We start from the raw sequence: 57,671 nt of genomic DNA, 5'->3' as shown, positions 1-57,671 counted from the left end.
CAATACGCTGCAGTCGTTGACCCTGCCCAAGGTGACCACGGTCAAGCCGCAGACCAAGAGCCTCGAATTCACGCTGGAGGGCAGCGGGAAGCTTACGCCCGTGAGTGAAGCGAAGCTCCTGAATGCCAGCGGCTGGAAGGTCCGGCAGGTTCTTGTGAAGGAGGGGGACCGGGTCACGAAGGGGCAAACACTGATCCGCTATGACAGCCAGGCCGCCGAAGCGGAGCTGAAGGATGAAGTCGCGGTGCTCGATAAGCAAAAGATCGCGCAGCAGACGCTGCAGGATCAATTCATTCAGACGTACACGGAAGGCGATGAGCTTCAGATTCGCAAGGCCCGGCGCGAGATTGAAGCGGGCAAGGTCGATCAGGTCACCCAGGCGCGGAAAATTGCCGGATTGAGAGAGCGGTTAACGGCGCAGCAGCAGCTTACGGCACCCTTCGACGGGGTGGTCACCCGGGTGAATGCCATTGCAGGAATGCTGTCAGCGGGGGAAGCGGATCTGGTCCTGTCGAGCAGCATTAAGGGGTATCAGTTCGGCTTTACGGCGGACGCGGAGCTGTTATCCAGCCTCGGGGTTACCTTAGGGGAGCAGCTTGAGGTGCAGGTTCATCCGGCACAGGGCCAGCAGGCCCGTTCCTTGCAGGGTAAGGTTGCAGAGATCAAGGACGCTCAGGCGCGTACCGACAGCGCATCCGCTGAGGAGAACGGCAGGGTGGAGCAAATTGCGCAGAAGAATGTCTTCATTGTGCTGAATGAAGAGTCGCTTAAGGGGGGTGAGCAGGTTCAGATTAAGCTGAAGAAGCCTTCCCGGGAGGAGGGACTCCTCGTATCCAATAAGGTTATCCACCAATTGGGTGAGGGAAGCTATATCTATAAGATCGAGGAGCAGAGGGGGGCGCTGGGCAATACCTTTATCGCCCGCGAGGTTACGATCCGCTCCAGTACAACCAATGGCATAGACAGCATCATCCAGACGGATAACCTGTATGAGGATGAGCTGATTATTCTGGAGAGCAGCGAGCCCCTGCAGGACGGGAACCGTGTACGTCTGCAGTAGCCATAGGAGTAAGGCATTTTCTACGAATAATTATTGGGAGGTATTTGAGAATGAAGATGAAGAAGAAGATGGGCTTTCTGGGAATGATTCTTGCTTTTGCGACGATGATGACCGCATGCAGTTCGGGGAGCAGCGCGGAAGCTCCAAGCACAGACGGCAAGACCGTTCTGACATTATCGGTTAGGCAGGACAGTGAGTTCTACCGTGCGCTGGAGAAGAAGTTTGAACAAGCCTACCCTGATATTGACTTGCAGGTGCAGGCTTACAAGGCGATCGGTGAAAAAGCGCAGGATTATGAGAAATACATCAAAAGCACCGGAACGGCACTGCTCTCGGGCAAAGGCGCCGATATTTACGAGACCAGCACTCTGCCGGTCAGTGATTACTTGAACAAGCAGCTATTCCTGAACATGGATGATTACCTGAAGCAGTCACAAACGCTGAAGCAGGAGAATCTGGAGCTTAATGTGCTGAACGCCCTGAAGCTGAACGGGGGCACCTATCTCATTCCTTCCGGGTACAATCTGAGAGCTTTCATTGGAGACGGGGATGCGCTTAAGAATGCGAATGTGGACGATAAGAGCTGGACCTGGCAGCAATTCAGCAGTATTGCCAAACCGGTGATTGAAGCCGGGCAGAAGGCAGGGTCCGGGCACCGCTTCGCGCTCCAGGAGTATCCGCCGGAGATGCTGCTTCAGGAGATGGTCGTGGACGGCTATAACCAGTTCGTAGACGCTGCGGCGCGCAAAGCCAAATTCGATTCCCCTGCCTTCATATTTATGATGCGGCAGATTAAAGAGATGTATGACGATGGAGTGATGAGCGCCGGCTCGGGGGAAGCCGATAATCAATTGTTCTATTCCGCCGTTCTGCAAACCCCGGCTGATTTCGTCAATGTTCCGTATGCTTACTTTACCAATCCGCAGCTGCTGGATAAGCCGCATAGCGGAAATTCCGGCACCATGCGGATTATTCCGGTCTCCACCTTCTCGATCCAGGCCAAATCGCCGGTGGCAGAACAGGCTTGGAAGTTCATGGAATTCCTGCTGTCAGAGGAAGTGCAGAACCTGCAGCGTGAAGAAGGCTTCTCCCTGCTGAAGTCGGTAAACGACAAGCAGCTTGGCGAGCTTCAGCAGGAAGTGAAGGGCGGGACGTATAAGCTTCCAGACGGCAAGTCTGCAAGTGTGCCTGACGAGCAATTCAAGGTATTCAGAGAGAGGATGAATACTGCGGATAACTTCGCCATGCTGGATGTCAAAATTCTGAACATCGCGGGAGAAGAGGCGGTCTCCTTCTTCAGCGGACAGAAGACGGCAGAGGATGTGGCCAAGCTGATTCAGAACAAGGCGACTACGTACCTCAACGAATAGATCAAGGCCTGGGAGGTCCCGGTATGAAGCGAACCACGATTCTAGTCGCAGAGGACGAGAAGGAGATTGCCGACCTGATTGCCTTGCATCTGCAGAAGGAAGGGTATCACTGCATTCAGGTATTCGACGGCCAAGCGGCCGTGCGTGCTATTCAGTCCCAATCCATTGATTTGGCCATCCTGGATATTATGATGCCGAAGCTGGACGGATACGAGGTCACCCGCCAGGTGCGGGTGAAGCATAATCTGCCGATTATTTTCCTCAGTGCCAAGACTTCTGACTTCGATAAGATTACCGGCCTTGTCATGGGCGCGGACGATTATATGATTAAGCCCTTCAACCCTATGGAGCTGCTGGCACGTGTCAATTCCCAGCTGCGGCGTTCCTTGCAGTTCAGCCAGCCTCCGGGTGCCCATTTGACTTCGGTTCTGGAGCTGGGCGGGCTGATCATCGCCCTTGACCAGCACACCGTTACGCTGTATGGAGAAGAGATTGACCTTACGCCGAAGGAATTCGACATCCTCTATCTGCTGGCGAGCCACCCGAAGCAGGTGTTCAGTGCAGAGAGTATCTTTCAGCAGGTATGGGGCGAGGCGTACTATGAGAGCGGGAATACAGTGATGGTACATATCCGCACCCTGCGCAGGAAGCTGGGAGAGGATCAGAACAAGGAACGGTTCATCAAGACCATCTGGGGTGTCGGGTACACGTTCAATGCCTAAGAGAAGCCGGGGCTTCAGAACCAGACTGGTTCAGTTACTGGGCGTAAGCATGCTGCTCTCTGCCGGGATCACCTACGGGATCTTCAAGCTGCTTCAGCTCTATTACGCCGGGGTGAAGTGGGAGGACCCGGAGGCGGAAATCCGCCGGTTCATCTACAGGATCGGAGACTTCAATGTGTCTCTGATGCTGTTCATTCCAATCATGCTGATCTTATTCTTCATGTTCACCAAGCCGTACATCCGCTACCTTAACGAGATTTCCAAGGGGATTCATCATCTGGCGGGCGGAGATTTCCAGAATCAGGTGCGGATTGCCTCCAGGGATGAGTTCAGCGCCATCGCAGAGGATCTGAATGTGGCCGGAGCCAAGCTGCAGGAGGCCGTACAAAGAGGTGATTTCGCTGAGAGCAGCAAGGACCAGCTAGTCGTCAATCTGGCGCATGATCTGCGTACACCGCTGACGTCTGTTCTCGGATATTTGGATCTGATTCTGAGGGATGAGCAATTACCAGTGGAGACGATCAGACATTATGCGACGATTGCCTTCACCAAGTCCCAGCGGCTGGAGAAGCTGATTGACGGGCTGTTCGAGATCACCAGGATGAACCATGGCACACTGCCTGTGGTGAAGACATATCTGGATATTACCGAATTGCTGCGGCAATTGAACGAGGAGATGTACCCGTTATTCGAGCATAATGGCCTGACCTCCCGGCTGAATGTGACTCCTGGCCTAATGATCTACGGGGACGGGGATCTGCTGGTGCGCGTATTAGGCAATCTGCTGACCAATGCCGCCCGTTACGGGCAGGAAGGCGGTTATGTTGATATTAACAGCCGCCCTGATTCAGGTGCAGTAGCGGTTGAGGTCATCAATTACGGAAATCCCATTCCGCCGGAGGAGCAGCCGCATATCTTCGAGATGTATTACTCGGGGGACCGGGCACGGACACATCAGGAGGGCGGGACCGGCCTGGGACTGTTCATTGCACGCAATATTGTAGAGCAGCATGACGGGAGCCTATCTGTAGAGAGCAATGAGCTGCGGACGAGGTTCGAGGTCCGGCTGCCGCAAGCTTAAGCGAAGTTAAGGGAGGAGAGAATTATGAATCATACCACTAGAAAATTTGCTGTCGCCATGCTAAGCCTGGCAGTTCTCAGCCAGTCCATCGCCTTCGGAGCCTATGCGGCGGCCGGGCCTTCAGCGGGAAAGGCGGCTACAGCCGCCGTGTCCACGCTGGAGGGACTGGGGGCGGTCTCCTTGAAAAGCGGCGTGAGTGTGAAGCTGCTGAACGCTGCGCTACAGCCTCAGGAGAGCGGGAATATACTCACGTACACCTTGAATTACTACAACGGAACGGGCAGCAATGTAAGCCTGATCGATTATTTCGCCAAGGTCACCACTTCAAGCGGCGCTGTGATTCAAGGCAAGCCAGTGACAGACAGTGCTGCCGTCAAATCCATTCCGGCTAATAGCAGCCAGTCGGTCACGTATTATGTCAATGCGGGTAAGGCTGCCAAAATAACCGGAGTCCGAATCGCCCTGTTCGGCTGGGACTTCAGCCAGGTGAATTACCAGAAGAAGCTGGGGACGTTCACGATTCCGGGTTCCTACTCGGTAGCCACCGCCAGAGGGCAGAGCAAAAAGCTGGTCCTGGCGGGTGTGCCGGTGATCAGTAAGGCCGAGAGCCTGCAGATCGTTAAGGCTAACGGAAAAGTGTATGCCAGGGTGGGCATCAGCTTCGCCAATTCGGGTACCAAGGTGCTTAAGGAAACGGGCCTGAAGGGATATCTGATATCCTCGGGAGGCTCCAGATTTGAACTGAATGCCGCCCCTGCCGATTACCAGATTCAGCCCAAGGAGAAACGGACCGTGCAATATCTGGCGGACATTCCCTCCTATACGAAGACGGATAATATGTCCTTGCAGTTCGTCCAGGAAGACAGCGCGCTGCAGCTGAACCTGCCTGTGGCCGAGTATAAGCTGCCTGCTGCACAGTCGCCCAACTTCACCGTACCCGCTAATGCCGTCGCGAAGCTTAAGGTTGCTAACAATACAATTGAGACGCAGCTCGCAAGCGCGGCGGTGTATTCGGAGGATCACCTGGCGAAATGGAGCCTGAAATTCCGGGTTCGCAACACAGGCAACCAAGCGGTGACGATTCCGGCCTACCCCTTCAGCCTGACGACTGCCGAAGGGTACAGCTATCCGGTCAGCAATAAGGCACTGGCCGGTCTGAGTCTGAAGCCGCTGGAGGAGCGGGTAGTCGAACTCAGTGCAGAGCTGCCCCTGAAGCTTAATCAGGGAGTGCTCCAGCTGCAGATGAACGAGCCGGCCGAAGAGGGCCGGATCGCCTTCCCGGCGGCTTACTATCAGATTCCCTACTCCTTGCAGCCGAATCATCTGCTGGCGACTGAGTACCCCGTGCAGAACAGTCTGGGTACCTTCGTGGTGAAGCTGGAATCGGTGGAACGCCTGCCGTGGTCGGACCGGGATCAGGTCGTGACCAAGATCAGCCTCCGCAATTCAGGGTCCACGAATGTGCAGCTCCCGGCGCTAACAGCGCTGCTGAAGGCGGGGGATCTCGATATCAGCGGCAGTTCGCAGATGGTGATCGAAGGCTCCAAGAGCCAATTGGCCCCGCAGGAGACAGCGGTTCTGTATATTACGGGGAACCTTCCCTATTCTTATAATCTGACGAAGCTGAAGGTGATCCTCCAGTTTCCTTCGGAAGAGACCCAGGCGAATTTCCTCACGCTGTTCACCAGCCAGGTGGAGAATACCTTAAGAACCGTAGCGGCCGGTGAACCCTTCCGCCTGGAGCTGGCCGGGAAGAAGGCAGAGATTCTGGAGCGGCAGAGCCGGATCTATCCGGGCACGGATTCCAAGCTGATCTACACCGAGCTGGTGATGATCAACGAGGAATTACGTAAGACCCAGCCGGCGCAACTGGTAGGCTATTACCGGACCCCGGATCGACAGTATTTTGAGGCGGTAATCTCGCAGTCCTCCGCGGCCCTGAACCCCAAAGAGAAGAGTCTCGTCACCGTCTGGAGCAAGCTTCCTCCGGAGATCAATGCGTCGGATCTAACCCTCTTCCTCGGGGAAGGCATCGCCGAAGGCAAGCTGACCGCACCCGGCGCAGTGCCGACCGCTTACATCCAGACCGTGGGCCTGGGGCTGAGTCCGGCCAATCCTGCTCCGCAGCCGTCCCTTCAGAAGCTGGACCTGTTCCCGTACTCCCTGTCCGTGAACCAGGTGACCGCCACGATGCCTGAAGACAGGGAGTCCATAGAGGTACAGATGAACTACCGGTTAACCCGAAGTGAGCAGTATGTTGCTGAGGCGAATGAGCATAAGCTGGTGGCCGAGCTGATTGATCCGTTCGGGCAGCCGTCGGAGCAGCTTCTGCCTCTGGGAGACGGACCGGTTGGTGCGGGAGCCACGGGCAGCTTGTCCTTCCCGCTGAACAACAAAGCGTACAAGTCCCTTACCGGCGCAACGGTGCGGGTGAATATTTACGATGAGTTCCAGGGCAAACGGATACTACTGGGCAGCCAGAATTATGCTGTGGTGTATGATCGGCCTGCGGCGAAGAAGGGGGAGGAGGAGTGATAGTGCAGATTAAAGAACAGGCTGCTGTCCAATGATGGAAAGCAGCCTGTTTTTCTTATATTGGATTGGATGACTTCCGTCTTCTGAGGTAGATCCACATTATGAATACGACTGCTAGTGCAATTAGAGCGCTTATCATAATAGGTCGTAGTAAGTGATTACTATCATCATTTTTGTATGCAGAAGCAACAGTTCCCGAACCATCTTTGGCGTCCTCTGATGAATCGTTTTGTAAGGATTGCAGTACATCTATTAAATGCTCCGGTGGCTGAGGTTCTGAATTGCTGCCTAATCCTTTTGATTCTGTTGATGAGGTCTGCTGTGGGGCAATAATGAGCTCCTGATTATCTTTTTTGAAAGCAGCGATATATTCGTCCCGCTCACGGATAAGGGTAGGCTCACTCACATTCCCCTCAGTTTGCAGAGCTTGAATGGCATAAGCCAAGGTTTCAGGATTTCCCCCGAACTCGTTAACCTGATAAGAACCGTTTGAATCTTTTTGAATGACCATCTTGGATTTGGGTACCCCATTCGACAAAATAAGAAATTCCCACGATTCCTGAGGAGTTACTGTTTCAAGTAGACTGTCAGAAGCTTCCATCAATTTTGCGCCATCAATGAAATGAATCTGCATTCCTTCACCGACAGTAATTTCACCTATCTCTGTTTCATTGGTATAACCGTATCCTTCGGGGTCCTTAGACAACCCTTCTTTAATTAAGCTCAAGCCCTCTGTATTGGCAAAAAAAACCACATCTTCTGCAACGCCTTGGGCCTGTATAGGTGAGAGTAAATGTAGAAGTAACAAAAATGAGGCAACACTTGCCAGGAATATCTTTTTCCTCATGCAAATCCCTCCTTAAATATATTTGTTGAAGCCATGAAGTCCCCATCTCCAAGTTCTATCGTAGCTGGAGCCACCTTTAACGTTGGTGTATAGCATGGAGGTTTTTGTACCCCCACTTGGGTTCATATGTTGAATCCAGTCATTTCCTCCAAATGTGTCGTACCCATAAATGACAATTGCGCACCATGAAGTTATCTTTTAAGAAGCATTGGGTGCTAGTGGGAACATTTGTTTCTATATTTCTCTTGTCTTTTGTTACCCCTATGTAAAATTTAAAATAATATTTTCTGAGAAGCGTAAATAATAAAAGATTCGATTCAACTTTAAAAACGAAGGACATAAGGGGAAAGTTACACTTAATTGGAAAAAAATATAATTTGGGAAATCACGAACAACAAAATTTTGTATTTATGATTTTTTAGGTTTGACAATAAAACTTGGCGCGTTATAATAATCATGCCAAGTTTTATTGGCGTTGATTTGCCAATCCGGGAGGAGGATTTTTGTGAATAAAGAAGAGATATTGGAGAAAAGCAGAGAAGAAAAAAAAGACGAGGGCAGAGAATTTGTTTTTCATAAAGGAAGAAAAAGCGGCGTCACGGGAATGTTAATACTGTTTGTCATTTTAGCTGTGTTTAATTTATATAACAACCATCTGGAAACAACCTATGCATTAGTAACGATGTTTTTTGGTTATCTGGGCAGTGAAAGTATGGGGATATATACTTTGACTCATAAAAAAATTGATTTACTCAAAACGGTTATAGGATGTATCGTATGTATTGCCTTTCTAGTGCTCTATCTTAACGGGGTGACAAATTAAGATGACAGAGCATTTGGTGTTAAAAAATAAACTGCGGGAAGCGCGAAGTGAACTTAATCTGTCGCAGGCGCAATTGGCCGAAATGGTGGGTGTATCACGGAATACGATAAGTTCTATAGAAACGGGACAGTTTAATCCCACCGCAAAATTGGCTTTGATTCTATGTATTGCACTGGATAAAAAGTTTGAAGACATGTTTTACTTTTAAGGAGCTTCTGGGCAAAGCAAAGGAAACAGGGAATGGTTCTGACACCCAAAACAAGCCTCTAGAATACTTCTAGGGCTTGTTTTGGGTGTATTAATTTACGCTACGCTCTAACCAGCGGCCCAAACATCCAATTCGATCTTCAATTCAGGCAGGCCTAATCCTTGGATATAGGCAACGGTCATGGAGGGAGGCGTAGGGCCGAACACTTCATTCCAGATGGAATAGAAATGATCCCAATCGATTTCCTCCGTCGCCCAGATGTTGATTTTGATGACATGATCCGGGGTTAGCTGCTGTGAAGACAGGATGTCGACAATATTACTTATCGTATTGGTTACTTGCTGATTGAAATCTGCGGGAATATTGTTGTTCTGATCGATCCCGATTTGACCGGAAAAGACATACATCTCAGCGTCTCTGCTGATCTTAGTGACATGGCTGTAGCTTCCAACCGGTTTGGCTATATTCTCAGGATTATATCTTTGAATGACATTGTTATTTAGGCTCATTGCTTATAAGTCTCCTTTTAAATGGGCTGTTTTTTATAGTATTACTTCATATTGGACAGACCTATCCCGTCTACATGAATTCTAGAAAAAAACAGCAGTCGAATACCCGATTCCAGCAGACAGATGTTGAATAGATCTCTTTTTCATCAGGTATCCCTCCTAAACATTTAAAATTTAACTTACTTTATGAATGATAACATACCCTCAAGAAAAACAAAAATACAAGGTGCGAAAAGGTGCGGGACGAGCTATAAGTTAAAATTTCCCTCTGTCGTAATACTTCCGCCCTGTTGGCCCGCTGGACCGTGTGCGATGATGGATTCATCAAACGGCGGCAAGATCGCCGGGAGATCTTCAGGCTATTGCGGTCCTTCCTTCTACTCAATTGGATGAATTAGGGCCGCAGCTCTCCTGAAGGATGCTTACTCAGAGAGGAGGCGTCCAGGCTATTGTATTCCTTCCTTCTACCCATGGACTGAAACCGAGTAGGGATACGGCTCTCCTGGACACTTTTACTATGCAAATTAACCGAATCTACCTGCGTAGAGCAGGCAAAATAATGCTGAAACATACACCTGATGCTGCTGACACGAAGAAGCTACCGAAGGGGTACTTGGCCGCAGCCCTCCGCAATCTGCAGGGGCTTGGATATACCCTGTCGCCTGCCTTGTTCCGGGCGGTCCAGAAGCTGCCCCGCGAGGCCTTCGAGCAGCTGTATTATCCGCTGATTGCCGATGTAAGACGGATGGTTGGCGCGCATGTGCATTATGCACCGATGTATCCAGGGTTCCCGGAGCAGGTCATGCAGGAGGATGAAGCGGAGCTGTATTTCAATGCGATGTTCCATTATTACACCTGGGAGCTTCCATATGCTGATTCCGTGCAGCGAACGCCCCTTGAGGAACAGGTAAAGCTGAAGGTCATTGACCTGGGGAGCATCACGGAGTTCCGCACCCTAATCCGCCAGCTGATGGAGGCCAGAGGCTCGATCTCGGCAGAGGATCAGAAGGATATCGATGCTGTGATTGCGAATACAGCCAACGAAGAACTGGATGAACTCCTGCCGCAGGAGATCCCGTTCAAGGAGAATGCCGGATTCGTGGCAGCCTCGCTGCTTAGGCATGATAAGGCGGATGTAGCCACAATAAGCCCCTATTTCATGACAGCAACCGATGTGCTGCGGCTGGCGGTGGCCTGGTCGGAGGGCGATGTCAGTCTGGCAGCGGCCACCCGCTTCCGCAAGTTCAAGCGTAGTGAACGCCGGCTGCTGCTGGGGCTCTTGGAGCGGTGTCAGACGATCACCGAGGATATGCTAAGGTACAGGGAGCGCTGGATTCGTCTTGGCGAGATCCTGCATCCATCTGAATATAAACAGCGGTATAAGCGCTGTGAGGAAGCTTTTGATATCCTGCGCAACAACAAAGCCTTCACGACCTTTAACGGAAGTGTGGAGCTTGCCCTTCAGTATCACCAGATGTGGACGGCGCTGGATCTGCTGGCGAAGCGTCCGGGTGAATTCGCACGAAGATTGGCGAAGCTGCTGCGGATGACCCGCGAGCCGGAGTACGTGGTGATGGCCTTCGCAGAAGTGGCAGACCAGGTATCGACCCCGGTGCTGCTGCAGGTGAAGAGCTACTTCGCGCGACAGCGGGAGCTGCCGGAGCTTAGGGTGTTTTTTCCCAAGGGAAATGTCGCCAAAGCCTGGGCCACTCCTAATACTCTGCCGGAGATCAGTGAAGAAGACTGCCGGGATATTGTGGATCTCTGCGAGCAGACGCTGGTGGCACGGTTCGCTGTCCGGCCCTCCTTGGGAAAAGTATATGTGGATGAGCGTCTGAAGGACTATCTTGTGCCGTTCTCCCAGCGGTCAGCCAGCAAAGCACTGCATACTCTGGTACGGGGAAGCCGGATTCCGCTGGAAGAAGGGAACACGGTCCGTTTCTTCTGCTGGTGGAAGGAAGGGAAGATGGACGGTACCTCCACAGGCCGCGTGGATATTGACCTGTCCGCAGTGATGTATGATAAGAATTGGAATTATGTCGAACATATCTCTTATACGAATCTGCGCTCGGCACAATATCATGCTGTCCATAGCGGGGATATTGTAACGGCGCCTTACGGGGCCAGTGAGTTCATTGATCTGCATATTCCTTCTATTGTTGAGTATGGCGGAAGGTATGTAGTGGCGACTCTACATTCCTTCACAGGACAGCCGTACTGCAATCTGCCGGAGTGCTTCACGGGGTGGATGATGCGGAAGAAGCCGGGGTCCGGTGAAATCTATGAGCCAGCCACGGTGTCGAACAAGATTGATGTCACGGCGGATACCCAACTCGCCATTCCTGTGATACTCGATCTGGTGGAGCGGACCGTGATCTGGACAGATTTGTCCCTGACCAGAGATCCGTTCCATGTGAATAACGTGGAAGGGAACCAGAAGGGGATGGTGATCATCGGGAAGGCGATGACCTCCTTGAAGAAGCTCGATCTGTATGATCTGTTCACGCTGCACGCCAAGGCCCGAGGTGAACTGGCCGCATCCCCACAGCAGGCCGATACCGTATTCTCGGTAGACCAGGGAGTGACTCCGTACCACATCGAGCAGATTATGGCCGAATATGTGGTGTGAGCAGAGCGGGCAACCGGTTTGTTCAAAAGAAAGGGGTGTCTCAGCCATGATATGGCGTGGGACACCCCTTCTTCTAAAAACTATTCTATCTCGATCCCGTACCAGCCGTCTGCAAGTGGAGTCAGCTTATACTTAACCGGCTCTGCTGCATAGGCCTGCTCCACCATGCTCTGACTTGCGCAATACACGATATGATAGGTCGCGCCATGCTCCCTTTCCCAGTCGAATATGAACCTGAGGAGCGGCTTTCCGTCCTGCCTGCTGTAACGCACGAAGTCCAGGCTGTCCCCAGACCATGCAGCGATCTGCCGGATCTTGTCTTGCAATTCTGTATTCACACTGTCATGGAACGGAGAGGTGGTATTACGATTATTGGAGTAGATGAAGGTATTCCCGATATCGCTCTGCTCATCCAGGCTGTCCATCAGCAGCAGGGTCTCCGACTTCACAGCATCAAACTGCGCGCGGTGCTCCCGGAAAATATTATATTTCGCCATGGAGGGGTCGTACATGATGATGAAGCCCGCCGCTGCAAGCAACAGTATAATGGTAATGCCAAGTAAGACTCGTGTCCTGCGACTCAATAGCTTCACCTGCCTGATCCATTGAAATTAGTTAACGGAGCCGCTAAAAGGCAGCTCGTAGTCAATCGTTGTAATGAAAGGTACATATTTGCCGTTGAACCGTTCGTAGTGCTGCAAAGTGAACCAGTCCACAAATCCCGGATTATTAATCTCATCATCAGCATCCAGGCCGAAATGATCGTAGAAATGGAACACCAGCTTGCCGCTGAATTGACCTCCGTTGTTGTTGAAGTCCTTAATGGTAATATTATGACCATGGAAGGCATGGATAGCCAGAGATAACGACAGATTGCTTTTCTCCGTAAATACCGGATACGGGCTGGTCGGGAATTGATTCACGTAACTATACACCACATTCCGGTTGCTGTTCGGATCAAATTTTAGTCTGGACAGATCACCGTTATTACTGCGCAGCTCCTGCACAACAAAATTCTTGATTAATTGTACATAGTTCTGGGTGCTGGCGTCCGTGATGACGGCATTATCCAGCTGGCTGTTATGATACTTGATATATTTGCTGGTATCGAAGGTGTCGCCAAGGGTTACCGAGGTTCCCTCATTAATGGTTTTGCTGTATTTGAACGTTGAGATCAGATCGCCAAGAACGAATTTCATATCATCCGTTGCACCTATTTTGCCGACAACGAACAGAAGAGCCATCTCGCCCCAGATCATGGACTCGGGCGTAATTCTGGCCACCGAGAATACCGGGTCCAGCTTGAGTAACTCAAAATAAGTGTAGTCATTGAACGTCAGGTCATCGGAGACTGGGGAAGTTCCCTGCGGTGCTTTCTTAAGAATTCCTTCTCTGTTATCAGATTGAAGGATCAGGGCCTCCCTTACATCTGGAATCAGTCTTCTGCTGTCCACCGCATCGTTCAAGCCGTCGCCGTCCGTATCGGCCAGGTTGGGATTGGAGTACAAATAGGCGTAGACCTTGTCGCCGGATTTAACAATACGGATCTCTTGCCCGTCCTTAAGCCCGTCGTTATCGCTGTCTGCATCCAGATAATTCAACCTTATTGCCGCACCGCCAGTACCAACACGCAGTCTTCCGGCCTGCATCTCCTTCTCATGATAATCGCTGATGCCATCCTGGTCTGTATCCTTATACAGATCGGAAGTCTCGGCAATGGTATCGAAGATCCCATACAATTGGCTGGCATTACTTGCATGATAATAGCTGCCGCCGGTGCCCTGAGCCATGCTGGTCAGCACACTGGTCGAGATACTGCTCCCCAGGCCCACTGTATATATGACGATGCCCTGGTCGGCAGCCCGCTTGGTCAGTGCGGTGTCATAAGAGCCTTCCCCGTCGGTAAGCATAATAATGTACTTCAGGACATCCGTTCTGCCGCCGGCGGTGAACAGACTAATCGCACTGGCAATCCCGCTGCTCAGAGTTGTTCCGCCGTTCGCATCAATTCGCCCCGCAGCCTGACTCAGCACGGCCTTGTCTGAAGTGAAGCCGGATAATACCGTAGCATAGTTGTCAAAATCAACCACAGCCCCGCGGTCACTGTCCGTCAGCAGATCAATAAACTGCCGGGTAACGCTGATTCTCACATTGTTCCGGTCATTGTCTGACATACTGCCCGAGGAATCAATGACAAAGGCGACATCCATCCCGGCATAATGCTCCTGCCCCTCATCATACAGGAACTTATACTGCCAGACCTGGTCGTATACCGTCTTATTCAGCAGAATGTACCTGGAGAAATGAGCCGTCTCGGCCGAGACCACATTCCCGGCGACCCGCTGATCCGGCAGTTCTTCGAATAGCTGCGACTCCTCATTGTAATAGTAGATCCGCGGCACAAAGCCTGCCTGACTCAGTAAGCTTTTATCAAACTCAAAGGAGATTGTCGCCTTCTCAAAGCTTCCATTAATGGAGAAATTATAGCCCTGGTCAATATACCCGGGGATGGTTATATCATTAAGAATGCCATCTTGGACCGGCTGGACAGACAAGCTGTCTACCTGCTCCGCAGTGATCCCTTCCACGGCCACACTTGGCACAGCCTGGCCCCCTGCTTCTTCTGCCTTGAGCGTTCTTGCGAACTTCGTCTCAGGCACAAGCGGGTCGCTTCCGATCTTGAGTTCCCAGGCGTCAGAGAGTCCGTCGCCATCGGTGTCGGCCTTCAGGGGATCGGTCTTGTGCTTATGGACCTCTTCGCCGTCCGTCAGGCCATCGCCGTCACTGTCCTCACTGATGAGGCTGGTGCCCAGCATCAGCTCCTCCAGGTTGGTTAATCCATCCTTGTCGTAGTCTTCATCACCGTCAGCAGTCCCGTTCTTATCACTGTCCGGTTCAAGCGGATTCAGCTTCAGCACGAGCAGCTCATCCCGGTCGCTTAACCCGTCGCCGTCGGTATCCTTGCTGGTAGCGGAGAGGCCATAATGCTCCTCATAGTAATCGCTAATTCCGTCATTATCGCTGTCCTTCTCCCGGTCAATCCCGAGGTTATCCAGATTGCTCTCGTCGAAGTTCACGATAATATACTCTTGGGTCACTTCAGTCCCATCTTGAACTTGTGCGCGCAGCTTCAGCAGATTGTATCCGATGCCAAGCCCGATTCCTTCCGCAGACCACGCCGCACTTACAGGGATTGTCCCTTGCTGGAGGACTGCTTTATTTTTATCCGTAATCTCATAAGTGAATGCCTTGACCTGTGATGCCCCGCTCAGCGTTCCGGTCAGCTTGTCCATCTTGGAGTTCAGGAAGTAATAATCACCTTCCGGACTGTTCTGAAGCTGGAGACTGTACGTATCAAGCTGCACGGAGACCCCGCCCGGCTCAGGCTCCGGTGTCACTTTCCGGGTTGAGAATTGCGTCAGTTGATAGCCCGAAGGTTCGCTTGACACATTCCCCGGGTTCCCGGAGAAGCCCAGGATCAGAGTCTCGCCCGGCTGAATATTGGCATTATAGCCCGCATTATGTATAACGTAATGATTGCCGGTATGCCCGGTAATTTCAGCCGTCCAGAACCGGTCCAGGTTCCCGTCATAATCGAACTCCAGCGTCCAATCCTCTATGGTTGACTGCGATGTATTCTTAATGGCAATCTCACCGTTAAAAGCGCTCTCCCAATCACTTGTTACCTTGAAGCTTGTTTCGTATTGCCCCGCCGGTACGATCTGTTCCGCACCCGGCATCTCAAATGCTACAGGCAGCTGAAGCTCTCCTTCAAATGAAGCCGTGAAGCCGAAATTCACACTGCCACCCACCGGAATGTCCTGATTGCTGCCTGCATTCTTGATGGTATAAACTCCGTTCTCGTAGGACTGTACTTGTCCGTTCCAGATATTCGTAATCTCATAAGGGGATGTAAAACCAATACTCCAGTTCTCCAGCGTCCGGTTACCCGTATTCCTGATCGTAACATCTGCGTTAAAGGCGCCTTCCCACTGGGAGGAAATTGTGTAGATTACCTCGTACCCCTCTCCTGTGTACGTTGTTTCCTGCCTGCCGCCCGTGTCTTCCTGAGCTAGAGCGGGCCTGAGCTGAAGAGAAGAGAATACCAATAACAGAATGGCAAATAAGATGAAGCTTCGTTTCATGATCCTTGTCTTGAACATTGCTGCCGTTCCTCCTTATATGATCGCTAATGTGGTGGATAATATGTAAGATCTTGGAGTGTATGAATCTATCATATTTGCATAAAGAGGTTTAGGCAACAACAAATGGAAGAAAAGTAGAAGGGCGTCAAAAACAGCCAGCTTATAGGCTGACTTGTACGTGTGAAGGAGGTTTTAATAGCTTCCTAATACCGCCGTTATCTAATCCTCCAAATGATTGGTTCTCAGCAGGCGGCCGAAGACTGTTAGCTCATAGGTTGTGGAAAATCGGGCTTGCATCCCGTTATAAATTCTGTTATCTTGATATTAACAAAATGTAATTATCAATTAGTTAATAAGTAATTTGTTTTGCAGGATACAGAGGAAGCGGAGGGATGAGCATGAAGAAGGCACCCGGCAACTGGAGCGGGTTTGAACTCGCCTGGCTGGTGATATTTACGCTGATCGCGGTTGTTTTTACGGTGATGTCCAAGGATTCGCTCTTCGGGTTCACGGTCTTCATCACCGGGGTACTATGCGTGGTGCTGACGGCGAAGGGGAAGCTGGCGAGCTATGGATTCGGGATGTATAATACGTTCGGATATGCTTATTTGGCCTATATCAACGGATTATTCGGCGAGGTTATGCTGAATCTGTTATTCTTTGTGCCCATGAATATTGTAGGCTTTTATATGTGGAAAAGAAACATGCACGGCGGCAAGCTGTCCATACGCCAAATGGAAACGAGGGGCATCCTGCTCACCGTTGCAGTCTGTGTGGCGGGAGCGCTGCTGCTGGGCTTCGGCTTATCGTTCATTCCCGCGCAGAATTCACCTTACATCGACGCCCTGACTACCGTGTTATCGGTAGTGGCAACGATTCTGATGGTGCGTCGTTTCAAGGAGCAGTGGCTGGTCTATATTGTGCTGAATATGTTCACCGTGCTGCTCTGGGTGATCCGGACGCTGGAAGGCAGCGGGGAGGGTCTGCTGATGATTGTCATGTGGAGCGCCTATCTGATCAATGCGGTCTACGGCTACTACAACTGGAACAAAGGGGCTAGGGAGGCGCTGTCATGAAAACACTTGGATTAACACTCGGGAAGTTCGCCCCGCTGCATAAAGGGCACCAGTTCATGTTCGAGACGGCGCTGCGGGAGGTTGACGAGCTGATTGTGGTGATCTATGAGACCAAGGTCTCTCCGGTACCGCTGCAGATCCGGGCGAACTGGATTCTCAGGCTCTATCCTGCGGTCCGGGTCATCGAGGCCTGGGATGGCCCGGGTGGATACTCGGATGACAGGGAGCATGAGATCCGGGAGGAGCAGTATATTCTCGGGCTGCTGAAGGGCGAGCAGGTGACCCATTTTTATTCGAGTGAATTCTATGGAGAGCATATGAGTCTGGCGCTGGGTGCTATTGACCGGCGGGTGGATGAGGCGAGGGTGCAGGTTCCGGTATCGGCCACGATGGTCCGCTCGGACCCTTACCAATACCGGGGTTATGTCAGCGGGCTAGTGTACCGCGATCTAATTACCAAGGTCGTATTTGTAGGGGCGATGTCTACCGGCAAGTCTACGATCACCGAAGCGCTTGCCCGAAGGTACGGCACCGTATTCGCCAGCGAATACGGGCGGGACTACTGGACGGAGCATCAGGTGGACCGCCGGATTGGGCTGGAGGCTTTTGACGAGATCGCGGTGGGGCATCTAGAGCAGGAAGAGCGGGCACTGCTTGACGCCAATAGGTATTTATTCGTCGATACGAATGCGATTACCACCTATATGTATGCGCTGGATTACCATGGGAAGGCACCTGAGCTGCTGACCCGGCTGGCCCTGGAGAACGCGCAGCGCTATGACATGTTCTTCCTGTGCGACGATGATATTCCGTATGACGATACGTGGGACCGCAGCGGGGATCAGAAGCGGCATGTGTTCCACCAGCAGATTATCGCAGATCTGAAGGAGAGGCGGATTCCCTATATAACCCTTAGGGGCACGCTTAAGGAACGTATAAGCAAGGTAGACAGTGTACTGGCAAAATTCAAGCCGTACGGGAATTATTTCGGAGAGCTGGAGCATTGAACCAGAGACATAAGGAGGCGGAGAATGTGGAATTGAGAGATGCTAACGGACTTACAGAGCGTGAATTCCTGGAGCAGTACCGGGCCGGGGACTATGAACGGCCTTCCGTGGCGGCGGATATGGTGATCTTCACCGCCACGGATACAGCGGCAGACTATGAACCCGGGGCTACGGCGAAGGAGCTGCACCTCCTGCTGATCCGCAGAGGCGGGCATCCTTGCTTGGGAAAGTGGGCGCTGCCGGGCGGCTTCGTCCAGCCGGACGAGACCACGGATCAGGCGGCCGCACGCGAGCTGGAGGAGGAGACCGGTGTTACAGGTGTATATCTGGAGCAGCTTCGCACCTTCTCTGACCCCGGGCGCGATCCCCGTACCTGGGTGATCAGCAGCAGCTATATGGCGCTGGTCAACAGCCGCCGTATCCAATTAGAGGCAGGGGATGATGCCGAGGCTGCGGCCTGGTTCAAGGTACGCTACCAGCTCCGGCAGGAGCACAAAGAGCTGCTGGAGCAAGGCTGCATCCGCACATGTACCTATGAGCTTCGGCTGGAAGCGGGCGGGCAGGAGCTGGCAGCAGTGATCGAACAGACGGTGACGGTGACACCGTCGGCCAGATCGGTGCAATATGCCGTCTTGTCCAATGACGGACTGGCTTTTGATCACGCCAAGATCATTGCCTATGCCATTGAACGGCTGCGTCAGGAGACGGAAAGAACCGGAATCGCGCTGCTCTTAATGCCTGAGCAATTCACCCTGGCCGAGTTGCAGCAGGTCTACGAGGTGATTCTTGGCCAGGAGTTGCCGAAGGCGGTCTTCCTGGACAAGGTGGCTGCGCTTATAACCGCGACCAACCTGTACACAGAGCATACGGAACACACACCCTCCCGCCGCTTGTACCAGCGGAACTGGGGAGAAGCCTAAGTCCAATATTGGAGATAGAATTATATATTGATTTCTACTGCGAACAGCAGTTTAAATCAAGAAATCTGGGGACAACAGCGGCCGGAAGCCCAAAACTTCTCTGGAGTCACGGCGATCCCATACTGATAAACTACAGGAGGAACCATCAATGAACGCAGGAAGAGCAATATTAAGAACAATGGAATTCAGCCACGAGCTGGATGTGCTGCACAACTACATTACACAATCCAAGATGCCGGTGCGCAAAAGCGACTCCTTCGATAAGCAGGTCATGCTGCTCGAAGAAGCCCAGGGTGAGAGCGCGTTTCAATCCACCTACAAAAAGATGAAGAAGGTCAACATCCTGTCCGGTCTGTTCGCCCTGCCGGTGCTGCTGGTGGTTGCCATCGCCGCGATCTACGGCAGGTATATTAACCGGGGTTATGATGTGTTCGGCTATTTCGTGGATCATCCGGTGCTGTATATCGTACCTGCCGCGCTGATCGTGGTGACGCTGGTGCTGGCCTTGTACCATTCGGTACTGCGGCGGAAGCTGTACGGCCAAATCTACCCGGAGCTGAAAAGAAAGCTGGGGATGCATGCCGCCTGAGCATAAACGGCCTAATTCTTGTTTTCATCCGGATAAAAAATCTTGTGTTACCGAACATAAATAGAGAAGCATTTCCTCAACGTACGGAAGAGATGCTTCTCTATTTGTTGTGACTACATCTTTTTAAATATTACGGTTTGCCCGCATACTCATGCGCTGCGGAAGCTTCCTGAATGGCCTGGAAGGCCCAATGTGCAGCCGGCACATCACTCCAGGAAGACTTGCTCCAGCTCTCGCTGTTCCGCTGCAGAATAGTATTGATGATCGTAACGGCTTCCGCACGTGTCAGCGGCTGGTTTGGACGGAAGGTACCGTCAGGGTAACCGGTTATGAGCTTCTTCTGCAGAAGCGCTCCGATCTCCGTACCCGCCCAGTGCGTAGCCGTATCTGCGAAGGTTGAACCATCGCCGGCCGGCAGGTTCAGCCAGCGGCTGGCAATAGCGGCAAATTCGGCTCTGCTGACAGCAGCCTCTGACTTGAAGGTTCCATCCGGGTAACCTTGGATCAGACCGGCCGCTGCTGCGTATTGCACCGCCGCATCAGACCAGCGTCTGCCGGTAATATCGGCCAGTGCCGCAGCAGCAGGGGCCTTCGGAGCCGCCCCTTCCGCCTTCAGCCGCTGAAGGATTGCGGCCAGCTCTCCACGGGTAATTTCCCGTTCAGGCCGGAACGTCCCGTCCGGATAGCCCAGAATATAGGCATCATGCCGGGCAGCGGCCCCGAGGCCTTCCAGCTTGAGAATCGTAAACGTACTGAATTTGTTGATGCCGAAGGACAGGCCGGATAATCCCTGCTTGTACTGGACGAAATCAGGTCTGATCAATTCGCGGTCGCCGTCGCTATGCTCGATGAAGACAGCCAGCTTAGCCAGGAAGGCCGTCCGCTCTCTACCGTCTGCAGGCAGCTGAACCCCCTTAAGCGGCAGCGTGATTTCAACAGCCCGGCTGCTCAGATTAGTCTCGATGGTCATCGGGCGTGCGACAACCTGAACCTCCTCGCCGCTCACGGCTTCCCTGACCACACGTTCCACTCTGGCCCGCTCCTCAACTTCAGCGCGCTGTGCCGCATCCTTGATCGGCACAAGCCGGAAGTACAGGTCCTCCGTGATCCCGGATAACGATGCATTGGGAATCGTAATTGCCGCATTATCCGAGTAAATCTCCAGCTCCAGACCGCCCTTGAATAGTACATCCAGAGCCGCTGCCGGAATCTGCAGCCTCAGCTCGGACACCTTATCCTCGGCGTCCGGGATGACGATTCTTGCCGCATTCCGTCCGGCAGCCTTGGCGCCCGCCACACTTGCGGCGGCCTGCTGCGCATCAAAGGTCACCTGGTCGGTAATGCGTCCGGCAGCATCTCTGGTCCGCCGCACCGCCGCGCCGGAGATCGTAGTGCCGTCTCCATTGTCGACGATAACCGTCAGCAGCTCACTTCCGCCTGGGCTTACTGCACCTGCGTCCGGTGCGCTTGAAGGTTGAGGTGTAGCCGTAGGCACACTCGTAGGTTGAGGTGTTGCTGTAGGCGTACTGGCAGGTTCAGGTGAAGCAGTTGGCGTGGCAGTAGGTGCAGTTGTAGCTTCTGGTGCAGTTGTAGGTTTAACTTCTGGCTGCGTAACCGTGAATGCCATCTCCAGTTCATTAGAGACGACATTCGCCAGCCCGGATGGAGGGCGGTTGCCCTCAGACGCTAATACCGCAGTCGTGCAGGCAAGCAGGATGAGGAACAGGGAGACGGTATAGAGTACAATCCTTGCTTTTTTCATGATCACCATTCCAATCCTGTGTCATTCCATTCGTTAGGGAATCATGGTCGTGTTGTAGGTTACCTTCACTTCATCGCTGAACGTATAGACGGTTTCTTCGCCGTCCTGGTCGAACTTCGCTGTCATCTGTGAATTAGGTGTCAGAGAATACGTAGGGTAGTTCAGCCGGAATACCTCTAAGGAATCGCCTGCTGCCAATTCTACCGGAATCGTGAAGGTGTGGGCGGCTGCATCATAATATTCTGCCAGCAGCGGGATGCCTTTTTTATCGGTATACAGGAATCCATCATACTGGCCATCGCTGAAATTCGGAGTCATTTCACCGATATTAATAACGAACGTACCCGTTGAAGCGGCTGTTGCCGGCGCTGAACTCAGGTACATGATCATATCTCTATGCTGATAAGGATTCGGCTCTTGCAGATTTCCGCTAAAGGTTGTCTTCTGCGCCGGCTTCACCTCTTTAACAGCGAGCAGCTTGGCTGTAAACGGAGCGTTCTGCGGGGATACAGCCTTGAAGGTAATATCGAATTCATTGGAATCCGCAGCATCGCCGACATTGACTTCGAGGCCTTTATCAATGTAGTAATAGGTATAGTTGCCTTCCACAAAAGATTCTGGGCGGTTGTCCAGCTCTACGGCACCCGCAGCGGCGGTTGGAATCTCCAGCAGTACGCTGACCTTCAGATTGTCGTCATTCTCCGCGCCAGGACTGATGAAGTATTCAATCTCCTTGGAAGTATCCTTGGTCAGATCATAGGCCTTCTTGTCCAGCTTCAGAGCTGAAGAATCCCAGGATAGAACAACGGTATCCTCGGCATTTACTGCCGTTACGTTGAATTCTGCCTCAAGCTCATTACCGATCCTGTTGTCCAGCAGACTGCCGGGTCCGGCATAAGCGGATGGAACTGCGCCAAGCACCAGACAAGCGGATACAGCCGCGCTGATGTACAGCTTCTTGCGTGTTTTCTTCAGTTCTTGCATTTTCGCAACTCCCCTTTTTGTACATGAATAGAATGAACCGGGTTCGCAGTGAAATGACATCATTCGACGCGATTCCCTATATTTCGATATAATTCATTGTATCATTGGGCAAAAAAAGCCCGTAACGCCTATCTTTTATAGGACCTACGGGCAGAGGAATTCGTTATATGGAGGAGCGCTTTATTTTTCGGAGATACAGGTAAAAGCAGGTGCCCTGCCCCGGTTCACTCTCTACACGGATGGAGCCGTCAAGCTTCATCATCACATTCTTGCAGTAATACAGGCCCAGACCATAATGAGCGGTCATCTTCTTGGTGGAGTAGAAGGGATCGAAGATATACGGGAGTGCCGTCTGCGGAATCCCTTTGCCGCTATCCTGAATGGAGATGACCGCTTCCCGGGAGGTCTCCGACAACCGGACGGTAATCGCTCCTTGATGCTCTATGGCCTCGGCCGCATTGTTCAGCAGATTGGTCAGCATCTCCTTCAGATGAAGGGGATCGAAGTATACGTCCTGGACGGGATGCAGGGAATGATGGAGGTGAATCTCCGGCGGAGCTACCCTTGCAAAGGCTGCAAGACAAGATTCTAATACAGGCGCAGGATTCATTGTCTGAGCCTGAATGTCAATGGCTTGTACGGACTCGTTGATCTTGCCCATCATATTTTGCACATGGCCGATGGATTCGGCAGCCGAAGCGACCATTCCGAGAGTTTCCCGGTGGCCGCCGCCAGTCTGCTCACCGCTCTGAAGCTCCCGCCGGATCTGATGGAGCAGGATGTCTATTTTGCCGATCTCATTCTTAATGGTATGGTTCAGCAGATGGGAGCCTCCCTTCAAGGTGTGCAGGGACGCGTCTATCTTCAGCATCTCCACCTTGAACCGGACTCCAAGGATGCCCCTTGTCAGACCGATCAGCAGGAACACGGACAGGAAGCCTATGCTAACGAGGTGGTTGAATTGAAACAGGTCAATCCCCCGCATATAAAAGGCATAGCTCACTATAATATACATCATCACCGGCAGCGCCAGCATGTTCGTCAGCATCCGCTCGCGGCGCTTGAACGGGTGCTTCTCACGGAGATTCGCCAGAATAAGCAGCACGGCGCTGATTCCTAACGCACAGCCGATGAACAGCAGCATAGGCAATTCATTTCTGCCGCTGTAATTGATGAGCCGGCCGGGCGTGAGCGGGGTAGCAGCAATTCCCGCTAACGCCGCAATGATAAGAATAAAGCCGTACATCCGCCGCTGCCGCCTGTGCAGCAAATCCGAATATACAGCACCAAACATGCCGAACGTATAGGCAATTGTAGCATCGGAAACGGCATATAGTGTATTAATCCATACATCGTACTTGGTCTGCGGATAGGCTGCGCTAAGCAGATAGGTGATAATGCTGCTGCTGGACGCAAACAGAGCAATACTGAACCAGCGGAACGAGGCGTTGCCCGAATTGAGCCAGAGAACCACCGAAGCTACTAACAGAGTTATGAACAAGGCGGGGATCATAGCTCAAGCTCTCTGTCGGTTAATCCTCTGCTCTTGATAGCCCGGACGACCTCCTTCAGGGATTTGGAGTTGAATTTGCGGAGTATACTGGTAATTTGATTCTTCAGCGTCCCTTCCGATTTGCGGAGCGAGCGCATCATGGCCTGTCTGCCGTTGCCTGCTTCGCTAAGCGAGATAATTTCCTTCTCGGCTAACGTCAGGCGGTTATATTGTTCGGCTTCTTTGAGCCGCAGGAATTCCCTGACCAGAACAGACTGGGGAGAACGGGAGCGCATCGCTTCCCGGATCGTGCCCGGGATGAGGCGGAAATCCGATTTACTTACATATTGAATGGCACCGGCCGTAAAAGCATCCAGAATCGTCCGCTCATCCGCAAGGGAGGTGAGTACAATCACCCGGGCCTCGTTGCCCGTCAGGCTCAGCTCCAGCGTAGCCTGGAGGCCGTCCAGATGATGCTCCGTCAGGTTGAGATCCATCAGCACCACATCTACTGTATGGCTTGTACAAAAGGCGAGCGCCTCTTCTTTGGTAGCTGTAGTGTGAATAACCTGCAGACCGGGTTCGCTATTCAGGAACCGGGCGAGCATGCTTCTCCATACCGCATCATCTTCAACAATCAGAATTTGGATCTCCATAGACTTCTCCTTTGAGCAGAAGATTAGCGGTACCTCTTCATTCTACTACGGATAGAGAAGGAACGTAACAGTGAATTGAGTGGATTTGTCTATTAAAATAATCACAAAAACCGCTTGAGATGAAGATTTCTATGAAGTCGCAGACGGGGTAATCAGACGCTCCGGATTGGCAATGCGCATCGTGACTTTGGCGCCGCCGGAGATGGAGTCGTTGCTGAGGCTCAGCGAGCCTCCGTGCTGCTCGGCCACAGAGCGTGCAATATAGAGCCCCATTCCGTGATGATTCCCGGAGCTGCGGCTCGGGTCGCCCCGGTAGAACTGGCTGGTGGCCTCCCGGAGGTCGGCCGCCGAGAAGCCGCTGCCGGTGTCGGTAACCGTGAACTGAACCGCATCCGGCCCGCTCTGGACAAGCAGGGCAATGCTGCCCCCGGGCGGGGTATGCTCGGCGGCATTGGTAATCACGTTCATCATGCCCCGCAGCAGCAGCTCCTTGTGAATGAACAGGTATTCCGGCAGCTTCTCCTGCCGGATAGAGGTCTTCAGGTTCCTGCCTGCCTTGAGGGCATTCATCTGCAGCTCCAGCTCAGCTATGATCTCTGCTGCCGGGACCAGCACCTTCTGGCGGGAGGAGCCGGCCTGCTGGTTGGACAGATCAATGACTTCCTGCACGAAGGCTTCAATGTCTTCAGCGCTGCGGCGGATATAGCCGCTGTATTCACGCTGCGGCTCCGTCTCTACAATCTCCTGCAGCAGCTCGGCGTTGCCCCGGATAATGGTCAGCGGCGTCTTGATGTCGTGGGCCAGCGCGGAGATCTGCTCTCTGCGGGAGCGCTCCAGCTCCCACTGCTTCTCCAGTGAAGTCTGCAGGGCATCCTTCATCCGGTCCAGCGAGCCCAGTACCTCATCAATCTCCACAATGCCGCTGGGATGGACGGCGAACTCCAGATTCTCGCGCCGGATGTTCTCGGTCGCTTCCTGCAGTCCGGCCATCCGCTCCGAGAGCTTCCGGCCGAACCGGGCCGCGAGCAGGGCGGCCATCACGAGGAATCCGAGCACGAAGAGCAAGGGGCCCAGGAGCTGGGGATTCGGCAGCGCGCTGCGCAGCACTGGAGAAGCATACTGCGGTGTCAGGACATAGCGGAAGATCCATAGCTCCTGCCCATGCTCGGCGGTGGTATAGTAGTAGGCGCTTCTGTTGTTCCCCTCCCGGATTATTCTCCAGGCTTGCTCCGCCTCCTTAGCCGTCAGGTTGCCGGCCAGCGGCTTCCCGTCCAAGGTGAATACGGTGTAGTTCAGCCGGTCGGGGACCCGGGGAACCGTATCTGTTACATCAGCAGCTAACTGCTGCTTGAACTGGGCAATTGCCTTCTCCTCATAGTTGGCAGGCAGCAGCGCCCCCCGGGCGAACGCCAGCGCGAATACACCGAGCAGTCCTCCCAGCAGCAGAATGGTGCCCAGACTAAGCAGCAGCAGGTATTTTAGGAAAAAAGTACGCAGTCGCACGGCTTTACGTTGTTTCACAGCTTCCACTTGTATCCGATCCCCCAGATGGTTTCTATGGCCTCCAGCCCGTGCCGGGCCAGCTTAGCGCGGATATTTTTGATATGCTCGGTAATCGCACTGCTGTCACTGTCCCCGTCCATCCCGAAGACCCCTTCATAGATATGGTCCTTGGAGAAGACCTGTCCGCGGTGGCGGGCCAGGAATTCGCAGATTTCATATTCGCTTTTGGTCAGCGGAACCTTATTCTCGCGTATATACAGCTCCTTACCGGAGAGGTTCAGGCGCACGGGATCCAGGTACAGCATATTGCGCCGCTCCCGGCCTTCCCGCCGGAGATGGGCCTGAATCCGCGCGCGCAGCGCGCCGATGCCGAAGGGCTTCGTAATATAGTCATCCGCCCCCAGTCCGAGTCCGTACATCAGGTCACTTTCCAGCGTCTTTGCCGTCAAAAAAAGAATGGGACAATCCACCGCCGTGCGGATCTCCCGGCAGAGCGTGAAGCCATCCACTCCCGGCATCATCACATCCAGCAGAATCAAATTATATGCCCCCAGATCGGTGCTGTGCACCTCCGCCGGATTGGAAATGGTGGTCACCAGATGCTGGTCTGTGCTCAGCGCGTTATGAATCAGGGAGAGGATAGCGGGTTCGTCGTCTACCACAAGTATTTTGGCCATAGTCATTGTTTCCTTCATTTACAGATTAGGAGGCTAGTTATCCGCAGAGCGGCCCTCCCATTTGTTGAACCATAACATACTGAGGAGGCCAGCGGCTATTGTTGCTCCTGTACAGATGGATATGCCGCTGGCCAGTCCCGTTTCAGCCCGGGGCAGCCGGAGTCCCGAATGCTGAATTTCCAGCAGGGAGAGGAAACGTCCGCCCCAGGCGAAGGGGATATACGGCCACAGGATATCGCCAAGACCAGTCAGCATCAGGGCGGCGAGCAGGCTCCCCGTGATTCCTATGCCGATGGAGACGCCCCGGCCGAACCGCAGGCTGACAGCGAAGTGAACCAGATAGAGCAGGATGTTGCTTGCGAACAGGATCACGGCCCCGGTCAGATAAAAGAGTATGCCGTGCCGGTCCTGCCCCAGCATTCCGGCAAAGCCCAGGCTGAACAGGACAAAGATCAGCAGGACAGCCCCCAGGCTGGAGCCCAGCAGGAGCAGCAGCTTGCTTGCATAGGTGGTGCTTCTTGCCGCAGGCAAGGCCAGCATTCCCTGGAATCCTCCGGCGGCGGCCTCCTGCTCTGCTGCCATCGCACAGAGCAGCCCGATGAGGGTAGGAAACGCACAGGCGACCGCCTGTATGAACGCCATCACCTTAACCCCTTCGCTGGCAGAGGAAATGGAATAGTAAGCCATGAATAGGGCAGCCCCGATCAGCGGAGTCAGCAGATGGGTCAGGAGAAACGGGGTGCGCCGTGTTTTGAGCAGATCAGCTCTGAGCAGACCCGGCAATGTACTCATGCTACTTCGCCTCCTGTTTACGGAACCATAGGGTGGTCAGCAGGAACAGGAGCGCGAACCATCCAAGGGAGACCAGGGTACCCGGAAGAATCATATCCGTGCTGCGCAGCGGGCTGTCTGCCGGGACCGGCAGGCCATTCGGCAGGATGGACAGCACCGGACACATGAGCCTGAAGGTAATGGTATACGGAATGTAATCCCACAAGCCGCCCCTGTCAAATTCGACTACACCCAGTACGGTGCCGAACAGGTTCAGCAGAATCGCTGCGAATAAGCCGAATCGGGCAGCCAGGAACAGGCACAGCGGAATCTGCCACAGGAAGGTGAGGAAGATCAGCACGCTGCCCGCCAGGCCGTTCCACAGTGGAATGGACTGGCCGAACAGCAGGCCCCCGGCGGTCACGCCGATCAGGAACACAGCTAGAGTTGTGAGCAGCCAGCCGGTGCAGGCAAGGATTTTGCTGGTCCAGAGCGTACCCGGTGTAAAGGGCAGGGCCAGCAGGCTGCGGTATTTCAGCTTGGCATCCTTGAGCAGCGCCAGCGAACAGGCCAGGCTCAGCGCACCGGGCAGGAACAGGGTGTACCACCAGTTGTAGGAGCCGCTCTGGAACAGGCTGCCGCCCATGAGCACCGCACACAGCAGAAGCGCAACCGCCGGGGCAAGCCAAGTCAGCTTGGGAATGAAGGTCCGCCGCCATTTCAGGCGTTCGGCCTGTATGACATTAAGCATGAACCGCACCGTCCCTCCGGTGGGCCGCAGCAACCTGCATGAACAACGCCTCCAGGTCCTGGCCCGGGGAGATTGGATCCTGATAGCCCAGTACGCCGCCCGCAATGATGCCAATATGGTCGGCTGTCTGCTCCACCTCGGAGAGCAGGTGGCTGGACAGGATGACGGTGATTCCCTGCTGCGGGAAGGAGCGGATCAGCTCCCGCAGCTCCTGAATCCCGATCGGGTCCAGCCCGTTCGTCGGCTCGTCCAGAATCAGCAGCTCCGGCTGGTTGAGGAGCGCAATGGCGATGCCGAGCCGCTGCTTCATCCCCATGGAGAATTGTCCGGCCCGCTTCTTCCGGGTTGCGGTCAGATCGACAACGGCAAGCACCTCTTCGATACGCGACTGCGGCAGTCCGAGGGCCAGCGTGCGTACCTTCAGATTCTCCCGGGCGGTCAGATTATCGTACAGCGGAGGTGCTTCAATTAATACGCCGATCCGGCTTAAGTCCTTCCGGGTCCATTCCTGGCCCTGGAAGCGGATTGTCCCGGAATCGGGCCGCAGCATGCCGGTAATCATTTTGAGCAGGGTCGATTTGCCTGCACCGTTCGGACCGAGCAGCCCGTAGACCGAATTACGTGCAACAGTTAACGATACGTTGTTTACGGCTGTCTGGCGTTTGAAGCTTTTACATAGATCCTGTATTTCCAGAATATGTTCCTGCATAGTATATCATCCTTTCTCTCCCTCTACTCTAAGGGCAGATTCTAAGGATTCTGTAAGGATGACATGGCAGAGCCCCTGCCTGGTTGAACAGGAGGGGCTCTGTGTTGACTTTGCAGCAGCCGGCGGGAAGGATTAACGACGCCGGAAGGCGCCGCCGCGGGCCAGGGCAAAGAAGATCAATAGCGCAACGATGGAGCCGATAATGGCCGGAGCAATGTGGAAGCCACCTACTACAGGGCCTCTTGGACCAAGCAGCTCGGAGCCCAGCCAGGAACCGATGAACCCGGCGATTACATTGCCCAGTACGCCTCCCGGAACATCACGCCCGATTAGATTGCCGCTTAGCCAGCCGATGAGTCCCCCTACGATGATTACCCAGAGCAGATACATTGATTTGTCCCCTTTCTAGTTGGTTTATTCAAGGTATGTTGGAAAATGCGATAGGTGAACCGCCTGCCGAAGGTTTATTTTTGGAAAGGATATAGCTAGCGGTCCGGCAACAGCAAAGGCTCCGGGTACACCAGGGTGCGTGGACCGAATGTATGCGAGAAACCGAACACAATGGGCTGGCGACGGGTTCACGGGCAGTGATAACAGGTGATCTGCGCTGCGGGGAGATTAACGTCCTTTGCCGGTGTTAATATTAAGTATAGGAGGAGGGATCGGATGAACAAAATTCTCGTAATCGATGATGAAGCTGCCCTTAGAGATCTGATCGAACTGGTGCTCCGCAGAGAGAATTATGAGGTGCGGACAGCGGAGAACGGGAGTGCGGGACTAGAGGCCCTGGATGCTTTTCAGCCGGATCTGGTGGTACTGGATCTGATGCTGCCCGATTGCTCAGGCTATGACCTGTGTAAGGAGATCACCAAGCGGCAGGCCGTTCCCGTCATTATGCTGTCGGCCAAGAATGAGATTATCGATAAGGTGCTGGGGCTTGAGCTGGGGGCCGAGGATTACATGACCAAGCCGTTCGATAACCGGGAGCTGCTGGCGCGGATCAAGGTGGTGCTCCGGAGAGCCCAGAACAGCGGTCTGCCCGCAGAAGCTGAAGATACCCGGATCACTCATGAGGAGCTGACCTTCGATCTGGAGACCCGGGTGGTGCAGAAAGGCGGCGTTCCGGTGGCTCTGACAGCCAAGGAATTCCGGATTCTGGAGACCCTGCTGAAGCGCCCGGACAAAATCTATACCCGGGATGAGCTGCTGGAGATTGTCTGGGGCTATGACTTCATGGGCGACAGCCGCAGCGTGGATATGACGATCATGCGCTTAAGAAAGAAGCTGGAGGATGATGCCGAGAATCCGAAATATATCCGCACCGTCTACGGCTTCGGTTATCAGCTGGGAGGTGGCTCCGCCTGAAATACGCGACCCGGCTGGTGCTAATGTATTTGCTATTCTCGGTGCTGTCCTTTGCCGTTATCATTATTTCGATTAATAAGGCGATTGACTATTTCAGCTTCGTAACCATAGAGAAGCAAATGATGGAGAAGGCCGATCTTGGTGAGATGTCCTTCAGGGAGGTGCTCTCCAGGCACGAACAGGAGGTAGATGCGGGGCAGATGGAGGAGGTGGCGAGAAGCGCGCTGGAGACGTTAAAAGCCTCCGTCAAGGAGGTGCGTATCTACGACAGCAGCCAGAAGCTGCTGGGACTCGCCGTTGACGGGATTGTGATCAATAACAAGACCCCCGTCATTTTCCCCGGGAATATCCAGAATGCCCTTAAGGGCAATTATGCGTATACGGTCTCCGAGGATCATCTGCTCTACTTCGCGGTTCCGATCCAAGACAAGTATTATCAGAATAGCTATGTGTACGAGTTCGTGGAGGATGTCTCTTATTTCTATACGATGATGGACCAGATCCGCTATATCCTGTTCGCCGGTGCAGGGGGATTCATTATTCTGATTACGCTCTCCAGTCTGTTCATTGCCCGGAATACGACGAAGCCGATTAAATATCTGCTGGGTGCTACGGAGAGCTTCTCCAAGCAGCAGTTCCGCGAGGTTCACCTGAATCGGAAGGATGAGCTGGGCATGCTGGCTGCGGGCCTGAACCGGATGGGCATTCAGCTCAGCGACTATATCCAGTATCAGAAGCAGTTTGTCTCGAACGTATCCCATGAGCTGAAAACGCCGCTTGCTGCGATCAAGGGGTTCTCTCAATATTTGTACGAAGGTGAGGACGAGGATGAGGAGCTGCAGCGGATCTACTTCCATCTGGTGAATGAATCGGACCGCCTGACCCGGCTGGTCAATGAGCTGCTCATGCTGTCGCGCTTCGATAAGGCAGGGCAGGATGGAATCGATGCCGAGAAGACGGACCTGGCACAGCTGGCCGCAGGGGGAGCCGCTGGATTGAGGGCCAAGGCGGACAGTAAGGGGATAGAGCTTACGATCCGGCAGGGGCCGCCGGCCTTCGTCAATGTCAATCAGGTGCTGATGTCCCATGCCATCGCGAATGTGCTGGACAACGCGATCAAATACTCCGGTCCCGGTACCCGGGTAAGCATTGAAACTTTGGTCCGGGAGCAGGAAGCTGTCGTGCGGATCAGCGATCAGGGCATTGGAATCAGCGCGGATGAGCTTACCCGTGTGCAGGAGCGGTTCTACCGGGCAAGCAATGCAGGCGGGGCAGGCGGAACGGGGCTGGGGCTGTCCATATGTAAGGAGATCGCTGAGAAGTTCGGCGGGCACCTGGATATAGAGAGCCAGCTCGGCGCGGGAACCACGGTCTACATCCGTCTGCCGCTCCTGTGAACAGGCGTTACAAGACTGATACAACTCTGTTATTACACTAATAAATGCTTTTCGTATACTAACCTCATACCAAACAAACAACGCGTCCATCGCGTACATTCATGGAGGGATTACTTATGGGAACATTTAAAAAACCGGCAGCGCTGCTGCTGCCCGCAGTATTATTAATGACACTTCTGGCCGGATGCCAATCCGATTCGGCCGCTCCGGCGGCCACTCCTTCGGCAGAGCCTACCACTGAAGCGGTGGCCACGGCGGCACCAGAGGCTACCCCTGGGGCGACTGAAGCTGCTGCGGCCGAGCCAACCCCTGCGGCTTCAGCGGGCAGCCCGGAGGCAATCAAGGAGGGAACCATTGAGAAGGAAGGGAATGTGGTTCTGAAGGAGCTGGCTTTTGTCTATAAGGACCAGACCATCGCCCTCTCTGACATTGTGGATGATGCTAAGCTGGAGAGTATGCTTGGCAAGGCAACGGCGAAGAAATCGCACACTTATTCCTTGGATGACGGTAAAAATATGGATACCCTGATCGGCAGAACAGAGAACACGTATACCTTCCCGGGCCTTGAGATTAAGACCATTGATTCGGGTGACGGCAAGCAGTTCTACATCTTCAACATGAAGATCACTGATCCGAAGTACACTACGGTCCGTAATATCAAGGTCGGAGACAGCCTGGATACGCTCAAAAAAGCCTATCCCGAAGGCAAGCTGACCGGAGACGGTGCACCTGAGGAAGAGGATGACTTCCGGTTCGCCCCAAGCAACTATGTGGATTATATGCTGTTCCACGTCAAGGGCGCTAAGATTGAAAGCATAAGCATCTCTACTCTGCTGGACTAAATCAGTCCCCTGAATCAGCAGAATACTGAACAGCCCTGCCGCTTCACGGCCTGTAACGGTCATGAAGCGGTTAGGGCTGTTTGTCTTTTGTCTGCATATTCCCGGGCGGACTTCCTATTCCACTGGAGCCGGCTCCAGCACCCGCACCGTCTCCCCCTCTACCAGCTCGGGCAGATAGTAGTTGCTGTTCTTCAGATCTTTTTTACCCTGAAGCTTCTTAATGACCCATTCGGCGGCGTCACGGCCCATTCTCTCCTGCGGGTGGGTCAGCGTCGTCAGCTTGATCCCTGCATTCTTGGCGATATAGGAATTGTCCTGCCCGATAATCGACAGCTCTCCAGGAATGGAGATCCCCAGTTCGCGGCACACCTTGACCACTTCCAGGCCCACTTCATCGTTATAGCAGACGATAGCGGTCAGCACCTCTCTGTTATCTGTCAGGAATTGCTCCAGATTGGCCGACAGCGCCAGCTTCGATTCGGTATCGAAGGAGAGGACCTGCTCCGGGTGGAAGCGCAGCTTGGCCTCGCCGAGTGCCTTGATATAGCCCTTCATGCGGTATTTGCCCTGGAGATCGTCCATTTTGGCGATAATCCCGATCTGGGTATGGCCCTTCGCAATCAGCTCCCGGGTCGCCAGATAACTCGACTGTACGTCATCCAGGCAGAAGAACGGCACCTCCAGCTCCTCATAATAAGCGTTAATCATGATGAACGGGACGTCCTGCTCCTTGAACGACAAGTAGTAAGCGATGTTCGGATTGTACAGGTTGCTTTTGGTTGGCTCAATGATCAGCCCGTCTACCCCGTAGGACAGCATCATCTCCAGCGCTTTCTTCTCCTGGGCGACATCGTTATTGGTGCTGGCAAGCAGCAGCGAATAATTGTCTTCATTCAGCCTGCCTTCAATGCCCCGGATAATAGATGGGAAAATATAATCGGAAAGGTAGGTTGTTATTACGCCGATAGTCCGTTTGCCCGCGCCATTCCCGGATTTGGACCGGAACTGGTGGCTGACATAGGTGCCCGAGCCCTTTTCGCTGCGCAGAAACCCCTCATTGGATAGCTCCAGAATGGCCTTCCGCACGGTCTGGCGGCTGACGCCGTACATCTCCTGCAGCGCCGACTCCGTAGGAATTTGCTCGCCTACACTGTAGGTGCCGGACAGGATGTTGCTTTTGAGTTCATCGAATATGATCTGGTACTTGGTTCGCACACGGGTCACTTCTTTCATAGTTGTTCTTATATGGAGTGGAGAAATTATTGTAGTTGTACGTACATATTATAGCTTGAATATAAGCTTTATATCCCCGGATGTCTACTATATATCATGATTTGCGTAAAATACGGGTGATTTTCCGGTAAATTTGTAGGTATATCTTATATCTATTGTTGACAAATGTACGAACAAAAAATATACTAAACCTGTTCATAAAGGAAGCGCATTCTTTAGATTCGTAAGTAACACAGTTTGGTTCAGAGAGGAGTAACGTGGGCATGGATCAGAACATCAAGCAAGCGATACTTAAGGGAGAGACATCACTGGGTATCGAATTTGGGTCCACACGTATCAAGGCCGTCCTGATTGATCAGGGATTCAGGGCGGTTGCATCCGGAAGCTACGAGTGGGAGAACCTGCTGGAAGGCGGGTACTGGACGTATCCCCTCACCGATATCATCAAGGGGCTGCAAGCGGCTTACCGCGAGATGAAGCAGGAGGTTGCACAGAAATACGGGGTTACGCTTACTACTGTCGGTTCGATCGGATTCTCAGCAATGATGCATGGATATATGGCCTTTGACAGCGCGGGCGAGCTGCTGGTTCCGTTCCGGACCTGGCGTAATGCTACAACCGGTGCGGCGGCCAAGGAATTAACAGAGCTGTTCCAGTTCAATATTCCGGAGCGCTGGACCATTGCCCACCTGTATCAGGCGATTCTGAACGGGGAAGAGCATGTTCCGCAGGCGACATTCGTAACGACGCTGGGCGGATATATCCATTGGCTGCTGACCGGCAGCAAGGCGATCGGGATTGGCGATGCCTCCGGGGTCTTCCCTATAGATGAAGCTTCACAGGATTACCACCCGGCCATGGTCAGCCAGTTCGATGAGCTGATTGCCGCTAAGAATTACCCTTGGAAGCTGAGTGATCTTCTGCCCAAGGTCTACGCAGCAGGCGAGCAGGCAGGGGTGTTAACGGAAGCCGGAGCGAGACTGCTGGATGAGTCCGGGGACCTGCTGGCAGGCATTCCGCTCTGTCCTCCAGAGGGCGATGCCGGAACAGGAATGGTCGCTACGAACAGTGTGCGCAAACGGACCGGTAATATCTCTGTAGGCACCTCCGTGTTCGCCATGATCGTGCTGGAGAAGGACCTTACAGCGGTATACCCTGAGATTGACATGGTGACTACCCCCGATGGCAGTCCGGTAGGGATGGTGCATGCCAACAACTGCTCCAGCGATATCAATGCCTGGGTCGGCTTGTTCCGGGAATTCTCGGAGGCGATGGGCTTCAAGGCTGATCCGGCCCAGCTCTTCAGTGTTCTGTTTAATAAAGCGTTGGAGGCGGATGCTGATGGCGGCGGACTGCTAAGCTACGGCTATTTCTCGGGTGAGAACATCACCGGGCTGGAGAAGGGACGGCCGCTGTTTGTCCGCTCGCCTGAGAGCCGATTCACGCTGGGCAACTTTATGCGGACGCATTTGTTCTCCGCTTTTGGCGCGCTGAAGATCGGGATGGATATTCTGACCTTGAAGGAGCAGGTGTCCATCGACAGCATTCTGGCGCATGGCGGCTTGTTCAAGACGCCTGTTGTCGGACAGAGAATCGTGGCTGCTGCGATGAATGTTCCGGTCTCCGTGATGGCAACAGCCGGAGAAGGCGGCGCGTGGGGCATGGCGATTCTGGCTTCTTATATGAAGAACAGAGCGCAGCAGGAGCGTCTGGATGATTTCCTCGACCAGAAGGTCTTCAAGGATATCGAAGGCGAGACCATTCATCCGGTTGCGGCGGATGTGAAGGGCTTTGAATTGTTCATGGAACGCTACACGGCGGGTCTGGCGATTGAGCAGGCCGCTGTAGATCATCTCGTAGAGAACGGAGGAAATTAACACATGCTGGAGCAACTGAAGGAAGAGGTGTACGAGGCCAATCTGGAGCTGCCTAAGCACGGGCTGGTCAAATACACCTGGGGCAATGTGAGCGCGGTGGACCGGGCGAGCAGTCTGTTCGTCATCAAGCCGAGCGGAGTCAGCTATGACAAGATGAAGCCGAGCGATATGGTCGTTGTGGACTTCGATGGCAATGTGGTGGAGGGAGAGATGCGGCCTTCCTCGGATACAGCGACCCACGCTGTACTCTACAAGCATTACGCCGAGATCGGCGGCATCGTGCATACGCATTCCACGTGGGCAACCATCTGGGCTCAGGCCGGACTGGATGTTCCGGTTATGGGGACGACACATGCAGACACCTTCTATGGTTCTGTACCGTGCACCCGGTTCCTGACCCAGGAAGAGATTGACCGCGGTTATGAAGCAGAGACCGGGCATGTGATCATTGAGACTTTTGAACAGCGGGGGCTGGATGTGATGGCGATTCCCGGCGTTCTGCTGAAGGGCCACGCGCCGTTCACGTGGGGCAAGGATGCCCACGCCGCTGTCATGAACAGTGTGGTGCTGGAGGAAGTGTCCAAGATGAACCACTTCGCCCGCCAGCTGAACACCTTCGCCGAGGAGCTGCCGCAGCGGATTCTGGACAAGCATTATCTGCGCAAGCACGGCAAGGATGCGTATTACGGACAGAAGTAACGACTTTTACCAAACTAATAGAGAAGAGGATGAATGATATGTCAACAGTAAGCGACAAGCAATTCTGGTTCGTCGTAGGATCGCAGCACCTGTATGGAGATGAAGCGCTGGGTGAAGTGAAGGCTCACGCCCAGGAAATGACCGATGCGCTCAACAACAGCGGGGTGCTTCCTTATCCGCTAGTTCTGCAGGATCTGGCCGTTAGCGCAGACAAAATCACCTCCATTATGAAAGAAGTGAACTACCGTGACGAGGTTGCCGGTGTAATCACCTGGATGCACACCTTCTCCCCGGCCAAAATGTGGATTCGCGGCACGAAGCTGCTGCAGAAGCCGCTGCTGCACCTGGCTACCCAGTACAATGAGAGCATCCCTTGGGCAACGATTGACATGGACTTCATGAACCTGAACCAGGCTGCCCATGGCGACCGTGAGTATGGCTTCATCAATGCCCGTCTGAAGAAGCAGAATAAGGTCGTTGTAGGATACTGGGAACGTCCGGAAGTCCAGAAGCAGATTGCTGAGTGGATGGACGTTGCTGTAGCTTATAACGAAAGCTTCAACATCAAGGTTGCCCGTTTCGGCGACAACATGCGCAACGTCGGCGTTACCGAAGGCGACAAGGTAGAAGCCCAGATCCAGTTCGGCTGGACCGTAGACTACTTCGGCATCGGCGATCTGGTAGCCTATGTGAATGAAGTGAAGCAGGAAGAGATCGATGCCCTGTTCGCAGAATATACCAAGCTGTATGCCGTTGATTATGGCACGTACAGCAAGGAAGATTGGGAAGCCAGTGTGAAGGTGCAGGCGAGCTACGAGATTGCCCTTAAGCGCTTCTTGGATGCAGGCGGCTACAATGCCTTCACCTCTAACTTCGAGGACCTGCACGGCATGAAGCAGCTTCCGGGTCTGGCTGTTCAGCGCCTGATGGCCCAAGGCTACGGCTTCGCCGGTGAAGGGGACTGGAAGACTGCGGCCCTGGACCGCCTGATGAAGGTGATGAGCCACAACCTGAATACCGGGTTCATGGAGGATTACACTTACGAAATGGCTGCCGGACAGGAAGCGATTCTCCAGTCCCACATGCTGGAGGTAGACCCGAGCCTGGCCAGCAATCAGCCGAAGATCATCGTATCTCCGCTGGGGATCGGCGACCGTGAAGACCCGGCCCGCCTCGTCTTCGACGGCAAGGCAGGCGAAGGTGTCGTGGTATCGATGGCCGACTTCGGCACTCATTACAAGCTGCTGATCAACGAAGTTACCGCGTTCGAGCCAACCGTTCCGGCTCCGAATCTGCCGGTAGCCCGTGTACTGTGGCAGGTGAAGCCTAACTTCCAGGACGGAGTCAGAGCCTGGATCGAGAACGGCGGCGGACACCACACCGTTGTATCGCTGAACCTGACGACCGATCAGATCGTTACCTATGCGAAGCTGGTTGGCCTGGAATATGTAATTATTAAGTAATTAGAGTAACTTGTAAAAGTTAACAGCGAGTGCATGTTAAAAAGAGCGAAGGGGCACATAGCCCTCTCGCTCTTTTTGTTTGGCAGGTATAGTGGGCGCGGCGGCGGTATGCAAGAGACATCTGCCCGCCCCGCCGGGAAGCGTGTGCCCAATGTATGCGAAAAAACAGGCATGACAAGACAGAGGCCTTGTCACCCCCAGGAATGAAAATAAGTCGGGTGCATCAGTCGCATCCCGACTTTTATTTTCGTATTAAACCGAACACAATGTACAGGCGCGGGGCAATCGTCTCTAATGTAATCGGAAAACCGATCACAATGTGCAGGTGCAGCGGTCAGTCTGCTGAGTGTGCCAGCGCAGCGCTTCGTATGCCTAGTATTCCTGGTGTCCCTAACGTCCCCGCCCGCCCCGCTCACTTCTTATTCCGCGCACGGTATTGCTGCGGTGTGGCGCCGACAATCCGCTTGAACAGGTTGGAGAAGCTGCCGAGGCTGGTGTATCCGACCTGCTCGGCGATATCGGTGATCTTCAGCTCTGTCTCCTCCAACAACTGCTTGGCCTTCTGCAGCCGTTCCTGAATAATCACATCGGAGATTGACAGCCCGGTCTCCTTCTTGAACAGCCGCGACAAGTAGGCCGGGTTCAAGTAGACATAGGCCGCGAGTTCGTCGCGGGTGATCTCTTCGCTCAGACGCGAGCGGATATACTGCCGGATCTTGGTGACCGTGGCCGAGGATACGTTATTGCTGGTCTGCAATAAGTGCATTACGGCTCGCAGGCATTCCAGCGCCCAATGCTGGAGCGAAGCGGACTGCTTCGGATAATTCTCCTTATCCATCAAGGGCTTCAGCTCCGCTGAGGCGTGTGCGGATAAGCCTTTTTTGGCGAGAACGGTGTGTACAATGAACAGGATGCCGTGGATAAGCTGGCGGTGCAGCTCACTTGTCCAGCGGCCGGGCCCGATGCCCGAGAACCACAGCGTCACGCGGCGCTCCAGCTCCTCCAGCTCGCCAAGCTCCAGGAGGGTCGCCCACTCTCCAAAGATATGCATAGGCGCTGCCTGAGGCACCGGCGCAAGCGGCTGATCTCGACTATATGCCTGATCCTCCGGTCCGAACACCTGACGCGAACGATTCAGGTTGCGTTGTTCCCGCTCCGTGACATCCGTGTAAGCGCTCATGATTCCAGACAGAGGGACACCCGCGCTGATGTAGATCGACAGGGAGCAATGCAGGAGCCGTCCGCAGGTATCCAGGAAGGTGCGGCCATTCTGCTCCAGCGTATGCCGGACGGCGTTCATATCGCCACGCACGTAGATGACCGCCAGATTATGGCCGACCTGATCCTGCAGCACAGTGCCTTCCAGCCCGCTTAGCAGCAGCTCATCGGCCATGTTGCGCAGTGCATATTCCATAATCGTCTCATCCCGTGCGCTAAGGTTCTCCTTCCACTGCTCCAACCCCAGCAGAGCGAGGAAGTAGCGGTCTCCAGGCTGCAGATCCAGATTGTAGGTGTTCGCCGGAAGGGTGAGCGATTCCAGCACGGGCGCCGCCCGCTGGCTGAGAATATCCTGCCAGAACCGTTCCACCAGCAGGGGGAGCTGATGCTCCCACTGTCTCCGGTACTTCTGGATCAGGGCCTCGAACTGCTGCTGCTCTCTCTGCTTGCTGATCTCGAATAGCGCCTCACGGGAGATTTTCATCAATTCCTCATAGTCTACAGGCTTGAGCAGGTAATGGAAGGCTCCGTGATAAATCGCGCGCTGGGCATACTCGAAATCCGCATGGCAGGTCAGCATAATCGTCAGCGTGCCGGGAGCGGATTGCTTCACCCAGGCCAGCAGCTCCAGGCCGCTTCTGCCCGGCATTTCAATATCGCAGATCAGCAGGTCTACGGGCTGCTGCTGAAGAACGGCAATCGCCTGGTCTACGTTCTCCGCCAGACAGACATCTGACACGCTAAGCGCGCTCCAATCTACCCCCTGCTGAAGGCCGAGCAAGGCGAAGTATTGGTCGTCAACGATTAGAACTCTGTACATTGAACGTCACAGCTCCTTTTGAACGGGTAGTCTAATTTCCACAACCGCGCCTCCGTCTGGAGCATTGTGGAAGGTAAGCCGTGCCCGGTTGTTATAGAACATCAGCATGCGTCTGTATACGTTCCATATTCCCAGATGGCGGTCTGTCGGCTTACGCTCATATACGCCATGATTGAGCCTGTCGAGCTGAGCCGCGGAGAAGCCCGGCCCGGAATCGCGGATCTGAATGGCAATGCAGGAATCGCCGCTCTCTCCCGCTTCTTCACTGACTGTGATGCCGACATTGAAGGGCTTCGAATTGTTGATGAAGCCATGCTTGATGGCATTCTCGACGAAGGGCTGGATCAGCAGCGGCGGAATCAGCGTAGACTCCAGCTCCTGCGGAAGCAGCACTTCATAAGACAGCTTGTTCGGATACATAACCATCTGGATCTCAATATAGTTCTGAATATGACCCAGCTCGCTGCGCAGCGGAAGCCAGGCGTCGTTGGTATTCATGATGAAGCGGAAGTGGGAGACCAGATGTCCGATCATCTTTTTGATTAACGCATACTGCTTCAGCTCTACCAGATGAAAGACGATATTCAAGGAATTCATGAAAAAATGGGGATTGATCTGCGCCTGAAGATGCTTCAGCTCGGCCTGCTGCACCTTCATCTGCTCCTCGTACACATCAATCTTGAGATTGCCGATCTGCTCCGCCATCTGGTTGAATTGCCGGTTAATGATCTGGAACTCCCTGCTGTTGCCATCCTTCAGCCGGTATTCCAGCTGTCCCTTCCCCAGAATCCGCATCCCACTGGTTAGATGCTGGATCGGTTTGAACACCAGCCGGCTTAGCAGCGCGAGGAGGATCGCCATAATAATAATAATGACGAAGGGAATCACCTTGATGATCTGCTGGAAGATCGGCAGCTCGTCCAGAATGGATTTCTCGTCGAGCAGGAAAAAGACATTCAGATTGGAATATTGGGATGGCTTGTCAATCAGCAGATACGAATTGCCGTTACTCAGGCGAATCGAGGCATCCGCACGAGGGTTGGGCTGATTAAGCCGGCTGCGGATGAGCGCAAGATCTTCACTGGCGAACTGGCCCCAGAGTAATTTACCGTCATTGTCGATCATGCCGACCTGTCCGCTGCCCCCGGTAGACTCCAGTTGGGTCAGGGGCTGGGCCAGAGAATCGATGCTGACTAGTACCCCCATGAGAAGCCGTCCGCTCTTGTCCGGCAGCACCTTGAATAACACCGGCTCTCCGCCGAGGGTCACGGTCTCCCACTTCAGGGAACCTTGGAGATTAGGCGACTTCAGCCGCGAGGAGAGCCCGGAGGCAATGACCTCCTTCTCCTGGTAATACTCTCTCTGGCTGCTTAAGAAGAGCTCATCCCGGTCCTGATGGTAGACGAAGACACTTCGGATAATGGTGTAGTAGCTGACATCGCTGTACCACTGGTCCATCAGCTTGCGGATGGACAGATAATAATTGACGCTGTCGGGACCGCTATCGGAATAGAGCTCCAGCAACATGTTTTCACCTGCGGTACGCAGCAGATAATGGCTGGTCTGCTCCAGCAGCTCATCGAGTGTACCTAAGTGCAGGGTCAACGTGTCCGAAGCGGACTTCGCAACCTTCTCCCGGACAATGTTGGTGGAATAGAGGTTGGTGTAGGAGAGAAAGAGGAACAGCGGCGTGACCAGCAGCAGGACAAGGGCACTCACTTTGAATCGCAATGATAGTTTCACAGTCTTCCCCCTTATCCTTAGGTACATTTACACGCTGAGCGGCAGGAAAGGGGAAGGACGGCAGCCGTCCTTCCCCTTAGCTTAAAATATAAGAATTTGTATGTTCCACACGACAACTTATCCTTATATTTCTCGCTGAAACGGGTGCCGTCCTTAAAAGGACGGCATAGTCGTTTCCACTTGTTTGTTTAGGATTGTTTGGCCTTCCAGGCATCGTATTGCTTCTGAACCTCGGCGCGGATCTCTTCAATGCCGTTAGCCTTCAGCTTATTATTGTATTCCGTCAGCACTTTGTCTACTCCGAGGCTGCCCGTTTCCAGCAGCGGGCGGAATTCCTTGATAATGTTGCTGACCACGGAGACCTGTGTTTTGACAGCGTCGGTATTGAAGTTGAAGCCGAAGGACTTCACCTTATGGGCGCTCTCGTTATAAGCCTTGAATTTCTCCCACTTGTCGGCGCTTTCGCCTTCCCACAGATAGGTTATGGTCTGGTTACCGAACATCCATTCAATGCCCGGCGCCCAGCCGGTATCGGCACGGGTAGCAATGCCGTCAGGCAGCTTGATGAAGTTCTCTTTGCCTTCCACCTTCACATATTGCCGTCCTTCTACACCGAAGTCAATGAGGTTGACCAGCACCGGGTCGGTATGCAGAAGGTTCAGCAGCATCATGGTCCGCTCGGGATCAATCGAGGTGCGTCCGATGGCCATCATGGAGTTGCTGACGCTGGCTGTACTGATCTCGGGTTCATTCCCCTTCAGCTTCACCAGCTCAATGCCGGTAGCGATGGAATCTTCCTTGTCGGAATCCGGTTTGTCTGAACCGAATTTCATCCAGGTCTTACCGGCCTTGAAAGCGTCTTCAGTACTGGTTTTGGTCGTTGCGGCATCTTTATTGATGTAGCCTTTGCTGAACCAGTCGCCGTAGAGCTTCATCCGGTAGATTGCGGTGTCGGACTCCATGGAGCTGATCACCATCTTATCAGTCTTGGTATCCAGTACGATTCCGGCAGGAGCGCCGGCCACCAGCTCATAACGGAAGTTCTCCTTCATGCTCTCTCTGGTCTTGTCGAAGTAGCCCAGGGTATCGGAGCCGCTGCCGGAGAGCCAGATCGGCGCAATAGCCGGTTCCTTCTCCTTGATCGTCTGCAGCCATGGCTCCAGGTCCTCCAGCGTCTCAATCGAGTTCACATCGAATCCGTATTTATCTACCAGATCCTTGCGGAACATAATGGTATGGCTCTCACCGATTTCTTTATTGGTAGGAATCGCATAGATTTTGCCGTCTACGGTTCCGCCGTCCAGGAAGCGGGGATCAAGGGTCTCCTTGATGCCTTGGCCATATTTGGCTAACAGATCATCCAGCGGAAGGAACGCGCCCTTGGCTACGTTATTGGCGAAGTCTGCCCAGTTGGGGGCGAAGGTCAGATCGACCTGTTCACCGGACTGGTAAGCCAGTGCCATCTTCTCGGCCCAGGAGGACCAAGGGAGTCCCTGGAAGTCAATCTCGGCGTTGATTTTCTCTTTGAGATACTTATTGATCTCATCTACAACCGCCTTGGTATCATTCTGCGGGAAATTCCCGACCGTGTAAACTTTCAGCTTCCGGAACGTTGAGGTATCAGGACTCGTGCTGCCTTCCGTGCCAGCCGTTGTGGCTGCTGCTGTCGATTCTGCCTTGGACGGGGCGGATGCACCTGAATTGCCCCCGCCGCATCCGGTAATGCCCAGTATCACGGCAGTCAGAGCGGCAAGCACCGTGCCTGAGCTTCTTGTTGTTCTCATTTGTATGAACCTCCTCGAATGATAATTAGATCATATATTCTAACCGGCATTTACGCCAGAGCTAGACCGCTTAACCTTTGATTGCCCCTATAGTAAGGCCCTTGGTGAAGTACTTCTGGAAGAACGGATAGATGAACAGAATCGGACCAATCGACAGCACGACCATAGCCATCCGCAGACTTTCGGTCGGAACGGATTCCTGTACCATCAGGGCGACCCCGCTGCCGGCAAGCTGGGTTTTGAAGAATTCCGCCTGGCGGATCATCTGAATCATGACGTATTGCAGGGAGAACTTGTCGGTGTCATTAATGAATAGCATGGAGTTGAACCAGTCATTCCAATACATCAGCGTAGTGAACAGACCGATCGTAGCCAGAACAGGCAGGGAGATCGGAAGCACAAGCTGGAAGAATATCCGCCACTCCGAGGCCCCGTCAAGCTTGCCGGATTCAATCATCTCCTCCGGGATCGTCTGCTGGAAGAAAGTGCGGGTAATGAAGATATAGAAGGCATTGGACAGGCCGGGCAGGATCAGCGCAACCAGCGAGTCCTTCAGATCGAGATAGTTCACGTACAGCAGATAGAAGGGGACAAGCCCTCCCGAGAACAGCATGGTGATCAGCAGGTAGAAGTTGAATGTTTTTTTAAAGGGGAAATCCTTCCGGTAAAGCGGGTACGCATATAGCGCAATCAGCAGCACGGCCAAAACAGTCCCGATAATGGTAACGGTCAGGCTGACGCCATACGCCTTAACCAGTGTCTCCGAATGCTTGAACAGATATTGGTACGCGGATGCGTCGATATGATCGGGCCAGAATTTGTAACCCTGCAGCGTCAAGGCCTTCTCGTTGGTTAAGGAGATGGCGACAATGAGTAGGATCGGCAGAATACATGCCAGGCTGAAGGCGATGAAGAACACATTCAGAATAATCTGGGCGGTAGTGGAGCCTTTGGTATAAGGGTTGCTTCGGGATGCAGTAGTCATTAGAATCCTCCGTTTCTAGAAAAGCGCCGTATCGCGGTTCAGCTTCCGGGCGAGAGCGTTCGCGCCGATGACCAGGAAGAAGCCGACGACAGATTGATAGAAATTCGCCGCTGAGGACATCCCCAGGTCGTTGAGCTGGATCAGGCCCCGGTAGACATAGGTGTCGATGACGTCCGTAGTCGAGCGCAGCGCACCGGAGTCCAGGGTCACATGGTAGAACAGCCCGAAGTCAGAGCGGAAGATGCCGCCCATGTTAAGAATCGTGAGAATGACCATGATCGGCGTGAGCAGCGGCAGGGTAATCTTGGTGATCTGCTGCCATTTGCTGGCGCCGTCCATCACCGCGGCTTCGTACAGCTCTTCGCTGATGCCGGTGATGGCTGCAAGGTAGATGACGCTGCCGATCCCGATGGAGTGCCACATTTTGGTGATCCACAGAATGTAAGGCCATGCGTTAGGATGCATATAGGCATTCACCGAGGAGTAGCCGAACATTGGCAGAATATGCTTGACCAGGAAGCCATACTCCGGGTGCAGGAAGGCATAGACGATGAAGCTGACTACAACCATGGACAGGAAGTTCGGCATAATCATGACGGTCTGGAAGAACTTCGAAGCCAGCTTGTTACGCACCTCATTGATCGCAATGGCCAGTGAGACCGAGAGGATGAGTCCTGAGATAATGAAGACCACATTGTACCCCACGGTGTTGATGGTCACGCGCAAGGCGTCAGAGGTGGCGAACAGGAACCGGAAGTTGTCGAGCCCGGCCCAAGGACTGCCCATAATGCCGTCAATGTAGTTGATGTTCTTGAAGGCAATGAATAATCCGAACATCGGAATATAGCAGTTGATGAAAAAGATAATCGAGGTGGGCAGCAGCATCAGCAGCAGCACCCGGTATCGCACGATATTGTGCAGCAGACGGCCGAAACGGCCCTGGGGCTGTGTCGCTAGCTTGGTGTTCATAGCTTGTGGTGCGGGATTTGCCATAAGTTCTAACCTCACTCTACTTGTTCTGGATGAATTTATTATAGTAGAGCGGATGAACCGAATTCTCTCTTGCAAATGACCCTGTTTATTCAAAAATGACTTTGTGCACGTAGGATGTTATTCTGCGCTCCTGTCACAAAATAGCAGCAGGGGAACGTTATACCTGTATATTCTTAATCAGCAAAGGAGAGAAACTATGTACTCGATCAGCTTAAATACGATGAAGAAAGCAATGATAGCAACAGCAGTAACCGCTGTACTAGGAGGGACAGTTGTCGGCGGGGGATTCACTGTACCCGTAGCGGCGGCAGTCAATGTCAATAAGGATGCTAAGGCTGGCAGCGTGTTTGCGGTCAGTGACAGCACCGTGCTGAAGGCGCTTGTCCAGAAGGGGCTTGCTGCTGCCCCGAATCAGACCGTGACCCAGGAAGGGGTGACCCTGACTCTAACCGATCTGATCTATGACAATAACGAGCTTGTCGCAGGTATCCGGCAGGAGGGAGGGACGGTGGGCAAGAACGGTTCTTTCATGGACCAGACCAGGAATGTGGACGTGTTGATCAATGGGAAAAAGCTGCTGTTTGATACTTCCATCATTCCCAATTTGGAAGATACGGACACAGCCTTGATCTATTTGAGTAAGGGAGCGATGAAGCAGCAAATCCCGGATAAATTCGACCTGACGCTGAAGGCATACGCCAACGGGGTGAAGGAGCCGTTTATTTTCAAAGTTCAAGTGAACAAGCTGGGGACCCTGTTAAGCCTGAAGCCGGGCGTCTCCAAGAAGAACAACAAATTCAATTATACGGTGAATTCCTTCGAGATGACCGCGTTAACGATGTCTCTGCAGGTGACCTTTAAGGGGGAAGTTCCGGCAGCGGCCAAGTCCAAAGTGAACAACCCGGAAAGAATGCTATATGATCTTGTGGATGAGAAGGGGAATGTGGTCTCGCCGTGGGGCAAGCCGTTTGAGAAGGTTAAAACAAGCGGTACCGAGGAACAGAACTATAGTGCATTCCCAGCCGTTCCAAAGTCCATTAGCGTTAAGCCTTTTACGTATTCCAAAGATGCCAGCGGGAAGATGTTCAAAGACAAGCAGGGCCAATGGGCTAAAACTTATTATAAAGACCTTGAAACCAAAATTACGGTTAAATAACGGGCAATGAAGCAGTGCAGGACACCCGGCGATGACCACGAGAGTAACAAATGATATTGACAGAAGTCTGGACTGTGCATAGAATTGAAAAATATTTACATGAGGCCAGCTTCATAAAATTAAATATTAGCAAGCTATGATTGCTGTGGATCACACTACAGCAGGAGCAGCTTCTGGAGAGACTGCGGGGAACCGCAGCGCCGAAGGGTTCACAATCTCAGGCAAAAGGACAGAAGAGTACCGAATTTGTTTTTTGCCGTGCGGATTAGCCGCTGCTGCAGAAGCTTATTTGGAACTTCTTATGAACCGGGAGATTGGATGATATCCAGTCTCCTTTTTGCGTTACCCGGCAGGACAGCGTCATATACACTAAGGGGGAAACAGGTATGGCACAGACAGAATTAAAAAGAGAGCTTGCAAACCGGCACGTCCAGCTTATCGCCATCGGAGGTACGATTGGCACAGGTTTATTCCTGGGATCGGGCAAAGCTATTCAGCAGGCCGGGCCCTCCATCATGCTCACGTATCTGATCGTGGGGATTGCCGTGTTTTTTGTGATGCGGGCGCTGGGGGAGCTGCTGCTCTCCAAGGCGGGGTATCAGTCTTTTACAGACATTGCTGAGGATTACCTGGGGCCGCGGGCGGCGTTCATTACGGGCTGGACCTACTGGTTCTGCTGGATTATGACGGCGATGGCCGATGTGATTGCGGTGGGCGTCTATGTGCAGTACTGGTTCGATATTCCGCAGTGGGTACCGGCCGTGATCTGCCTGATCATTCTGCTCGGACTCAATCTGCTCACGGTCAAAAGCTTCGGCGAACTCGAATTCTGGTTTGCTCTGATCAAGGTGGTTACGATTCTGGCTCTGATTGGCCTGGGGATTGTCCTGCTGGTAACCCAGTTCAAGACAGATGCAGGCTCAGTGTCGGTCCGCAATCTCTGGGAGCACGGGGGCGTGTTCCCGAACGGGGTGAAGGGCTTCCTGTTCTCTTTTCAGATGGTGGTATTCGCCTATGTCGGCGTGGAGCTGGTGGGGGTATCGGCAGCGGAGACGGCTAATCCTGAGAAAAACATCCCGTCCGCGATCAACAAAATTCCGCTGCGGATTCTCTTCTTCTATGTCGGCGCGCTCTTCGTGCTGCTGTGCATTAATCCCTGGACCCAGCTTAGCGCGGCTGAAAGTCCGTTCGTGCGCACCTTCAGTCTGGTCGGGATTCCGGTTGCTGCGGGGATTATCAATTTCGTGGTCTTAACCTCGGCAGCCTCCGCCTGCAACAGCGGGATGTTCTCGACCAGCCGGATTCTCTACAATCTGAGCAGACGGAATCAGGCCTCGCCTCAGCTTGGCAAGCTGAACCGGAATCATGTGCCTGCGAATTCCTTATTCCTCTCCACGCTGGTGATCTCTGCCGGGGCACTGCTCAGCAAGCTTATTCCGGGTCAGGCCTTCGGCATCGTGACTACGATCAGCGCCATTTGCTTCATCTGGGTCTGGGGCGTTGTGCTGGTCTGCCATATCAAGTATAAAAGGAACCGCCCGGACTTACATGCCGCTTCCAAATTTAAAGCGCCGTTCACCCCGGTAATTAACTATGCCGTCCTGACGCTGTTCGTCGCCATTCTTGTGATCATGCTCTTTGCTGCCGAGACCCGTCCGGCGCTGCTGTTCACCCCGCTCTGGTTCATCCTGCTGTTCGTTCTGTATTCCATTAGAAGCCGTAAGGAGAAAAGTGAACAGGAAATCAGTATAATCAATACATAAACTGATTTCAGGATGAAGAGGGTGCAGCCGCCGCATGAACAAGACAGACCGCATGTTAGCCATCGTACTGGAGCTGCAGCGCAAAGGGGTCGTACGGGCAGAGGATCTGGCGTCCGTCTTCGAGACTAGCGTAAGAACCATCTACCGCGATATCCAGGCGCTTAGTGAAGCCGGAGTGCCGGTGGTAGGAGCTACGGGTCAGGGATATTCACTGGTAAAAGGGTATTTCCTCCCCCCGGTCAGCTTCACCGCCGAGGAGGCAGTGACCCTGCTGATCGGGACGGATTTCGTGGAGCAGCGGTTCGACACTCAGTATGGTAACCAGGCCTCCGCAGCAGGGAGGAAGATTGAAGCGGTTCTCCCGGAGGATGTCAAGGAGAATACCGCCCGGCTCCGCCAGAGCATCCTGCTGCTGAATACCAGTAAAGATAAGCTGCAAGGACAGGAGAAGGAGTACATGGAGCAGATCCGCCGCGCGATTCTGGAGCAGCGGAAGATCAGCTTCGGGTATACGAAGGGCAGACAGGAAGCTGACGGAAGTCACCGGAGTGTCCGAACCGCTTCGCCGTATGGACTTGTCCTGAACAGAGGCGCCTGGACCCTGGTCGCCTGGTGCTGGCTGCGGCAGGAGATCCGTCATTTCCGGTTATCCAGAATGAGCGGGCTTACCGTTCTGGGTGACCGGTTCGAAGTGCCTGCGGATTTCGATCTGCACGAGTACCAGCCGGAGGATGACCGCCATGTACGCGTGTGCATTTTGGTTCAGCCGGAGATCGCGGGCAAGGCGGCTGAATCGGGTAACTTTTATCTGGAGGCAGTGGAGGACCGGGCAGACGGCAGGCTTATGACCTTCCGCGTGCGCCAGCCCGAGGACCTGCTGCAATGGGTGCTTGGCTGGGGAGCGGGGGCGGTTGTCCTGGAGCCGGAAGCCTTGCGGAGGCTTGTGCGGGAGGAAGCGGCGAGAATGCTGGAACGCTACTGACATAACGTTGTCAGGAGAAGTTGTGTATATTCAGAACAGACCTTAAGAATAAAGGAGCTGCCTGAATATTATGAATAAGAATATGAATATGAATATGAAGACAACAGAAGCCTTACAGCAGTTTGAGAAGACTGCCCATCACTATCTTATGGAATTAGATATCTTCAGTATGGAGCAGCTGCTGCGGCAGCCTGCCGAGGGAGAGTGGTCTCTCGGGCAGATGGTCCAGCATTTGATACAATCGGCGCTGTACATGCAGCTCCGTAATATCGATCAGTGTCTGGCCGGGAACGGGGAAGCGGCGGGGAATGAAGCAGAGATGACCCCGGATGGTAAAGCGATTTTTGCCGGGGGCAGCTTCCCGCCTGTACGCGTTCATGTTCCGCCGTCACCGCAGTATACGCCGGTACAGCCGGAGAGCAAGGAGCAGCTGATCCAGGGTCTGCACACCGTGATGGACCGTATGCGGGAGACCCTGCCGAAGCTTGCGCAGGCACCTGAGCACAGCACTGTCCCTCATCCCCGCTTCGGCCCTTTGAATGCAGCAGAATGGTATCTGCTGATCGAGATGCACTACCGCCATCACTTGCTGCAGCTGGACCGGTTGAAGGATGCAATAGGGGCAGGAGTACAATAGAGTTAAGCCGCAATGAGCGAAGGAAAGCCGAAGCCTGTCAGCAATAGACTGACGGGTTCCGGCTTTTTTGGTTGAAAAACCGACCACACTGGTCACACCGAAGGCGCACGGGCCCAATGTGGTCGAAAAACCGACCACAATGGTCACGCCAGCAGGCAGGCGAGAAAATGGGGATACCGCTTGAAGCACCCGCATCCTTCAACGTCAGGCTGATGCTGTGCTTATAAATCATTTTTTAATTATTCATTTTTGAATAAAGGAGGTTTGTCGCAAAATGTCGAACTTAACTCAAGATTTCACTGTACCGTGAAGCTACCTGAAATAGAAGGAGAACCGCATCTATGAAAAACATCGTCCGCTCCCTTGAAGAACTAATGAATCTGGCACCCATTCTGAAAGCTGCATTTCCTTACGATATCTCAATTGCCATCTGCGACACAGAGAAGTTCCTTGCCTATTACCCCGGTGATTCCATTGATCTGGGCATCCGGGCAGGGCAGATCATTCAGGCAGACGAGCCTCTGTATCATGCGCTGAAGCAGGATGAATACTCGGTGGCTAATGTCCCCAGGGAATATTACGGGTATGAATTTGTGGGTACGGTTCTGCCGGTACATGGGGAGGATGAGGAGGTCTGTGGGGCGGTATGTATTCAGGTACGCAGGCAGACGGAGCTGCGGGAGATCGCGGACCGGATGGCGCTGTCCCTGAATCAGGCCAATGCGCGGATTAGCCAGGTCGCGGACGGCTCAGGCCTGCTTGCCGATTATTCGCAGAAGCTGCTGATTCAATCGGATGCAACGGCTTATAGTGTCCGTAAAAGCAGTGAGGTTCTGGCGGTGCTGAGGAAGGTGGCCGACCAGACGAACCTGCTTGGCATTAACGCGGCGATTGAAGCCGCCCATGCCGGGGAGCGGGGCCGGGGCTTCGACGTTGTGGCTAAGGAGATCCGCAGATTCTCGAAGGAAACCGAGCAATCGGCGCAGCGGATCAGGGATACCCTGAGTGAGATTCAGTCGGCTATGCAAGGGATCAGTCAAGCCATAGGCCAGATTGCGTCCGTCGGGCAGGAGCAGGCGGCTTCCACGCATGAGATCTCCAGCTTCATTGAGGAGATCCGGGCAATGTCTGAGCAGTTGAACGAGTTCGCGCAGAAGCTGTAAGGCTTGAGAGGAAGCTGCCTGCATCGGTCCGCGAATTTTACAGATGTGCGATCAATGTGGCCGCCAGCGCCAGAAAGGCCGGGAGGCCTTGCATCAGCAGGATGGATCGCTTGGAGGTAAGTCCGCCGTAGATGGCCGCAACCGCCACGCAGATCAGGAAGAACAATTGCAGCTGGTACCCGAAGTCAGCGCTTGGATGCAGTAGCCCCCAGATTAGACCGGCTGCAAGGAAGCCGTTATATAAGCCCTGATTGGCTGCCAGCGATTTCGTCTCCTGTGCGAAGGCGGGGGTCAATCCGAACGCCTTCTGTGCTCTCGGAGTGGTCCACAGGAACATCTCCAGTACAAGTATGTACACATGCTCTAGTGCTACTAAGGCAACAAGAATCAAACTTACAGTCATCATAAGAAGTCCCTCTTTTCAAGTGATAGGAATTTAAGTAATGTGAATCTGTGACGTTAGTGTCTCATGGATTTTCATTGTGCAAAATATAATTTTACAAACCTAAATATAACCAAATACTTGCCTTTTGTCAATTTATTGCATCCATATTGTAAGGGAGGAAGGAAATGTACATCAGAACACTGGCCCCCTCGGACGCCGAAAGCTACCGGGAGCTTCGTTTGCAGTCGCTGCAGCAGCACCCGGAAGCTTTCCTTAGCTCTTATGAATCGGAAGCGAAGCTGTCTATCGAGACTACCCGGATTAGGCTGGATTCCTCCGATGAGCATTTCACCCTGGTCAAGCTTCATCGCCCTTGGCTCTGTGCCGTAGCAGACGAATCCAAGGGATTCGTAGAGCCTTTTGGCAGACAGATTACTTGAGGTTACGGTCAGCGTAAGCTGCTCCAGCCCCGGCGCGCCCTTCGCCCGCGCAATCAGCTCCAGCATCAGCGCGCGGCCCACGCCATGTTTGCGGGCAGCCGGATCTACATATACTGCATAGACATTAGCTTTGTGCTGAATCTTGGGCCTGCTCTCCCGGAACAAGGTTGCCATTCCTGCCAGCCTCTGCTCCCCATCCAAGACGAGTATCTGGACGAGGATCTGATGGTGCTGCTGCTGTAAAACAAAGCACAAACCCCTCCCGCATGTTTGCAGAAGGGGTAAGATAAATCGCATATGTTGCTTACTTCGCAGACTTTCCGCTCAGGATGGCCTTCACCTGGCTGACCATTGCCGCTGCGTCAGCGCTGGTGACGCCGTCCTGGGGACGGAAGCTTCCGTCTTGATCCAGCTTCACGATCTTGAGGGCAAGCGCGGTCTGAATGGCTCCCGAGTTCTGGATATTGATCTTGTCATTATCCTTGATCTCCACCGGGATCAGCTTGATCATCGGCAGTTGGCCGTTGGTCTGGAGCGTGTTAATGAGCAGATACGTGAAAGATTCGCGGGTTACGCTCATATTCGGATCGATTTTGATCTGCAGATTCGCCTCAGGTCCGGCAGCGTCCTTGATGAACTGGACGGCCTCGGTTGCGGTGATTGTCTTGCTTACAGCACCGGGTGCCGGATGGGCCTTCAGATAATTCACGGCATTTCCGGCGATGGAAGCAGCCTCAGGGCGGGTAATTGCCGCCTTCGGATTGAAGTTCCCGTCGGCATCCAGCTCCACGAAGCCAAGGGCAAGGGCGGTCTGGATAGCTCCCGAGTTCAGGATGTCGATCTGATCGCCGTCCTTCACGTCTTCTGGAATGACATTAATCATCGGCAGTTGCCCGCTGGTCTGTAAGGTATGGATTAACAGATACGTGAAGGCTTCACGTGACATGCTGGCCGCCGGAGTAATCTTGATCTGCAGGCCGGCTTCAGGACCGACTGCTTCTTTAATCACCTGCACAGCTTGTTCTGCGGTCAGGACCTCATCCGCGGCAGCAGGGGCTGGATGGGCCTTCAGATAAGCGAGCGCATTGCTGATGGCGACTGCCGCTTCGGCGCGGGTGATCTCCTGCTTCGGGTTAAGCTTGCCGCTGCCATCCAGCTTCAGGACACCGTAATTCAGCGCACGCTGCAGGGCACCGGAGTATTCCACCTTCACCTGATCCTGGTCGGCGTACTCCACTACCACCGGTTTAATCATCGGCAGGCGGTTCGTGTTCTCCATCGCATCAATAAGCTGGTAGGTGAATTCTTCGCGGGTCAGCTTCTCACCAGGCTTCAGATCGGCAGGCAGGTCCAGACCATGCACACCGGCAATAATCAGCGCCTGTGCGTACCAGGCGGAGTCATGGGCATTCTTGAAATAGTCGGTGGCATGCGGCTCCTTCACGAACCGGATCGCATTCAGATTCAGATCAAGCGCACTCACGATCATCTGCACCCCCTGGGCTGCTGTGATGCTAAGGTTCGGGCCGAACAGATCTGCACTAATGCCTTTGATCAGGCCGCTGTTCTGAAGGGCAATAATTTTGTCTTTATCCTGCACGTTATGGATATCCTTGAAGGCTGCGGCCGAGGCGAATTGTTGTCCTGTGAAGCTGAGCGCCAGAGCGGCGGCTGCGGATAGGGTTATCATCTTGAATGTATTCTTCATGTCCAGTCACCTCGTAAGAGTAGTTTGTGGTTTATTTGTGATCATAGACGGCGGCTTAGTCAAAAAGGTTCCAGCAAAAATAAAATAATCAAAATCATAAATAAACGCAAAAAAAAGCACTGCCTATGCGGCTAGTGCTCATGATACAAGGATAAGATAACATCCAATTAAACCTCCGCCGCAACAATCTGATTCCGGCCCTGATGCTTGGCGGCGTACAGGGCTTTGTCGGCAGACTTGAACAGGTCGTTCAAGTAGGTGTTCGCCTCGATGGCAGGCGGGATCTTGAATTCAGCGATGCTGAGCAGTCCCATGCTGATGGTGATGGAGACAGGCTCATCGATATAATCGATGTGGATAGTATTGTGCTCAACCTCGGATTTCAGCTGCTTGGCCAGACGGCGCGCCTCGGCTCCATTCGTATCCGGCAAATAGATAATGAATTCCTCTCCGCCGTAGCGGGCCAGAATATCGGAGGGCCGCAGGCTGCGCTGCAGCAGCTCCACTGTGTTACACAGGACCATATCTCCGGCCAGATGGCCGTGCTGGTCGTTGATTTTTTTGAAAAAATCGATGTCGATCAGTATAATAGTCGAAGGTGTCCGGGTGTCGCTGACCCGCAGCGCCTCCTGCTCCAATTGCTGCATCAGATAATGCCTGTTGTAGCAGCCGGTCAGGCTGTCGGTGATGGCCAGCTTCCTCAGCTTACCGTTCGTCTGGAACAGCTCCTCCTGTACCTTCACCAGCGAGTCGTTGCGTTCCTTCAGGATGGCATTCTGCTGGTTCGTCTCATCGATGAGACGCCGGATCTCGGTAACATTCTGGAAGGTGACAATCCGTCCGACCCGGCTGCCGCTCACCATAATGGGTGCTGCATGAATACTGACAACCATTTGGATAAGGGGATGCAGAATTTCCAGCTCGGCCGTCTCCAGCGGATGCTCATGGTATTTCTCAAGGAAGGACTCGATCTTCATGGCAGGGTCATCCGGCAGATAGCTGCTCATGTTGAACGCCGCACCCGTCACAAGCGGGATATAGGGATGCAGGGCATGATTGATCTCTACCACTTGCTCCTGGTCATCCAGCACGAGAATTCCGTATTCCATGGTATTGATAATATCCTGATGGGCGATAGTTACGATATCGAATACTTTGTCCTGGTGGATCGTAATCACAAAGAACGTAGCCGACACCACGATACCCAGCGAAGTGAAGCCCGGAATTACCGGCAGATAGTCATCCAGAATGACATTGAGAAGCACATCGATCATAAGGAAGACGCATAGGGCTGTAATGCCTTTGAGCATATACATAACCTGATTCTTGACCCGTGCAGCCTGATTAGAGGTCAGAGCCACGTAGATGACATACATGGACACGAGGGCGTTAATGACAAGAAAGGTCATGCTGATCCAGAAAATAGGTCCGTAGATGCGCTCCACATACCCTCCGTTCACCGGACGGACGAACCATCCATAAGGATTGAGCACCACTCCAAGGGAGGTCAGTACTGCAGGGATGACCAGCGCGGACACTATTTTTCTGTTAAGGAACTGGGATTGTCCCGCAAGCAGAATCGTGAAGAAGATCCAGCCCAGGCCCAGCAGAGAAGCATCCACGAAGGCAAGCTTCACATAAAAGAGCTGATAGAGAGGATCATCCACGGTTCTTATGGCAAACTGGCAGTAGGGCCAGATCAGCATGGAGAAATGGAACCCTAAATAGACCTTGTGCAGCTTGGTAATGGTGACCGTAGCCACGATATAGATGAGCAGCAGGAACAGAAGGAAGCACATAATCAGGTCAATCCAAGAAGCTAAAGCCAATATGTTACACCTTCTTGATTTTAATAGTATTTATTGATTTTTGTGGGTCTTAGGTCTTATATATTGTTTTTAATATATAATTAGCGTGTGCAGATTACAAGATTTTTAGATAAATCTATCGGAAAATATTGGATTGTGAGGGGATCACATGAAATCTATCAGCGTGCAGAGTCTTGTAGAGAAATTCCATCTGGAGGTGCTCGCCGGAGCGGGCCGGATGGACCGGAACATCACCCGTCCAAGGACGCACAGACCGGGTCTGGAGTTTGTCGGTTATTTTGATTTTTTTCCGATGGAGCGGGTGCAGGTCCTTGGACGTAAAGAGATCAACTACCTGTTAACGCTGAGTGTAGAGGAGCGGATGCTGCATATCGGCAACATCGTCAAATACCATCCGCCCTGCTTCATCGTGACCAGCGGCCAGCAGGAGATTCCTTACCTGACGCTGTTCTGTGACCAGGAAGGCATTCCGCTGCTGCGGACGCCGGAGGTGACCACCGAGTTCATCGCCAAGCTGGACAGCTTCCTGGTGAAGACGCTGGCGCCCGAACTGTCTATCCACGGGGTATGCGTTAACGTATCGGGAATAGGAATTCTGCTGCGGGGCAAGTCGGGGATCGGCAAGAGCGAGACGGCGCATACGCTGATCCGCAGGGGCCACCGCTTCGTGGCTGATGATATTGTGGTGCTGAAGAAGCTGGGTCCGGCGACTCTCCTCGGGACCCATAATGAGACCACACGTGAATTCCTGGCCCTGCGCAGCATCGGCCTGATCAACGTCGTACGGCAGTATGGGCGGCGGGCGTTCCAGGATGAGACGCGGATCGTGCTCGATATCGAGCTTGCCCCCTGGCAGGAGAATTCGCTCAACAATGAGCTGGAGCTGGTGCCCCAGTTCACCGAATATCTCGGGGTGCAAATCCCGCATATCGAGGTCCAGCTTCAGCCGGGCCGCGATGTAGCCGGTTTGATTGAAGCGGCTGCGAACAACTGGTATCTCAAGCAGCTGGGCTACAGCGCGGTGGAAGAATTCATGCAGCGGATTGAGGACGGGATGCAGTCTTAAAGGACGACAGGGAATGAAGGTCCACACTCCTGGGCAACTTAGGGGAAAGACAGCAAGGGAGTGTGTCCTTAAATGGCGAGAAGAAGCAGAAAATATGCTGTACCAGGTTCCGCCCAGGGAATGCAGACATTCAAAGCGGAGGTTATGAGGCAGGAAGGATATCACGTAGATCCGAATCACCCGGACGATGTGAAATACGAGGTGGCGAAGGAACTGGGCATTCCGCTGCAGGCCGGAAATAACGGCAAGCTGACGACTGAGTCGGCGGGACAGATTGGCGGCCGCATCGGAGGCTCCATGGTTCGTGAGATGGTGCGTCTGGCACAGGAGCAGCTGGCGGGTAAGCAGAAGTCATAGATGCGATATAAGATATATGTGCCCGCGTGCAAAAGATCCCCTTTCTCAATCAGAAAGAGGATCTTTTTTGGCATGTGCTGACTGTAGTTAAAGCTGCAATTACGGTTCAAGGTACAGGCTGCCGCTGTAATATTTATACTCTGAATTAATCTTAAATCCGGCACGGAGATAGAGATTCAGCGCCCGGACATTCCCGGTGACAACACTTAGGCGAATAACCGGGTAGGGCTTCTGCGACAGGATACCGACGGTCTGTCTTAGTACCTTTTCGCCAGCCCCCTTCCCCTGATAGGAAGGCAGGATACAGAAATTATGAATAAAAGCCGTATCCTCATTGATATAGTTGACCCGGATCAGGCCGATTCGTTCACTCCCTGTCCAAGCGATATACGTTATCCGCTCTGGCTCATCCGTCTGTGTGAAGTACTTGCGCGTATCGTCTTCCGGTTCTCCGAAGGCCTGGGAGGAGCAGGAGACCGTGAATTCGAAATCCTCTGGCGCAGCGGGAAGCAGGATTAGCTCTGAAGGAAGCGGGCTGGCGGAATTCATACCGGCGTAGGACATGGCGTATTCTGACCGGTCAAAATCCCCGCCCAGGGCCTGCGCCGCCAATAGTCCTGTCTGCGAGCCGGCGGGAATTTTGTAGCTGAGCCGGTGTACGCCAAGAGGCTCAATGTCTGCTCTGGCACGTTTCACAAGGCTGCGGAACACACCTTGCCGGCGGTAATCCGGATGGACCATGGCATTGATCTGCGCATAATCACTGTCCGCAGCGAACCAGCTAAGCAGGCCAATGATCTGATCCTCGCGGTAGCAGAGCAGGGCATGGTCGCCGTCTTCCTTGACGAGATGCTCCAGGTCTGAGCTTAATTGGATAGAATCGGCCTGGCTGCACTGCTGCTCCAACGCTTTAATGTCCGCTGCCTGCTGCTTGGAATGG

Annotated in this window: 50 protein-coding genes and 1 riboswitch (2 of these 51 cut by a window edge); of the genes, 25 read left to right on the top strand and 25 right to left on the bottom strand. The window is 53.5% G+C overall.

The genetic code is table 11. The annotated features are described in order from the left end of the window. The 5 genes in view from J2Z70_RS02395 to J2Z70_RS02375 are tightly spaced (at most 50 nt apart) and all read left to right on the top strand, a layout consistent with a single transcriptional unit that may run on beyond the window. Window positions 1-1,060: the 3' portion of an efflux RND transporter periplasmic adaptor subunit gene (locus J2Z70_RS02395; protein ID WP_209868891.1), read on the top strand. 101 nt of this gene lie to the left of the window's left edge; 1,060 of the gene's 1,161 nt are visible here — the last part of the coding sequence; its start codon lies off the left edge, out of view; its stop codon occupies window positions 1,058-1,060. 50 nt (window positions 1,061-1,110) lie between these two features. After that, complete coding sequence (locus J2Z70_RS02390) at window positions 1,111-2,430, top strand: ABC transporter substrate-binding protein (protein WP_342592977.1); 1,320 nt, start codon at window positions 1,111-1,113, stop codon at window positions 2,428-2,430. A gap of 23 nt (window positions 2,431-2,453) precedes the next feature. Beyond that, window positions 2,454-3,152, top strand: coding sequence for a response regulator transcription factor (locus J2Z70_RS02385; RefSeq protein WP_209868890.1), 699 nt, complete (start codon window positions 2,454-2,456; stop codon window positions 3,150-3,152). Continuing rightward, on the top strand, window positions 3,145-4,233 hold the full coding sequence (locus J2Z70_RS02380; RefSeq protein ID WP_209868888.1) for a HAMP domain-containing sensor histidine kinase: 1,089 nt from the start codon (window positions 3,145-3,147) through the stop codon (window positions 4,231-4,233). Before J2Z70_RS02385 ends, J2Z70_RS02380 begins: the two co-directional genes overlap by 8 nt. A gap of 24 nt (window positions 4,234-4,257) precedes the next feature. Continuing rightward, the gene (locus J2Z70_RS02375; RefSeq protein WP_209868886.1) at window positions 4,258-6,768 is read left to right on the top strand and encodes a hypothetical protein; all 2,511 of its coding nucleotides are present in this window, start codon (window positions 4,258-4,260) and stop codon (window positions 6,766-6,768) included. A gap of 55 nt (window positions 6,769-6,823) precedes the next feature. Here the strand turns inward: J2Z70_RS02375 and J2Z70_RS02370 are convergent, their stop codons facing one another. Continuing rightward, a complete protein-coding gene (locus J2Z70_RS02370) occupies window positions 6,824-7,615 on the bottom strand; it encodes a hypothetical protein (RefSeq protein WP_209868884.1) in 792 nt (263 codons plus the stop codon). Between the two features lie 505 nt (window positions 7,616-8,120). Here J2Z70_RS02370 and J2Z70_RS02365 point away from each other — a divergent pair. Both J2Z70_RS02365 and J2Z70_RS02360 read left to right on the top strand, forming a co-directional pair. Beyond that, a complete protein-coding gene (locus J2Z70_RS02365) occupies window positions 8,121-8,438 on the top strand; it encodes a DUF6442 family protein (RefSeq protein WP_209868882.1) in 318 nt (105 codons plus the stop codon). Between the two features lies 1 nt (window position 8,439). Beyond that, window positions 8,440-8,646: a helix-turn-helix transcriptional regulator gene (locus J2Z70_RS02360; RefSeq protein WP_209868880.1), complete on the top strand. Its 207-nt coding sequence runs from the start codon at window positions 8,440-8,442 to the stop codon at window positions 8,644-8,646. 107 nt (window positions 8,647-8,753) lie between these two features. Here the strand turns inward: J2Z70_RS02360 and J2Z70_RS02355 are convergent, their stop codons facing one another. After that, on the bottom strand, window positions 8,754-9,155 hold the full coding sequence (locus J2Z70_RS02355; protein WP_209868878.1) for a RidA family protein: 402 nt from the start codon (window positions 9,153-9,155) through the stop codon (window positions 8,754-8,756). A gap of 517 nt (window positions 9,156-9,672) precedes the next feature. On the opposite strand from J2Z70_RS02355, the gene J2Z70_RS02350 reads away from it, so the two are divergent. Continuing rightward, window positions 9,673-11,784 carry a TerD family protein gene (locus J2Z70_RS02350; protein ID WP_209868877.1) on the top strand — a complete coding sequence of 704 codons (2,112 nt, stop codon included), beginning with the start codon at window positions 9,673-9,675 and terminating at the stop codon, window positions 11,782-11,784. Between the two features lie 80 nt (window positions 11,785-11,864). Here J2Z70_RS02350 and J2Z70_RS02345 read toward each other — a convergent pair whose 3' ends face one another. Both J2Z70_RS02345 and J2Z70_RS02340 read right to left on the bottom strand, forming a co-directional pair. Next, the gene (locus J2Z70_RS02345) at window positions 11,865-12,368 is read right to left on the bottom strand and encodes a hypothetical protein (RefSeq protein ID WP_209868875.1); all 504 of its coding nucleotides are present in this window, start codon (window positions 12,366-12,368) and stop codon (window positions 11,865-11,867) included. Window positions 12,369-12,395: 27 nt separating this feature from the next. After that, on the bottom strand, window positions 12,396-15,947 hold the full coding sequence (locus J2Z70_RS02340; RefSeq protein WP_209868874.1) for a DUF3289 family protein: 3,552 nt from the start codon (window positions 15,945-15,947) through the stop codon (window positions 12,396-12,398). Between the two features lie 374 nt (window positions 15,948-16,321). On the opposite strand from J2Z70_RS02340, the gene pnuC reads away from it, so the two are divergent. From pnuC to J2Z70_RS02320, 4 genes are all read left to right on the top strand, one after another. Continuing rightward, window positions 16,322-17,005 (top strand): nicotinamide riboside transporter PnuC, encoded by a 684-nt coding sequence (gene pnuC, locus J2Z70_RS02335; RefSeq protein WP_245367908.1) that lies wholly within the window; start codon window positions 16,322-16,324, stop codon window positions 17,003-17,005. Next, window positions 17,002-18,012 carry an AAA family ATPase gene (locus J2Z70_RS02330; protein WP_209868872.1) on the top strand — a complete coding sequence of 337 codons (1,011 nt, stop codon included), beginning with the start codon at window positions 17,002-17,004 and terminating at the stop codon, window positions 18,010-18,012. The genes pnuC and J2Z70_RS02330 overlap by 4 nt, the downstream gene beginning before the upstream one ends. A 26-nt stretch (window positions 18,013-18,038) precedes the next feature. Beyond that, window positions 18,039-18,932 (top strand): NUDIX domain-containing protein, encoded by an 894-nt coding sequence (locus tag J2Z70_RS02325; protein ID WP_209868870.1) that lies wholly within the window; start codon window positions 18,039-18,041, stop codon window positions 18,930-18,932. 148 nt (window positions 18,933-19,080) lie between these two features. Continuing rightward, window positions 19,081-19,521 carry a DUF6097 family protein gene (locus J2Z70_RS02320; RefSeq protein ID WP_209868868.1) on the top strand — a complete coding sequence of 147 codons (441 nt, stop codon included), beginning with the start codon at window positions 19,081-19,083 and terminating at the stop codon, window positions 19,519-19,521. Between the two features lie 130 nt (window positions 19,522-19,651). Here J2Z70_RS02320 and J2Z70_RS02315 read toward each other — a convergent pair whose 3' ends face one another. The 10 genes from J2Z70_RS02315 to J2Z70_RS02270 all read right to left on the bottom strand — a co-directional run bounded on the left by J2Z70_RS02315 (window position 19,652) and on the right by J2Z70_RS02270 (window position 29,216). Continuing rightward, window positions 19,652-21,283 carry an S-layer homology domain-containing protein gene (locus J2Z70_RS02315; protein WP_209868866.1) on the bottom strand — a complete coding sequence of 544 codons (1,632 nt, stop codon included), beginning with the start codon at window positions 21,281-21,283 and terminating at the stop codon, window positions 19,652-19,654. Between the two features lie 33 nt (window positions 21,284-21,316). Then, window positions 21,317-22,267: a hypothetical protein gene (locus J2Z70_RS02310; RefSeq protein ID WP_209868865.1), complete on the bottom strand. Its 951-nt coding sequence runs from the start codon at window positions 22,265-22,267 to the stop codon at window positions 21,317-21,319. Between the two features lie 163 nt (window positions 22,268-22,430). Beyond that, window positions 22,431-23,780, bottom strand: a complete 1,350-nt coding sequence (locus J2Z70_RS02305) for a sensor histidine kinase (RefSeq protein WP_209868864.1) — start codon at window positions 23,778-23,780, stop codon at window positions 22,431-22,433. After that, window positions 23,777-24,415, bottom strand: coding sequence for a response regulator transcription factor (locus tag J2Z70_RS02300; protein WP_209868862.1), 639 nt, complete (start codon window positions 24,413-24,415; stop codon window positions 23,777-23,779). Before J2Z70_RS02300 ends, J2Z70_RS02305 begins: the two co-directional genes overlap by 4 nt. Before the next feature lie 129 nt (window positions 24,416-24,544). Further along, window positions 24,545-25,936: a sensor histidine kinase gene (locus J2Z70_RS33830; RefSeq protein WP_209868860.1), complete on the bottom strand. Its 1,392-nt coding sequence runs from the start codon at window positions 25,934-25,936 to the stop codon at window positions 24,545-24,547. Then, entirely contained in the window at window positions 25,933-26,595 is a 663-nt protein-coding gene (locus J2Z70_RS02290; RefSeq protein ID WP_209868858.1) for a response regulator transcription factor, read from the bottom strand. Before J2Z70_RS02290 ends, J2Z70_RS33830 begins: the two co-directional genes overlap by 4 nt. 33 nt (window positions 26,596-26,628) lie before the next feature. Then, window positions 26,629-27,387, bottom strand: a complete 759-nt coding sequence (locus J2Z70_RS02285; protein WP_209868856.1) for a lantibiotic immunity ABC transporter MutG family permease subunit — start codon at window positions 27,385-27,387, stop codon at window positions 26,629-26,631. Window position 27,388: 1 nt separating this feature from the next. Next, complete coding sequence (locus J2Z70_RS02280; RefSeq protein ID WP_209868854.1) at window positions 27,389-28,117, bottom strand: lantibiotic immunity ABC transporter MutE/EpiE family permease subunit; 729 nt, start codon at window positions 28,115-28,117, stop codon at window positions 27,389-27,391. Beyond that, on the bottom strand, window positions 28,110-28,826 hold the full coding sequence (locus tag J2Z70_RS02275; RefSeq protein ID WP_209868853.1) for a lantibiotic protection ABC transporter ATP-binding protein: 717 nt from the start codon (window positions 28,824-28,826) through the stop codon (window positions 28,110-28,112). Before J2Z70_RS02275 ends, J2Z70_RS02280 begins: the two co-directional genes overlap by 8 nt. A gap of 132 nt (window positions 28,827-28,958) precedes the next feature. After that, window positions 28,959-29,216 carry a GlsB/YeaQ/YmgE family stress response membrane protein gene (locus J2Z70_RS02270; protein WP_209868851.1) on the bottom strand — a complete coding sequence of 86 codons (258 nt, stop codon included), beginning with the start codon at window positions 29,214-29,216 and terminating at the stop codon, window positions 28,959-28,961. 276 nt (window positions 29,217-29,492) lie between these two features. On the opposite strand from J2Z70_RS02270, the gene J2Z70_RS02265 reads away from it, so the two are divergent. From J2Z70_RS02265 to J2Z70_RS02255, 3 genes are all read left to right on the top strand, one after another. Continuing rightward, a complete protein-coding gene (locus J2Z70_RS02265; RefSeq protein WP_209868849.1) occupies window positions 29,493-30,191 on the top strand; it encodes a response regulator transcription factor in 699 nt (232 codons plus the stop codon). Between the two features lie 23 nt (window positions 30,192-30,214). Then, on the top strand, window positions 30,215-31,588 hold the full coding sequence (locus J2Z70_RS02260) for a sensor histidine kinase (protein WP_245367907.1): 1,374 nt from the start codon (window positions 30,215-30,217) through the stop codon (window positions 31,586-31,588). A gap of 116 nt (window positions 31,589-31,704) precedes the next feature. Beyond that, on the top strand, window positions 31,705-32,430 hold the full coding sequence (locus J2Z70_RS02255; RefSeq protein WP_209868847.1) for a hypothetical protein: 726 nt from the start codon (window positions 31,705-31,707) through the stop codon (window positions 32,428-32,430). A 114-nt stretch (window positions 32,431-32,544) separates the two neighbouring features. Here J2Z70_RS02255 and J2Z70_RS02250 read toward each other — a convergent pair whose 3' ends face one another. After that, a complete protein-coding gene (locus J2Z70_RS02250) occupies window positions 32,545-33,645 on the bottom strand; it encodes a GntR family transcriptional regulator (protein ID WP_209868845.1) in 1,101 nt (366 codons plus the stop codon). A 281-nt stretch (window positions 33,646-33,926) separates the two neighbouring features. Here J2Z70_RS02250 and J2Z70_RS02245 point away from each other — a divergent pair, with 281 nt between their 5' ends. Genes J2Z70_RS02245 through araA form a run of 3 tightly spaced genes read left to right on the top strand, consistent with a single transcriptional unit; the run spans window position 33,927 to window position 37,702 of the window. Next, window positions 33,927-35,540, top strand: coding sequence for a xylulokinase (locus J2Z70_RS02245; RefSeq protein ID WP_209868843.1), 1,614 nt, complete (start codon window positions 33,927-33,929; stop codon window positions 35,538-35,540). 3 nt (window positions 35,541-35,543) lie between these two features. Further along, a complete protein-coding gene (locus J2Z70_RS02240) occupies window positions 35,544-36,239 on the top strand; it encodes an L-ribulose-5-phosphate 4-epimerase (RefSeq protein ID WP_036722865.1) in 696 nt (231 codons plus the stop codon). 38 nt (window positions 36,240-36,277) lie between these two features. Continuing rightward, window positions 36,278-37,702, top strand: a complete 1,425-nt coding sequence (araA, locus tag J2Z70_RS02235) for an L-arabinose isomerase (RefSeq protein ID WP_209868842.1) — start codon at window positions 36,278-36,280, stop codon at window positions 37,700-37,702. 412 nt (window positions 37,703-38,114) lie between these two features. On the opposite strand, the gene J2Z70_RS02230 is transcribed toward araA, so the two are convergent. The 5 genes from J2Z70_RS02230 to J2Z70_RS02210 form a co-directional block, all read right to left on the bottom strand. Then, entirely contained in the window at window positions 38,115-39,740 is a 1,626-nt protein-coding gene (locus J2Z70_RS02230; protein ID WP_209868840.1) for a response regulator, read from the bottom strand. A gap of 6 nt (window positions 39,741-39,746) precedes the next feature. Next, the gene (locus tag J2Z70_RS33825) at window positions 39,747-41,483 is read right to left on the bottom strand and encodes a sensor histidine kinase (protein ID WP_209868838.1); all 1,737 of its coding nucleotides are present in this window, start codon (window positions 41,481-41,483) and stop codon (window positions 39,747-39,749) included. A gap of 188 nt (window positions 41,484-41,671) precedes the next feature. Further along, a complete protein-coding gene (locus J2Z70_RS02220; RefSeq protein ID WP_209868836.1) occupies window positions 41,672-43,267 on the bottom strand; it encodes an ABC transporter substrate-binding protein in 1,596 nt (531 codons plus the stop codon). A 70-nt stretch (window positions 43,268-43,337) separates the two neighbouring features. Continuing rightward, a complete protein-coding gene (locus tag J2Z70_RS02215; protein ID WP_036722857.1) occupies window positions 43,338-44,252 on the bottom strand; it encodes a carbohydrate ABC transporter permease in 915 nt (304 codons plus the stop codon). Between the two features lie 15 nt (window positions 44,253-44,267). After that, window positions 44,268-45,221, bottom strand: a complete 954-nt coding sequence (locus tag J2Z70_RS02210; protein ID WP_245367905.1) for an ABC transporter permease — start codon at window positions 45,219-45,221, stop codon at window positions 44,268-44,270. A gap of 220 nt (window positions 45,222-45,441) precedes the next feature. On the opposite strand from J2Z70_RS02210, the gene J2Z70_RS02205 reads away from it, so the two are divergent. From J2Z70_RS02205 to J2Z70_RS02185, 5 genes are all read left to right on the top strand, one after another. Next, window positions 45,442-46,401 (top strand): DUF5643 domain-containing protein, encoded by a 960-nt coding sequence (locus J2Z70_RS02205; RefSeq protein WP_209868834.1) that lies wholly within the window; start codon window positions 45,442-45,444, stop codon window positions 46,399-46,401. Window positions 46,402-46,564: 163 nt separating this feature from the next. Next, window positions 46,565-46,644, top strand: a riboswitch (glycine riboswitch). A gap of 143 nt (window positions 46,645-46,787) precedes the next feature. Next, window positions 46,788-48,164 (top strand): amino acid permease, encoded by a 1,377-nt coding sequence (locus J2Z70_RS02200; protein WP_209868832.1) that lies wholly within the window; start codon window positions 46,788-46,790, stop codon window positions 48,162-48,164. Between the two features lie 34 nt (window positions 48,165-48,198). Further along, complete coding sequence (locus J2Z70_RS02195) at window positions 48,199-49,146, top strand: helix-turn-helix transcriptional regulator (RefSeq protein ID WP_209868830.1); 948 nt, start codon at window positions 48,199-48,201, stop codon at window positions 49,144-49,146. A gap of 94 nt (window positions 49,147-49,240) precedes the next feature. Continuing rightward, window positions 49,241-49,783 (top strand): DinB family protein, encoded by a 543-nt coding sequence (locus J2Z70_RS02190; RefSeq protein WP_209868828.1) that lies wholly within the window; start codon window positions 49,241-49,243, stop codon window positions 49,781-49,783. Between the two features lie 341 nt (window positions 49,784-50,124). Then, window positions 50,125-50,946, top strand: coding sequence for a methyl-accepting chemotaxis protein (locus J2Z70_RS02185; RefSeq protein ID WP_036722852.1), 822 nt, complete (start codon window positions 50,125-50,127; stop codon window positions 50,944-50,946). A 37-nt stretch (window positions 50,947-50,983) separates the two neighbouring features. Here J2Z70_RS02185 and J2Z70_RS02180 read toward each other — a convergent pair whose 3' ends face one another. From J2Z70_RS02180 to J2Z70_RS02160, 4 genes are all read right to left on the bottom strand, one after another. Next, a complete protein-coding gene (locus tag J2Z70_RS02180; RefSeq protein WP_036722850.1) occupies window positions 50,984-51,352 on the bottom strand; it encodes a DUF1304 domain-containing protein in 369 nt (122 codons plus the stop codon). Between the two features lie 71 nt (window positions 51,353-51,423). Then, entirely contained in the window at window positions 51,424-52,068 is a 645-nt protein-coding gene (locus tag J2Z70_RS33070; RefSeq protein WP_245367904.1) for a GNAT family N-acetyltransferase, read from the bottom strand. 7 nt (window positions 52,069-52,075) lie between these two features. Continuing rightward, window positions 52,076-53,461: an S-layer homology domain-containing protein gene (locus tag J2Z70_RS02165; RefSeq protein ID WP_245367903.1), complete on the bottom strand. Its 1,386-nt coding sequence runs from the start codon at window positions 53,459-53,461 to the stop codon at window positions 52,076-52,078. Window positions 53,462-53,646: 185 nt separating this feature from the next. Further along, complete coding sequence (locus tag J2Z70_RS02160; protein WP_209868824.1) at window positions 53,647-55,308, bottom strand: histidine kinase N-terminal 7TM domain-containing diguanylate cyclase; 1,662 nt, start codon at window positions 55,306-55,308, stop codon at window positions 53,647-53,649. A gap of 148 nt (window positions 55,309-55,456) precedes the next feature. Here J2Z70_RS02160 and hprK point away from each other — a divergent pair, with 148 nt between their 5' ends. Then, the gene (gene hprK / locus J2Z70_RS02155; protein ID WP_076080767.1) at window positions 55,457-56,374 is read left to right on the top strand and encodes an HPr(Ser) kinase/phosphatase; all 918 of its coding nucleotides are present in this window, start codon (window positions 55,457-55,459) and stop codon (window positions 56,372-56,374) included. A gap of 72 nt (window positions 56,375-56,446) precedes the next feature. Beyond that, window positions 56,447-56,731, top strand: a complete 285-nt coding sequence (locus J2Z70_RS02150) for an alpha/beta-type small acid-soluble spore protein (protein WP_036722845.1) — start codon at window positions 56,447-56,449, stop codon at window positions 56,729-56,731. Window positions 56,732-56,830: 99 nt separating this feature from the next. Here the strand turns inward: J2Z70_RS02150 and J2Z70_RS02145 are convergent, their stop codons facing one another. Next, window positions 56,831-57,671, bottom strand: the 3' portion of a protein-coding gene (locus J2Z70_RS02145) for a GNAT family N-acetyltransferase (RefSeq protein ID WP_209868823.1). It continues 665 nt past the right edge of the window; 841 of the gene's 1,506 nt are visible here — the last part of the coding sequence; its start codon lies beyond the right edge, outside the window; the stop codon is at window positions 56,831-56,833.

The organism is Paenibacillus silagei, from assembly GCF_017874735.1.
Taxonomy (GTDB): domain Bacteria; phylum Bacillota; class Bacilli; order Paenibacillales; family Paenibacillaceae; genus Paenibacillus_AQ; species Paenibacillus_AQ silagei.
This window is presented reverse-complemented; position numbering and strand designations above follow the sequence as displayed.

Coding starts and splice junctions, on each gene's coding strand:
- J2Z70_RS02390 (WP_342592977.1), top strand. CDS start 1,111: ATGAAGATGAAGAAGAAGATGGGCTTTCTGGGAATGATTCTTGCTTTT.
- J2Z70_RS02385 (WP_209868890.1), top strand. CDS start 2,454: ATGAAGCGAACCACGATTCTAGTCGCAGAGGACGAGAAGGAGATTGCC.
- J2Z70_RS02380 (WP_209868888.1), top strand. CDS start 3,145: ATGCCTAAGAGAAGCCGGGGCTTCAGAACCAGACTGGTTCAGTTACTG.
- J2Z70_RS02375 (WP_209868886.1), top strand. CDS start 4,258: ATGAATCATACCACTAGAAAATTTGCTGTCGCCATGCTAAGCCTGGCA.
- J2Z70_RS02370 (WP_209868884.1), bottom strand. CDS start 7,615: ATGAGGAAAAAGATATTCCTGGCAAGTGTTGCCTCATTTTTGTTACTT.
- J2Z70_RS02360 (WP_209868880.1), top strand. CDS start 8,440: ATGACAGAGCATTTGGTGTTAAAAAATAAACTGCGGGAAGCGCGAAGT.
- J2Z70_RS02355 (WP_209868878.1), bottom strand. CDS start 9,155: ATGAGCCTAAATAACAATGTCATTCAAAGATATAATCCTGAGAATATA.
- J2Z70_RS02350 (WP_209868877.1), top strand. CDS start 9,673: ATGCAAATTAACCGAATCTACCTGCGTAGAGCAGGCAAAATAATGCTG.
- J2Z70_RS02340 (WP_209868874.1), bottom strand. CDS start 15,947: ATGTTCAAGACAAGGATCATGAAACGAAGCTTCATCTTATTTGCCATT.
- pnuC (WP_245367908.1), top strand. CDS start 16,322: ATGAGCATGAAGAAGGCACCCGGCAACTGGAGCGGGTTTGAACTCGCC.
- J2Z70_RS02330 (WP_209868872.1), top strand. CDS start 17,002: ATGAAAACACTTGGATTAACACTCGGGAAGTTCGCCCCGCTGCATAAA.
- J2Z70_RS02320 (WP_209868868.1), top strand. CDS start 19,081: ATGAACGCAGGAAGAGCAATATTAAGAACAATGGAATTCAGCCACGAG.
- J2Z70_RS02315 (WP_209868866.1), bottom strand. CDS start 21,283: ATGAAAAAAGCAAGGATTGTACTCTATACCGTCTCCCTGTTCCTCATC.
- J2Z70_RS02310 (WP_209868865.1), bottom strand. CDS start 22,267: ATGCAAGAACTGAAGAAAACACGCAAGAAGCTGTACATCAGCGCGGCT.
- J2Z70_RS02305 (WP_209868864.1), bottom strand. CDS start 23,780: ATGATCCCCGCCTTGTTCATAACTCTGTTAGTAGCTTCGGTGGTTCTC.
- J2Z70_RS02300 (WP_209868862.1), bottom strand. CDS start 24,415: ATGGAGATCCAAATTCTGATTGTTGAAGATGATGCGGTATGGAGAAGC.
- J2Z70_RS02290 (WP_209868858.1), bottom strand. CDS start 26,595: ATGGCCAAAATACTTGTGGTAGACGACGAACCCGCTATCCTCTCCCTG.
- J2Z70_RS02285 (WP_209868856.1), bottom strand. CDS start 27,387: ATGAGTACATTGCCGGGTCTGCTCAGAGCTGATCTGCTCAAAACACGG.
- J2Z70_RS02280 (WP_209868854.1), bottom strand. CDS start 28,117: ATGCTTAATGTCATACAGGCCGAACGCCTGAAATGGCGGCGGACCTTC.
- J2Z70_RS02275 (WP_209868853.1), bottom strand. CDS start 28,826: ATGCAGGAACATATTCTGGAAATACAGGATCTATGTAAAAGCTTCAAA.
- J2Z70_RS02270 (WP_209868851.1), bottom strand. CDS start 29,216: ATGTATCTGCTCTGGGTAATCATCGTAGGGGGACTCATCGGCTGGCTA.
- J2Z70_RS02265 (WP_209868849.1), top strand. CDS start 29,493: ATGAACAAAATTCTCGTAATCGATGATGAAGCTGCCCTTAGAGATCTG.
- J2Z70_RS02260 (WP_245367907.1), top strand. CDS start 30,215: ATGTATTTGCTATTCTCGGTGCTGTCCTTTGCCGTTATCATTATTTCG.
- J2Z70_RS02255 (WP_209868847.1), top strand. CDS start 31,705: ATGGGAACATTTAAAAAACCGGCAGCGCTGCTGCTGCCCGCAGTATTA.
- J2Z70_RS02245 (WP_209868843.1), top strand. CDS start 33,927: ATGGATCAGAACATCAAGCAAGCGATACTTAAGGGAGAGACATCACTG.
- J2Z70_RS02240 (WP_036722865.1), top strand. CDS start 35,544: ATGCTGGAGCAACTGAAGGAAGAGGTGTACGAGGCCAATCTGGAGCTG.
- araA (WP_209868842.1), top strand. CDS start 36,278: ATGTCAACAGTAAGCGACAAGCAATTCTGGTTCGTCGTAGGATCGCAG.
- J2Z70_RS02230 (WP_209868840.1), bottom strand. CDS start 39,740: ATGTACAGAGTTCTAATCGTTGACGACCAATACTTCGCCTTGCTCGGC.
- J2Z70_RS02220 (WP_209868836.1), bottom strand. CDS start 43,267: ATGAGAACAACAAGAAGCTCAGGCACGGTGCTTGCCGCTCTGACTGCC.
- J2Z70_RS02215 (WP_036722857.1), bottom strand. CDS start 44,252: ATGACTACTGCATCCCGAAGCAACCCTTATACCAAAGGCTCCACTACC.
- J2Z70_RS02210 (WP_245367905.1), bottom strand. CDS start 45,221: ATGAACACCAAGCTAGCGACACAGCCCCAGGGCCGTTTCGGCCGTCTG.
- J2Z70_RS02205 (WP_209868834.1), top strand. CDS start 45,442: ATGTACTCGATCAGCTTAAATACGATGAAGAAAGCAATGATAGCAACA.
- J2Z70_RS02200 (WP_209868832.1), top strand. CDS start 46,788: ATGGCACAGACAGAATTAAAAAGAGAGCTTGCAAACCGGCACGTCCAG.
- J2Z70_RS02195 (WP_209868830.1), top strand. CDS start 48,199: ATGAACAAGACAGACCGCATGTTAGCCATCGTACTGGAGCTGCAGCGC.
- J2Z70_RS02190 (WP_209868828.1), top strand. CDS start 49,241: ATGAAGACAACAGAAGCCTTACAGCAGTTTGAGAAGACTGCCCATCAC.
- J2Z70_RS02185 (WP_036722852.1), top strand. CDS start 50,125: ATGAAAAACATCGTCCGCTCCCTTGAAGAACTAATGAATCTGGCACCC.
- J2Z70_RS02180 (WP_036722850.1), bottom strand. CDS start 51,352: ATGATGACTGTAAGTTTGATTCTTGTTGCCTTAGTAGCACTAGAGCAT.
- J2Z70_RS33070 (WP_245367904.1), bottom strand. CDS start 52,068: ATGCGATTTATCTTACCCCTTCTGCAAACATGCGGGAGGGGTTTGTGC.
- J2Z70_RS02165 (WP_245367903.1), bottom strand. CDS start 53,461: ATGATAACCCTATCCGCAGCCGCCGCTCTGGCGCTCAGCTTCACAGGA.
- hprK (WP_076080767.1), top strand. CDS start 55,457: ATGAAATCTATCAGCGTGCAGAGTCTTGTAGAGAAATTCCATCTGGAG.
- J2Z70_RS02150 (WP_036722845.1), top strand. CDS start 56,447: ATGGCGAGAAGAAGCAGAAAATATGCTGTACCAGGTTCCGCCCAGGGA.